The organism is Alkalicoccus luteus (assembly GCF_052061695.1).
Taxonomy (GTDB): domain Bacteria; phylum Bacillota; class Bacilli; order Bacillales; family Salisediminibacteriaceae; genus Alkalicoccus; species Alkalicoccus luteus.
This window is the reverse complement of the sequence record NZ_JBPZEY010000011.1, coordinates 56,182-112,871: the sequence shown is the minus strand read 5'-3', so window position 1 is coordinate 112,871 and position 56,690 is coordinate 56,182. Positions and strand designations below refer to the sequence as shown.

Sequence of the window (56,690 nt, the reverse complement as noted above, 5' to 3'; positions counted from 1 at the left end):
GGCAGAAGGATCGTGATTTTCAGTCAGTTTACGACGATGCTCGCTTTGATGAAGGAGCGCTTTGACAAAAGAGGTGCCGATTATTTTTATTTGGACGGAAAGACGCCTGGCGAAGAGCGCGTTCAGATGGCAGAGCGGTTTAACAGCGGAGAACATGACCTGTTTCTCGTCTCGTTAAAAGCAGGTGGAACCGGCTTGAATCTCACTGGCGGCGACACGGTTATTCTATTTGACTCGTGGTGGAATCCGGCTGTAGAAGACCAGGCAGCAGACCGCGTGTACCGATTTGGCCAAAAAAAGGTCGTGCAAGTAACGAAGATGATCGCTGCAGGCACGATCGAAGAAAAAATTCACGAAATGCAGGCACGGAAGAGAGACTTGCTGGACCGTGTCGTCCAACCGGGTGAGACCATGCTGAAAACGCTCGGCCGAGAAGAAATAGAAGAGCTGCTCGAGATGGACAGCTGATTCGTTACAGAAGGTCGGTTGAATCAGACAGAAGAAGCCGAGGGTCCTGATGGGCCGCCGGCTTCCAAGCTTTTGAAAAAGTCTTTCAACTTACATGTTTATTCGCTTGATTGTATTTCTCCTCTGCTTACCTAGCCTGCAGTGGGCTGGCCTTCAGCCATTTCTCAGGGTTGACCCCTGTATGAAGGGAAGGGTGGCGCGGCTTCACTCGGACACAGGTTTCTCACAAGAAGCCTCCAAAAGCCAGTCCGGCTTCGGTCGTGCGTGGATGCCGTTCGCAGATCTGAACGGCACGGCATCTTCAGACTGCTTGTTGCGCCTCCGCCGGACACATCGGGAAAACGGCTCTGCTTGTTGGAGAACAACGTCACGACAGGCAGACGCGACTGCTTTTTACGTTTATCATGAATTCTAGAAAGTACGGAAACGCCGATTCAACATCGAAACGTCAAATCGGGAAGGTTCTATCTGTACAGAAGCCGATCGTGCAGTCTCAGGCACGTGAAACGCATTGCCAGCTGCCGACATTGAAGGGCCTCGACTCCTGGAGGATCAGAACGAGGCGAAGATCCAGCGCTTTCGACAGCAGGAGAAAGCGGTTAGCTGAGCCAGTTCCCTCCGGAAAGCGAGGGTCCGCAGATACAGGCAGGTGTAAGGTTATTCACTTAAAAATACGTTATCGACACTCTGGAAGCCGACGGTCCTGATGGGCCGCCGGCTTCAGCTTGCTGATTAGATAAAGGGGGTAGAATGCGTATTTGCCCGCTTGCAGTCCGCCACCGCTCAGCGACAGAGCGTCAGTGAATTCGATATGCTCCACCAAGATTACTGCTCGTTATCCGGATCTTCTTCATCTAATTCAATATCCTCGAGAAAATCTGCTTCTTCATCTTCAACAGGGATCAGATCAAAGTCCATCTCTTCAATTGGTTGTACTGCTTCTCCGCTGTCCATGTACCGAATGGTAATGTCATCGCCTGGTTCAAGGAAAACGGCAGTCGGATGCGAAGAGGCGTTTAATGTAAAGATCCGATCTTCCCCTTCAAACCATATACGCACAGTCACATTTTCTTCTCGGTCCCAGTGATAGACTCTGCCTATTGTTTTTTCTTCTTCCGCCATATCGGTCAATTCACCAGGGACAACATCGTCATCCACAGTAGTCGACAGCTCCAGTTGATAAGCATTGAAGGCTTCACGTTTCGTGCTGCCGTAGCCATACACATTTTCATCTCCTGCGTGCACGAGCATTACTTCACGAAGCACGGCGTTCCGATCCATGAGCGGCACAACCCACGTGTACTGATCATAGATTGGATATAGCGAAGGAGTCCCGGCTACGTAATCATCGCGACGGAACGTCCGCTCGGCGAGGTCCATAGCCGTACGTCCGTTCAGCATGCCGCTTGCATCACGGAAGTAGCGGAGGTCACCGGTTCGTGCGTCGAACATGGTGAAGCCTACCATGGACCTCGAGCCTTCCTCGCCTTCGTCTGTCAGCCGCATGTGGTCCGTAAACCAGTTGAGCTGCAGGTCATCATCCACGATTCCCGTTACGGTATCATCAGCGGACCAGGTAGTTGGCTGCATCAGTCCTTCCCGGCCGAAATAGCGGTTGATCAGGCCGCGGCTGTACATACCAAACCACTCATTGCGTTCTTCTGCTATATGCGGAGGATAAACGCGGTTTACCCACTCCGGTGCGTCTTCGGCTTCATAGTTCTCCATCGATCCATCTGCGGGGTCAACGGTGATAATCCCATCTACGTCAGCGACCCTTCGAAACTGTGTGTAGTGGCCATAGCTGACAATATAATAAGGGTTTCCATCAGTGTCGACTTCAAATGTTGTATCAAGCATGACGACATCTGGATAGGCCATTCTTACGTGGCGTTCCAGATTCTCATGAAAGAATGCTGATGGCACATACTGCATATCTGTTTCGATCAGCTGCGGGTCTTCCCGCGGATTTTCTGCACTCACCATAATGAACCCCGGAACGTTGTCCGCACGAACCCAGCGGAAGAAATCATCATATTCAATCGGCGTAATCCAGTACAGTGCATCGTCCACTCGCTGAATGCGAGTAGAACCGAGCGTGAAGAAGGCAGGATTTTCAAGCTGACCCATCATAATGTCAGCCCGGTACTCCGCGTAGCTTCTCGGAACAACTGGAATACTTTCTTCATTTACAGGCGGCAGGTCGTCACTTGTTACTTCTTCGCCGCCGGCTATATCGTATTTCGCATCGGCAAGAAACAGCGGTTGGAAAATAAAAAATGCCATACTTGCAACTAGGAGCAGAATGCCAATTCCAGCCCCCGCAGATGCTTCTTTTTTACGGAACGTGCGGACCGTCATATAGACAACGACGTTATCGATAATCAGCCAGACGGCTACGACCGGAACGTATGCTGCAATCAAAAGTGTTACACTTTGATCGGCAAGACCAGCGTAAAATAGAAAAGCACCATAAAAAAGCCCGAGTATGTAGCGAGGTGCCAGGAGGCGGCGGAAATCAGTCCGCTGCCACCACGTACGCTGCAGCGGTAAAAACGTTAAAGCCGCTGCAGCGGCTATAAGTATCATTTGAAGCAAAAGAATGTCCCCCTTCTTGAATGGACAAGCTTCATGCATCTGTCATCCACTGCTTAGTCTGGTACAATAGGAAGCGGAATGAATGAAGAGTGAGGATGATAGATCATGAGCTTGCTGCGAGTCGAAAATCTGGTGAAAACCTATGGAGATAAAATACTCTTTAATCGTATATCATTTACGGTAGAGAAAAAAGAACGAATTGGCGTGGTTGGTGTTAATGGAACTGGCAAATCGTCGCTTTTGAAAGCAATTGCGGGCAGAGACGCTGCAGAAAAAGGTGATCTGATCCATGCGAAGGAATTCCGTGTAGAATATGTCCCGCAAGATCCGGAGCTTGATACAGAGAAATCTGTGCTGGAAACCGTTTTTGACGGGACAGCTCCAATCATGGAAGCGATGCGGAAATATGAAAAAGCTTTGCTGCGCATGGAGCAGCATAACGATGAAGCGGCCGGAAAAGCGTTTGAATCTGCTCAGGCTGCAATGGATAAACAAGGAGCATGGGAAGCAAGCGCACAGGCAAAGACAATTTTGACAAAGCTCGGCATTTACGAATTTGAAACACCCGTTTCGAAGCTGTCAGGCGGTCAAAAACGCCGTGTTTCGCTTGCCCGTGCACTGATCCAGCCCGCGGACCTGCTGCTGTTGGATGAGCCGACGAACCATCTGGATAATGATGCGGTTGAATGGCTTGAAGAGTTTTTAAAACAGTACAGCGGGGCACTCATGCTGATCACGCACGACCGCTATTTTTTAAATCGTGTCACTAGCAGAATGTTTGAGCTTTCTGGCGGCAATTTGTATGAATATATCGGTAACTATGAGCGCTTTTTGGAGTTGCGGGCAGAGCGCCAGCGCGTTGAAGCCGACCAGGAATCCAAGCGCCAGAACATTCTTCGCCGGGAGCTCGCCTGGCTCCGCAGAGGGGCAAAAGCACGCACGACGAAACAAAAAGCGCGTATTCAACGGGCGGAGGATCTGCAGGAACAGGAAGGGCCGGCCGCTGAGCAGGAGCTTGATTTTGCGATTGGTTCAACGAGACTCGGCAAATCCGTGATTGAGCTGGAGGACTGCACGACTGAGCGAGGCGGGAACGTGCTGACGAAAGATTTTTCCTTTCTTATTACAAGAGGAATGCGGCTTGGCATCATTGGACCGAATGGAACCGGGAAAACGACTCTGCTTGATACAATCGCCGGTAAAAGGTCGCCTGACAAAGGGACCGTTTCCCACGGCGAAACCGTTAAGATCGGATATTATACGCAGGAGCAGGAAGATATGAACCCAAATCTGCGGATGATTGATTACATTAAAGAAACAGCAGAGGCTGTCCGAACCGTCGACGGAACGCTCATTACGGCAGAGCAGATGCTGGAGCGGTTTCTGTTTTCCCGTGCTCAGCAATGGACTTATATCAGCAGGCTCTCAGGAGGAGAGAAAAAGCGGCTGTATCTGCTTCGGGTGCTGATGAGTGAACCGAATGTACTCATTTTAGATGAGCCCACGAACGATCTGGATACAGAAACGCTGTCGGTTCTGGAAGATTACTTGGATCAGTTTCCTGGAGTAGTGATTACGGTCTCCCACGACCGCTATTTTTTAGACAGAGCGATCAGTCAGCTGCTTATCGTCAAGCGCGGAGAAACTCCCGATACGTTTTACGGAAGCTATTCTGAATGGCTGGAAGCAAGAAAGACCAACGAAAAGCCGGTGAAAACGGAAACCAAACCAGCGCCCGCCCCAAAGAAGAAAAAGAAGCTGTCCTATAAAGATCAGCAGGAATGGAATACGATTGAGGATGAGATCAGCAGCCTGGAAGAAAAGCTGGAACAGCTTGACGCACAAATTGCAGAAGCAGGGGCTGATTTTGACAAGGTCAGGGAGAAATATGAGGAAAAAGAGAAGACCGAACGGGAGCTGGAGGCTAAGATGCTTCGCTGGGAGGAACTGTCGGAACAGATTGAAGAAATCAATCATTAACAGCAGCTGGGCTCCTGCCGTTCAAAACCGTCCGGCTGTGAGGCTTCGGGCTGCGCTGCTCATCTTTGGAGAAGGCTGCAAAGCCCCGCAGCCGTATGACAAAGATCCTGCAGAATCGATTCGCTGAAACCATTCCCGGCGGTACAGGAAGATGCATGGTTGTTTCCCACGAAGCGTTATCGAAACGTTGAGAATCCGGTCGATCACGCGATCGGATTTTTTTGACATCTATTACAGGTCTCTGCTTAAATGCTGGCTTGCTCTAAACCGACTAGACGTGTACGGTTAGTTCCATTTTTTTCTGGAAGGAAATTAGGTATACTAGTTATGAAAGCGCTTACGTTATGTGTTATTAACACGTTAAGGGGGTAGCTGCAATGAAGCAAAAAGGACTTCACACAAGGCTGATTCATGGTGCGTTTGACAGAAAAAGCCAGCACGGCAGTCTGTCACATCCAATTTATCAGACATCGACTTATGTATTTGATAATGCGGCACAAGGGGAAGCAAGATTTGCCGGTGAAGAGGGAGGATACATTTATTCACGATTAGGAAACCCTACTGTCACAGAACTGGAAGCAAAGCTGGCTGATGCAGAAGGGGCCGAAGAAGCAGTGGCATTTGCTTCCGGTATGGGTGCTGTCTCAGCAGTACTGATGCACCTGCTGAACAGCGGTGATCATGTCATTGTATCGGAAGGGATTTACGGCTGCACGTACGGTTTTTTGGAAATGATGGAAACGAAATACGGGATTGAATATGACTTAATTCAAATGAATCATGTGGAAGAGCTTAGCCGGGCTGTAAAACCGAATACAAAGGCCGTGTATGTTGAAACGCCGATTAATCCGACGATGAAGCTGGTTGACTTGGAAATGGTGATCGATACGGCTCAGGGTGCCGGCCTCTGGACCGTCGTGGATAATACGTTCTGTTCACCTTATCTGCAGCGTCCGATCGAAATGGGAGCAGATTTCGTCGTTCACAGCGCGACGAAATATATCAGTGGTCACGGGGATGTTATTGCTGGGGCGGCTTGCGGTCCTGCTGAAGAAATGCAGGTGATTCGTATGACGACGCAAAAAGATATAGGGGCAGTGCTTGGCCCGATGGATGCATGGCTGCTGCTGAGAGGGTTGAAAACGCTCCCGCTTCGAATGGATAGGCACTGCAGCAATGCTGCATACATTTTCGAAAGATTGTCGCGCGAGGATGGCATTGAACGGATTGTATATCCGGGAGATCCTGATTTTCCACAATACGAGCTGGCTCAGAGACAGATGGCCCAGCCTGGTGGCTTGATCAGCTTTGAAATCAAAGGAGGTAAAGCCGCAGCACAAGCTTTTATGGATCAGCTGAACGTGGTACAGACAGCAGTCAGTTTGGGAGATGCTGAGTCGTTGATTCAGCATCCGGCGTCGATGACGCACAGCGTTGTGCCGCTGGAAAAGAGACTTGAAATGGGAATAACCGACTCAATGCTGCGCCTGTCAGCAGGGCTTGAAAATCCGGAAGACATTTGGGGCGATTTGAAACAAGCGCTGGACCAAGTGACGGATCAAACCGCCGGAGAGCTTCAGCATAAGTAAAGCAGTACCAAGTTTGATACAAAGTTGGACACTTCGTCCTGACATAACGAGACGTGCCGAAGAGCTGGTTTGCAATCTTCGGCACGTCTTTTTCAGCTTGGAGCAATTTATCAAAAAGCCTGCAGGCTTTTTAAGCACGAACGCTTCGATCTCCCAGGCACACAGCTGACGAGTCGCTGCAAAATTGTGCAGCGGTCAGGCAATAACACCCCGATTATTCTCGTATTGCTCATACGTACGATGGGTCAAAATACGTTCAAGTGTTTCCAATGCTTTTGTAACATCCGCAGCTCTCGTATAAAGAGGGGATGGGGCGAGGCGGATAATATCAGGCGCACGAAAATCAGGCACGACACCTTCCGCTTTTAACGCTTTCACGATTCTGGCAGCGTCCGGATGCGAGCAGGCAAGGTGTCCCCCGCACGCGGCAGGTGTAAGGAGCTGAAGACGCCTGTCTGTTTCCTGTAAAAATGAAATGCCCTCACGAAGCATAGCAGTAAGCTCAAGAGAGCGGCTGCGAATCACGTCTATACCTGCTTCCTCAAGCATCTGCAGTGATCCGAGAAGTGGAGCCATACTTAATATGTTGGGCGTCCCCATTTGAAAGGCAGAAGCATCGGCGGCTGGTTCAAAGGAAGTGTTCATATCAAACTGTTTCGTTTGTTCAGAACCAAACCAGCCTGCGAGAGCTGGATGACGCTGATGATGCCTCTCATGAACAAACAATCCGCCAGTTGCTCCAGGTCCTCCATTTGCATATTTGTACGTACACCAGACCGCAAAATCTGCACCTTCATCATGGAGGTCGTGCGGCATAACTCCGAAAGAGTGAGCCAGATCCCATCCGATGACGGCGCCGGCTGCATGAGCTGCCTCGGTAAGACGTTTCATATCAAGTCGCTGTCCCGTTCTGTATAGCACGGAAGGTAAAAGCACAAGGGCTGTTTGATCGGAAAGGCGGGCTTCGATATCTTCTTCATGCAACAGACGGTCTTCCCGGGGAGCAACTTCCACTTTATCTGCAGCGCTTTTTAGCCAGCTGTCCGTTACATAGCTGTCCGTCGGAAAGGCGCCAGCCTCCATGACAATTTTTTTTCGTTTTCCTTCCGGCTGATAAAACGTGGCAAGCAGCTGATGCAGGTTGGCCGTAATAGAGCCTGTGATGACGGTCTCTTTTTGCTGGGCACCAATTAAGGGCGCTGCGTGACCAGCGAGACGTGAAGCCAAGTAAAACCATGGTTCGCTTCCTTCCGTCCAGCCGTCAATCGCATACGTTTTCCAATTGTTCATAACATGATAGACAGCTTCCTCTGCACGTTTTGATAAAAGCCCGAGCGAATTGCCATCTAGATATACCTGTCCATGTTCAGGTAAGTAAAATTCCTCCTGAAACGGCCAATGCTGAGCATCCAGCCGTTTCGCAGTTGTATACAGGGACTCAAGCATGATAATCCTCCTCTATCTTGAGAATGTTCGCATCTCTTTTTAGAGTGTAGCATGCTGTTTCGTCTGATTAGAAGCGGGGGGATTCGGGTAACGAATAAAAGACACTAATGTCATAAAAAAGGAGGCTGACATGAAGAAACTTGCTGTTATAAACGTGATCACGCTTTTGGCTGTGATCGGAATGAACGCACTTGCAAATACGCTGCCTTTAAATAACAATACAACCGGCGAATTGTCTGATCAGGTAAACGTGTTGTTCACTCCCGCCGGCTATGTTTTCAGTATCTGGAGCCTTATTTACTCGCTGCTTGCAATATGGGCTGTCAGAGCAGTCTTTACAAAGCATCGCGGTGACCGGGAAGCTGTCCGGCAAATTGGATCCTTATTTATTATAAGCAGCGTGTGGAATGTCTTATGGCTTTTCACGTTTCATTATGAATGGTTTGCCGTATCGATGATTCCTATGGCTGCCTTATTCATCACGTTGATTATGATTTATGCAGCGATAAGACGATCTGGAAATGTATCCGTCTGGACTAAGCTTCCATTTTCTATTTACATGGGATGGATTTCGGTCGCATTCATCGTCAATATCGGCATTCTTTTCAACAGCATCGGGCTCGAAGAGGGGCTGCTGCTTTCTAATACGGCATGGACAGTTGTAATCGTAGCAGCAGGAGCGCTGATAGCGGCTGGCGTGATGCAGCTTTTACGTGATGCTGTGTATCCCGCAGTCTTTGTCTGGGCCTATCTCGGTATTTTTGTAGAACGAGCAGATGCGTATCCCGCGATTGCATATATGGCATTGACCGGAGCTCTCTTTATTACCGCAGCTATTGGCATATTTCTGGCGAAAAAACGCAGAATTCTCGAATTGCATGGTTAATTCTTTGCATCTCAGGGTACTAAGAAAATAGGGGATGACAGAAGGAGGGAGCTTCCATGAATGTAGACAAGCAGGATATCCTTCGGTTGCTGGACGGTTTATCAGAAGATGATATGCGAATCATTTATACGTTTATTGAAGAGTATCAAATCGCGGAAATGCAGCAGAGAGCTCAACGTTATTCAACGAAAAGGGAGTCACATCCACTTTAAAGCTGCGTACAATTATCATCTCCTTTAATGAATCTGATGGAAGCTTATATGGAAGATTTTTCACGCTGACCGCGCAGCATACGGCCGGCGTTTTCTTCTTTTAACCATACAAACACAGACCAGCTGACAACGTCTCTCATCATTTAAACAAACAAGGCCGCAGATCATTTAATGATCTGCGGCTCCAGGCTGTTGATAAAGTCAATTTGTTTACATGTTTATTCGATTGATTGGCTTTCCCCTCTGTTTACCGGCGGAAGCTTGCCGTGGGCTTGCCTTCAGCTATTTCTCAGGATAAACCTCTGAGAAAGGATCTTCAGGCTGCGCTAATTCCACAGGCGTCCCCGCCGGACACAAAGGGAAAATGGATTTGTTTGCTGGAGAAAAACGTTCCAATCGCTGGACGCTGCGGCTTTTTTGGGTGGATACGTTGACGTTCATCCCGATTCGACATCGAAGCGCTGCCTAACGAAAGGTTCCCTCTAGATGGAACAAGCTCGTGTGAATCATCACCAGGGTTTCAACCGACAGCCAGCTGCTAAATCGGAGGAAACTCGACTCCGGGAGGATCAGAACGAAGCGAAGATCCAGCGCTTCTGACGAAAGGAAGAAGCGGTTAGCTGAGACCGTTCCCTCCGGAAAGCGAGGGTCCGCAGATGCAGGCAGATGCAGGCAGATGCAAAGTCATTCACCTGAAATGACTTTATCAACACTCTGAAGGCCGCAGATCATTTTTAATGATCTGCGGCTCTTTTTAAAGAAGCATGTATATAGGATTAGCGGCTTCACTAGGACACAGGCTTCTCACGAGAAGCTTTCAAAAGCCAGTCAGGCTCCGCTCGTGCGTTGATGCCGTTCGCAGAACTGAACGGCACGGCATCTTCAGACTGTGCGGCTTCCATGGGCACACCGGACACACCGGACACAACGGGAAAACGGCTCTGCTTATTGGAGAATAACGTTTCAAGACAAGCAGAATTAGGTTTACCATAAATTCTAAGAATGACTGGCTATCGCTATTCGACATCGAAACGTCTCATCGGGAAGGTTCTATCTGTATGGAAGCCGATTGTGCGTGCATAACCAGGCACGTTAAACGTACTGCCATCTGCCGACATCGAAGGATCTCGGATCAGAACGAGGCGAAGATCCGGCGGACGGAAGAAGGGAAAGCCGAGCCCGTTCCCTCCGGAAAGCGAGGGTCCGCAGATACAAGCAGATGCAACGTTATTCACCCAGAATGAACGGTTATTTTGGACGGATTACAATTTCTTTTTCTTCTTTTTCCTCAGCAAATCCATAGCGGATAAATCGAATCAGGTCCCCCATCACACCAATATCTTTTAAAATGACGATAATAACAAGAAGGAAAGGCCCGAGAAATACTCCGATGACTCCGAAAAGCTGAAAGCCGGCAAATAGGGAAATCAGAACAGCCAGAGCATTCAGGTTCATACTGGAGGACAGTACTTTCGGTTCAATCGACTGCCGGACCAGAACCGTAACAGCATATACGACAGCCAGACCGATCCCCATTCCAATGCTGCCCGTTAAGAACATGTAGATCATCCAGGGGATCAGAATCGTGCCTGAGCCCAAATAAGGCAGAATCTCTGCAATTCCTACGATAAGTGCAATGGTAACCGCATTTTCCACCTGCAGGATGGCCAGGCCGATCAGAACGATCAGCGAGGCAATCAGCATTAAAACAACTTGAGCGCGCAGGAAGCCGAACACACGGTATTGAAACATGGTTTTGAATGCTTTTGATTTACGCATGAACACTGCCGGTGTCTTTCGGTACATATAATTGAAAATACGTTCCCAGTCCTTGCCGATAAAATAGAACGCAATAAATACAAACACGATGACAACGATGGAGGTCGGAATAAAGATAACGATAGAGCGGAGTGCTTCGGTAAAGCCTTGTCCGCCTTCTGTAAAGGATTCGGCAAGCCGCGTGCCGAGGGTTGTAATTCCAGTTCCGACAGCATCCTGCTGTTCAGGTGAAAGCGTGTCGAATGCTCCTGTGAGCCCTTGCCAAAAGGGGAAAATGGTTTCATTAAAAAACGTCTGCACTTCACGGGAGGTGGATTCGATCCACTGAGGGATAAATTGTGAAAGATGGCGAACGCCGATCACAATTAAAAAAACGATGCCGGTTAACGCACCGATCAAAGCAGAAATGCTTAATAGCAGCGTAACAATTACTGCGAGTGTATTTGGAAGTCTCAATCGCTTCCGGAACAATCGAATCAGCGGGTAAAACATCCATACGAGGATGGCGGCAATCCAGAAGGGATAAGTAGCTTTAAAAAGAACGATGAATAAATAGAAAAGAAGTCCGGTAAAGAGGAGCACAAACAACAATCGCAGCATAATCCATGCGTGGTTTTTCGTCACTGTCATCCCTCCAGACTCCTAAATAGGTATAAGTGCATGATCCATAGACCGGCATAGATGCCAGTCTATGATCCTATCATAACAGAAAATAATGGATAAGCGATTGTCTCTTTTTTGGTCGTATTATGATTTCCGCTTTAACTCGCTGAGGGGATAGACAGTGCCGCGCCACTCTACTCCTCCCCGGCGCCAAGTTTTGTAGGCGGAGCGGTTCAGGCTGTAAAGAAACACCGCAGCTGCAGCCGGCATAGCGAGTACGTGAAGCGCTGGTTCTCCGGTCAGTCTGCTGTTCCAGGCATACATGAAGACGTATACGGCAAGCACAGAGCCCCATATGTACCCAGCAGCAGAAGGGATCGTGAACACCCCGATAAACGGCACGATATGAAGAAACGCCAGTAAAACGGTAAAGAAAAAGACTGCGCTGAAATAATAGCGCATAAAGGCAAATAAGTTTTTTTCCAATCCTTGGACGGTCTCAGGAATCGATTCATACCATTGAACACTCACAAGGCCGGAACCAAGTCCAAGCTGCTGACGGAAGCCTAACCTGACAAGCCGCTTCCCGAGCTTCAGATCATCGTCCGGAGCGGTGCGGAGCGATCGATGCGTCCCACAGGCTTCATAAACAGACTTTTTCATCATATTGAACGCGCCGATGCCTGCGTGCTTCAACTGGATGAAGTTCCATATGCCGATGATGCTCCAATAGCTGTGAAAAGCTCGATACATGCTGGTGCCGCCTCTGTTTTCAGGAATGAGAGCCAGATGATCCAGCTGATGCTCCAAGCACCATCCGACCGCTTTCTGAAGCGTGGGGGGCTGAAAGTAAATGTCGGCATCGGTAAATAACAGCCATTTGTTAGATGCGGCAGCAGCCCCGCGGTAGAGAGCATGATTTTTACCGAGCCATCCGTCTGGCAGTGATTCAATGTGAATGACGCGAAGGCGGGCCTTGTCATCGTATTCCTGGAGCCGGCGCAGTTCATCTGCCGTGCGATCGGTGGATCGATCATTCACCACGATGACTTCCAGCTGTTCAGCGTGCAGATCGAGCATCGTTTTTACAGCAGAAAAAATTCGTTTCTCTTCATTTCGCGCAGCAACAACAATGCTTACGGATTCTTTACTGTCAGGGACCGTCTCTTTTACGAGGAGAGGGATTTTCTGCAGTCCGACAAACCATTGAATAGCGATAAACAGAACAATAATTAGTGTTGCAAGCGCCGCCCACATCACGAGTACATCACCTCTTGCCAGTTAGTTTATCATGATCAGTCTGCATTACCTATTTACTTGCTTTGAACAACTATTGAAATGATTGCTCGTTCCTGAAAAAGGGAAAAGGGGATAGTATTCACAGATTACGAATCGGGAGAAGGTGTAGCAGGATGGTAAGAAAAAGTGTACTTCTTCATAACCGCCATGCCGGAAATGCCGGTGAGGACAGCCTGGTGAATGATCTGCGGGAAGTGATCGAAGAAGAGGTAGAAATCCTGCAGGTTTACAGCGCTGAGACAGCCGAAGAAACGTTGACGTTTCTGCGCAATGATCAAAATGAAATGGACAAGCTGTGGATTCTTGGAGGAGACGGCACCGTTCATTTGGCAGTTGAAGGGATTCGGTCACGGCAGCATATACCGGAAGTTGCGATTCTGCCAGCCGGAACTTGCAACGATACAGCCCGTTCACTGCAGCTTCCACTCAAGCCGCTTGAAGCATGTAAAGCTTCTTTACGAAAAGAACCAATCCTGCTCGATGCCGGTCTCTGCGGGGATGAGGCATTTATTAACTTTGCTGGGCTCGGCCTTATTGCAGATACGTCGGAAAATATTGATCCGGACTTAAAGGAAAAAACGGGAAGAGTCAGCTATTTTATCAGTGCCTGGCAGACGATGAGAGAAGCGGAGCCATTTACCTACTCGATGGAAGTGGACGGCGAACACTACCGCGGCGAGGCAGTGATGATTCTTGCTGCTAACGGTGGATTTTTAGGAACATCTGAACTTCCATCAGAAACGATCAGCATGACGGATGGGAAACTGGATTTGTTTATCATTAAAGTTGGAGGAAGATCGGTTTTCGGGGAATGGCTGCAGCAGAAGCTCACCTCTTCTTCGATTGAAGATGCGAAGAACGTTTCCTGGCTTCAGGGAAGCGAGATCATGCTGAAAACGGATCCGCCAAAAAAACTCGATCTGGACGGCGAATTGCGTAAAGCGGGCGAAGTGGAAATCACGGTTTTAAAACAGAGAATTCCGTTTATTACCGGCTGGAGCTAAACGAGGTTTCACTCGAAAGTAAAAAGGAAATAGGGCATTAGATGATAGAAAGGAGGAGAGGACATGCTTTGGACTATAATTTCGATTCTGCTTCTGATCTGGCTCGTTGGTCTGATCATTGATGTAGCAGGGGGCTTTATACATTTAGTATTAATTGTTGTACTTGTCGTCTTCATTATTCGAATGATCCGGGGACGCTGAATGAGCGGCATGGCCATCTATCAAATGGGCATGCCGTTCTTTTCGTACATGCACTTATGCGGCTTGCAAGCTAATGAAAAGGCGCTTGCGCTTGGAGGCTCTTTTTGCGATACTATTTAAAACCGCCGCTCAGCCGGTCGAACTGGAGGGATTTGCAGGTTATGAGAGTAAATGATATGGAAAAAGCACAGCAGGAATTTAAAGGCCAGCAGTTACAAAAAAACAAAGCATACTTTGAAGAACTTTCCAAAGGCCAGTCTCCAACATTTTATGTGCTGGCATGCTGTGATTCACGTACATCACCTACAACCGTTACGGGCCAGCCGCTCGGACGCCTTTTCATCCACCGCAACATCGCAAATCAGATAGTTGAAGGAGATGCGAGCGTTGAATCAAGCCTGTACTATGCAATCAATGTATTGAAGGTCCATTATATTCTTATTTTAGGGCATACGCACTGCGGCGGCGTGCAGGCAACAAAAGCGGAGCCTCATCCAGAAGTGCTCGAAAACTGGATTCAGCATGTGCGAACTTCTGTCAGTGGTTTTGAAGGAGAGATTCCGGAAGACGGGGAAACGCTGGAGCGTTATAATGTGCAGCAGCAGGTGCACAACGTGCAGCAGCTGGACGTGTATAAGCAGGCAGAGCGTCAAGTACCGGTCTTTGGAGCGTTGTTTCACATCGAAAACGGCGAGCTTGAATGGGTTGTGAAACCGGAAGAAGATATAGTTGAATAAGTGATGAAAAAGAGCTGTGCACACCGGACATTCGGCAGCACAGCTCTTTTTTCAAACGCTCTTTTCGTTAGTTGGCTTTTCGAAGGCTCTTGAGCATCTTTAATGATTTTCCAGTGCCGATCGCAACGGATTCCAGAGGATTTGGTGCCTGGTGTACAGGAACTACAATTTCATCAGACAGCCATTGTTCCATTCCTTGCAGGAGCGAGCCGCCGCCAGTAAGCATAACGCCACGGTCAACGATGTCCCCGCTCAATTCAGGAGGACAGTCTTCCAGTGTTGCTTTAATCGTCTCCAAAATTTGCTGCATTGCTTCATTGATAGCTTCCTGAATTTCCGTAGACGTTATTTCGATCGTATGCGGAAGGCCGCTGACCAAGTCACGTCCCCGGATTTCCATTTTTTGCTCGTCATGCTGCACGAGTGCATGGCCGATTTCCATTTTAATTTCCTCTGCTGTACGTGTGCCGATCATCAGATGATACTTTTTCCGAATGTATTGAACGATATCCTCGTCCAGCCGATCGCCGCCTACTCGAAGAGAATGGCTTGAGACGATACCGCCAAAGGAAATGATCGCCACTTCTGTCGTGCCACCGCCGATATCGACGATAACGTTTGCCACAGGCTCTTCCACTGGAAGATCTGCCCCGATCGCAGCTGCAACCGGTTCTTCGATGAGCTGTACATCTTTCGCACCGCTCTGACGAACCGCGTCTTGGATGGCGCGCTTTTCAACAGATGTTGCCCCGGATGGTGTGCATACGACAACATTTGGCTTGCGGATCGCTGTACCAAGTTTTTTAGATGCTTTTCGCATTAAATGCTTGATCAAGTCTGTCGTTACATCATAATCTGCAATAACGCCGTCTTTCATTGGACGTATCGCCACGATATTGCCCGGCGTTTTCCCGACCATCTGCTTTGCTTCCTCTCCAACAGCCAGCACCTCACCGGTACCGGTGTCGAGCGCAACCACAGAGGGTTCGTTTAAAATCATTCCTTTCTCTTTTGTATATACGAGCAGGTTTGCCGTTCCTAAGTCAATTCCGATTTGCAGAGCTGAAAACATAACTATCTTCCTCCGTTCACTTATTTGCTTTCCTACTAAACTACATTCTACGACCATACAATGTTTTGTACCGTTTTCCGTATCAAAAATTCTATAAAATCATCAAACACATCAGACGTCCCGGAAAATGAAGCAGCTGTTTTGCAGCTGTAAGACTAAATGTCTCAGCCTTTTGCTTCACCTGCGAACGCGATTGAAAAAACTACGTCTCCCAGGCTGCCTGCCAGGTGATTACATACGAGCTGATGGAAAGTTTGTGCTTCGTCTGAGTAACACGTGAAGCATTTACAGCGGTCTCCCTGAGAGCTTCTGGAGCAGAGGAAACCAGTAACGAGGGAAGCGACTTGAATGAAGAGCGGCAGATGCTCCTGGAACTGTGAAGCTGCCGGTCAGTCCGCATCCTTGAAGATTGTATCATGCGAGAAATTCGTGTAAAAGATAGATGGAGTGGGGTATAATGAAATTAAATAATTACCATTAAAAGGTTTTGTTAAGGACTGATGACCGTGTGGAGACAACTGAAATCACAGCGAAAGAAGCTTCAGATGAAACAGGCGGATGTCTGTCACGGCCTATGCTCCGTTTCGTACTACAGTAAAATCGAGAATGGCAGAGTCATTCCTGAAGAAAATCTGGCAGCTGCCCTTGGGGAACGGCTTCAGCTAACCGAAGGAACAAGCACCAAGTATTCGAACAGCAATTTAGCTGAATGGCTTTTGCTCCACACCACGCTTTTATCTGAAGAGGAGCCGTCTACTACCCCCTCTGCCAGTCAGGCCGATGGGAGAGAGGAAACAGCACTACTTTTCGTGTTGAAACTGCGTGAGCTTTTGAAAAAGCCTTATGCAGCTGACGCGGCCTGGAAGCTGTACAACCAGGCAGAGTGTGAACATCCCTCAGACAGCAGGGTCCGATTTCTGCTTCATAAAGCAAGAGGCGTTTTATATTATGCTGAAGGATGGCCTGAGCATGCCTCCCGCAGTCTGCTCCAAGCGTATTGTGCAGCAGCAGAAACGCAGCCGGCCGTCGACGAAATGATCGATCTGCACCTGTATGCAGCGCTGACGATGCTGGAGTCTGAGAATGAAGAGAGTGCTTATTTTCATGCTGCTGCATGTGTAAGGCTCGCTGCTGAGACAGGCGATGTGAAAAGCTGTACGAAAGCGATGGAGGCAGGAGCGGAGGCACTTTTATATGCAGGGTTGAAAGAGGAAGCGGAGCGCGATCTACTGCTCCTTCAGCAAAATATCACCGGTGAGAGCGGCGAGCGGACCTCGCTGATGCGGGGGAAGTATTACAGACAGCGTGGGCAGTCTGCCGAGGCGGCTTCGATGCTGCAGAAAAGCTATCGCTCCCGTGATGGGATGGACCGGCTGGAAGTCATTTATGAACTCGTCCACGTCTTTATGGAGATGGGTATGTACGAGGATGCACGAACCTGGACAGCGCATGCACAGACAACCATCGCGGAATTCGAATCCAACCATCCGCTTTCCTCCCGCGATACAGGCTGGAAGCATCTGTTTACATTTCTCTCCAGCTGCTGCAGCCAAAGCATGGACGAGACGAAAGAGATCGTGCTGCAGATCCTGCCTTACTTTGAAACGCGCGTACAGTGGAGGCACTGTCGGTACTTTTATAATTGGCTGGCTGAACACGCGTTGTCCAAGCAGGATGTGAAGGGCGGACTTTACTGGCGGACAAAAGCTGGAAACAGGCTTTTACCTTCGTCATAAAGGAGCAGACTTTCCCAGCCTCATTCGGAATTATGATATGATTAATCCGTTATTGAGCAGGAGAGGACATGTCATGAATGCGTGAGACTTATTCAGGAAAAGAAAAGCTGGCCCTGCTGGCTGCTGTCATGTGGCCGATCCTAGTCACACAGGTCGGGTTGTACATGATGAATTTTATCGATACCGCCATGTCCGGACATGCCGGAGCCGTGGATCTTGCTGGCGTAGCGGTGGGGAGCTCGTTGTGGATCCCGATCTTGACGGGAGTATCGGGAATATTAATGGCGCTGACGCCTATTCTCGCTCAGAATGCAGGGGCGGGAAAGAGTGAAAAGACTGCATTTTATGTGCAGCAGGGCATGTGGCTTGCGGCTGGATTAACGGCAGCAGTTGCCGTACTGGGCTTCTTTTTGCTCGACCCGGTGCTTGCACTTATGGATTTGGAGCCGGAAGCAGCCTACATAGCAAAGCACTATTTAATCGGACTGGCCGCAGGTATGCTGCCGCTGTTTTTGTACAATGCGCTGAGAGGTTTTATTGATTCACTTGGACAGACCCGCACAACAATGGTTATCACGCTGCTGGCTCTGCCGGTGAATACATTCTTCAACTATGTGCTGATTTTTGGGGCATTCGGCTTTCCGGAACTTGGCGGGATTGGAGCCGGTTATGCGTCGGCGATTACGTATTGGTTTATTTTTTCGGTTACTTTCTATACGACAGCCCGCGTGCGCCCGTTTTCCGGATTTGGCATTTACAGGGGATGGAGCGGTATATCCACAAAAGCATGGAAGGAGCTCCTGCTGCTTGGAATGCCAATCGGGTTAACGATTTTTTTTGAGACAAGCATTTTTTCAGCAGTAACCCTCCTTATGAGCCAATATTCGACAGAGGTAATCGCTGCTCATCAGGCAGCAGTGAACTTTGCCAGTCTGCTGTACATGATTCCGCTGAGCTTTGCTTTTGCCCTGACGATAGCCGTAGGTTATGAAGCCGGGGCAGAACGCCTTCACGATGCGGATTCATATACGAAAATCGGTATTATAGGAGCAGCTGTTATGGGAGTGGCTGCGTCGGTGATTATTTATCTGCTAAGGGAGCCGGCAGCATTTATATATACGCAGGATCCGGAGCTGGCAGAGCTGATCACCCTCTTTTTGCTGTACGCCGTGTTCTTTCAAATGTCGGATGCGGTAAATACACCAATCCAAGGAGTGCTCCGAGGCTATAAAGACGTTAATATCCCGTTTCTTATGGCGCTGGCAGCATTTTGGCTTATCGGCCTGCCGTCAGGACATGCGGCAGCAGTATGGACGCCGCTCGGTCCGTTTGGGTATTGGATCGGCTTAATTATCGGACTGACTGTCTGTGCGGCGATGCTGGCTTACCGCCTTAAGATCGTCAGGCAGCGTTTTCGACAGGCACGTTTGCAGAGCAATTGAACGTGGAACAGGTCCATAGAGAACCTGGAGTGTGACGCTATCGGAGCGAACGACGACTAATCAGGCAGGAATGCTGAATGAGGACGTGATATAGAATGCAGGAAATGATGCAGGCACTTGTCAGTAAACAAAAAGAGTACTTTTACGGCGGGCATACGCGGGGGATAGCGTTTCGTAAACGGCAGCTCCAGCTTCTGAAGGAGGCTGTTCAAAAGCGGGAATCCCAAATCGTGGAGGCGCTGAAAAAGGATTTGAATAAAGGAGAATTCGAAGCATATTTAACAGAGATCGGATTCTTTTACAGTGAACTTAAGGATATGTACAAAAACATGGATTACTGGGCTTCTCCTCAAAAGCAGAAAGCACCCATTTCCCATGTTGGCAGCAAAAGCTATGTCTATAAAGATCCTTACGGGGTCGCACTGATCATCAGCCCTTGGAACTATCCCTTCCAGCTTGCGATGACGCCGCTGATCGGAGCGATTGCCGCTGGCAACACGGCAATTGTTAAACCGTCTGAAATGACGCCCAATACGAGCATGGTCATTCGGGATATTGTTACGGCTACCTTTGCGGAAGAATATATCGCCGTTGTAGAAGGGGATGCGGAAGTTTCGAAAGCTCTTCTGGATCAAAAGCTGGACTATATCTTCTTTACGGGCTCTAAGCATACAGGGAAAAAAGTGATGGCTAAAGCAGCAGAGCGGCTGATTCCTGTTACATTGGAGCTTGGCGGTAAAAACCCCGCTATTGTAACAGAGGATGCCAACCTGAAGCTTGCAGCGAAACGGATCGTATGGGGAAAGTTCTTAAATGCTGGTCAAACGTGCGTTGCTCCGGATTACGTACTGATTCATGAATCATCGCGCCGAAAGTTTTTGAAGCTTGTGGTGCAGTACACGAAACGGTTCTTCGGTCCGGAGGTACGGGGGAAACGAAGCTATCCAAGAATCATATCGGAAGAGCATGTGGACAGACTGGCAGAGCTTCTTGATAAGGAGAAAATATTATACGGCGGCGCTTTTGATCGGGACAGCCGAAAGGTAGAGCCGACGATTATGATGGACGTCCAGCTGGATGATCCAGTTATGGAAGATGAAATATTTGGGCCGATTTTGCCGATCGTTTCGTATCAGTATGAGCATGAAGTGCTGGATTTTGTGCGGGAGAGGCCTAATCCGCTTGCCCTGTATCTGTTCACCGAAAATAAGGACACTGAGCAGATGATTATCAGCAACCTGTCTTTTGGAGGAGGCTGCATCAACGATACTATTATGCATATCAGCACGCCGTATCTTCCGTTTGGCGGGGTAGGAGAGAGCGGTCATGGAGCCTATCACGGGAAAGACAGCTTTGATACATTTACACATCGAAAAAGTATTCTAAAGCAAACGACGAAGTTTGATCTGCCGATCCGTTATAATCCTTCGCAGAAAACGTTAAATACGCTGAAAAAAATGTGGGAATAACGGCTGCAGCTTCAAAGATGTCAAACCAACCTTCATACGGCCTATCTTGCCGTTTGGGTACGAAAGGGATCCGGCTTTATTATCAAAGCCGGATCCCTTTTCGTTCATCTTATTGTTTTCGGTCTTTCTCATTAAACAAAAATCGATTCATCTTCATGATCAGTCTGAAAAAAAGCGGCATGAAGATCCAGACAGCAGCAAGCATCAGCAGTCCGTACGTCAGGACATACCCTAAGCCGAACTGTACATAATAAGCGACCAGGAACACAGGTGACAGTGCTGCCGGTATAAAGAAAATAACGGCGGTAACCCAGTAATAGAGCCTTAACGAACTGTCGTTTGGAACCTGTCCGTACAGCTTTTCAAAAAATGTTTTTAATGGATGCATCATTCTATCCTCCTGCTTTGTTCATCGAGCACGGCCGGCTCAGAAAAAATCGTAAATGAACGGAGGATAGTCCGGCAGAGCCCGCTGCAGGAGCCGTACCATATCCTCTTCTCCTTCAATCATGCCTTCTTCCCAAAGACGAACCGGCTTTTGTGCTCCCATAATGATAGCAGACAGCATATTAATATCAAGTTTGATCCCCTTTTTGGAAAGTTGCCGCAGCGATCGGTCTTCTTCATTTCGCGGAGGGAAAAACCGGACACGGGACGGGGGACCGGAATCTGCAGATAAAATATACGTTCCATCATTCCAAGGGCAAAATTCATCGCTCACATGCAGCATGACCGATTCATTTGTTTTCAGCTCGAGCGGGAGCAGGCTCAAAAGTGGCTCGCACGATACGATTCGCGCCATGAAATAAGAGGCTACATTCCGCTCTACCTTCGGATCCGGAAGCAGGAACGGCATCATATCATGCGCTCTGCCGGTAATCGATACCGTATCGGCCATGGAATCGTGATTGCGTATATAGCCCATAAGACCGCGACGCGCGTCCGGATCGAGCCAAATTATTTCATGTACGGTCATTTTTCTATCTTTCATTTCATAAATCATGTAGCCGAAGATATCATCACCACGGGTGTAAACCGCACAGGTTCCAGGCTTGCGTTTAAATGTATTCTTGCGCCACCATTCAGCTGACCTCACGACGGAACCATTGATGTTCGCGGCCCATCGATCATACACCGGACCAATTTTCTGGGCATCCGGCGTAATCCGGCTCACTTTGCCTTCACTGGGCTCAAACAACGGGAACTGCTCCCGTTTCAACACGCACGTTTCCTGATCGGCGTATAGTTCCCAGCCGAATCTGCGGTAAAACGGAATGGAAAAAGGATACAGCAGAGACAGGAGCCTGCCTTCTTTTCTCATTTGCTGAAGGGAATGGTAAAGCAGCTTGCCGACGTGTCCTTTGCGCCGCTCCTCCGGCCATGTAGCAACTCCGGAGACTCCGCCTGCCGGGATGCTCATGTCATAGAAGTAAATGTCCATCGGCAGGACGGCTGCTTTTGACAGCATCTCACCGTTTTCTTCAATCACCCACGTTTCCTGAGGATTCATATCAGCCAGGCGTGCTCTGCGCTGTTCTTCGGTCAGCTCGTACTGAAATGCAAATTCTGACATTTTTACTGCATGCTCTGCTTCTGATGACTTCAGCCGCCGGATCTCCACTTTTTACTCCCCCTTATCCTGATACATCTCGATCGCTTTTTTTCGTTCCAGTTTATGATCGACTGTCGGTTCGGGATAATCCTCCCCAATGGTACATGATGCTTGTTGTTGTTCTTCCTCCGGCATCTTGTGAGGTTCGTGAATCCATTTATCAGGAACATCCGCCAGCTCCGTCACATAACGTCTGATGAAAGAGCCATCCGGATCAAACCGTTCAGACTGACGGATCGGACTGAACACACGAAAATACGGTACTGCATCGGTGCCAGTCGAAGCGGCCCACTGCCAGCCCCCGACGTTTGAAGCCGGGTCATGATCAATCAGCTTATCAGCAAAATATGCTTCTCCTTCCCGCCAGTCAATATGGTAATCCTTTGTTAAAAAGGAGGCGGTGATCATGCGAAGCCTGTTATGCATCCATCCGGTTTCATTCAACTGGCGCATTCCGGCATCAACAATCGGGAACCCTGTACGACCCTCCTGCCAGGCTTGCAGGTTTTCTTTACTGGTCACCCATTCGAGCGAACGGAACTTCTCCTGGAATTCCTGGTCTGCCGTCTCCGGGAAATGATACATGATCATCGCGTAAAAATCTCTCCACGCAAGCTCTTTGATAAATGTTTCCGCACCCTGTCCGCCTTTATCTGCCGCTGCATGGTAAATACGTCTGACAGAGAGGGCGCCGGTGCGGATATAAGGGGACAGCCGACTCGTGCCGGCAACGGCGGGACGGTCTCGTTCCTTGTCATAGTGTGCTATACGGTCATCGATAAAATCCTCCAGTCTGTCGAGTGCGGCCGCTTCGCCAAGCGCCTGCCACTTACGGCTGCAGGAAGAGAGAACCTGCTCAAAGGCCTTTTCGCCGTCAGCAGAAAGCGATTGATGCGGATGATACCGCTTATGGAACTGGTCGTGATTATCATCGGCTTCCGCCGGTTTGTCTTCCTGCAGCCACTTGCGTGAAAAGGGAGTATATACTTTGTAAGGAGTGTCATCGTTTTTAACGATCTCGTCCGGCTCGTGTATATAGCTTCCCGGCGTGCTGGTAAACTGAATATCTGATTTTTCCAGGGTGCGAAAGGCTTCGCTGTCGCGTTCGTGTGAAAAAGGTGTATAATCCTCGATATAAAAGATTTCGCGCAGGGAGGAAGTCCGTTCAGCCAGCAGGCTGAATGCTTCTTCTACTGTACCTGAGAGAATATGAAGCTTCAGACCCGCCTCCTCGCATTGTGATTTGAACGAAGCTGCTGTTTGAAAAAAGTAATCATTGCTGCTATCTGTGTTATGCTGAAAATCCGGATGCAGATGAAAGAAAAACATCAGGTTGCCATCGTGCTCCTCTGCTGCATTCCAGGCAGCTTTCAGAGCAGGGTGGTCGTGAAAACGAAAATCATTTCGAAACCAGACGGCAAAAGTCGGCTGGGTCATAACAAAACACCTCCAAAAAAGTATCGTGCTGCTTGTGCCCGTTTTCATAAGGCGGGCCTGTCCCATCTAATTGATCGATGCTGGAGTGAAAGGATGTCCAATCAGCCCATGGCACAAAAAAAGACGAATTATCATGTAATTGGAATTGGAATCGGACCTGCTAATCTGGGGCTCGCCGCACTGTTAACGAAAGCGGAGGGGGTTACCTCTCTTTTCTTTGATGAATCGCCTGAATTTCAGTGGCATCCCGGTATGTTGATCGAAGGAGCAGATCTGCAGGTTCCGTTTTTAGCCGATCTGGTAACGATGGCAGATCCAACGAGCCCGTATTCTTTTTTGAACTATTTATCTTCACAAGGCCGGCTGCACGCCTTTTTCTTTTTTAACCGCTTCGATATCCCCCGGAGAGAATATAACTACTACGCCCGCTGGACCGCAGATCAACTGCATAACTGTCTCTTTGGAAGACGTGTAACAGATGTTACCTATGATCAAGGGTGCTACTGCGTGCAGGTGCTCGATCAGGAGACGAAAGTAGAAACGGTGTATTATGCTGATCATATCGTAGTTGGTACAGGAACAAAGCCGCTCATACCAGAGCCCCTGCAGGGCCATCCTCCCGAGGATGTGCTGCATACAAGTCAATATGTCATGCAGGAAGACAGTATTGCGGGAGCAGGCAGCGTGCTGATAGCTGGCTCAGGTCAAAGTGCAGCCGAAGTGTTTCTTGAGCTGCTTCAAAAAGATGACCGGCCTGAGCTGCACTGGTTTACCAGATCATCCGGTTTTTTTCAGCTGGAATCAGGTAAGCTCGGTCAGGAAATATTCTCTCCAGATTACATTAACTATTTCCATCAACTCCCGCTGGAGAGGAGACTGGAAGAGCTGCCTAATCTGACGCAGCTGCGAAATGGAGTGGAAGAAAGCACCTTGCATAAAATCTACGATGTTCTTTATCATCGTACAGCTGGTGGATATTCAAGCGGAGCTTGCATCCAGGCGAATACGGAAGTGGAGAATATTACAGCGAACAGCGATAGCTCGTACACCGTTACGCTTCGGCAGCATCAGCAGGAAGAAACATTCGATGTAACCGTCGACAGGGTGATTCTTGGAACCGGCTACAAGCCTGATGTACCGGAATGGCTTGACGTGCTCACAAAGGACGCGAACAGGGAAGGGGACGGATGGCTGAAAATCAACCGGCGTTTCGACGTATCCTTTCCTGACGAGCGGACCGGCAGGCTTTATACGCTAACTGATATCGTTCACTCGCATGGTGCCGGCGCGACCAATCTGGCACTAGCTGTTCATCGTAACGCAACGATCATCAATGACATTGCAGGCCGCACCGTTTATAAAGAAACAGGATCGAATGTGTTTCAGCGGTTCGGTGCCCCAGAATCTGTTGATAAAGGAGCAGAGTAGCTAATGCGACTCAGTGTGCTTGATCAGTCCCCTGTAGTGTACGGCGGCTCTGCCCGGATCTCTCTTCATCAGTCCATTGAACTGGCAGCTATGGCCGAAAAGCTGGACTATTACCGCTACTGGGCTGCAGAACATCACGATAGTCCAGGGTTAGCCTGTACCGCACCGGAAATACTGCTGAGCCGTATCGGCTCCCAAACAAGCGTCATCAGGCTTGGAACAGGGGGGCTGCTTTTGCCTCACTACAGTGCGTATCGTGCAGCTGAACTGTTTCATATGCTGGAAGCCCTGTATCCGGGCAGAATTGATGCCGGGATTGGCAGGGCGCCCGGCGGTATGCCTAGAGCTTCACTGGCATTAAGTGAAGGCCGTCCGCGGAATGCAGCAAGGTATCCAGAACAGCTGGAGGATCTTTTAAACTGGCTGCATGACCGGCCTGTAGAAAAATATGTGTACGGCGAGGCGAAAGCAGGCCCCTCAGTACGTACAGCGCCTCCAGTTTGGATTCTTGGCTCTTCAGAAAAGGGAGCAGCACTTGCTGCCGCGCATGGACTCCCATTTACATTTGCGCATTTCATTAATGAAGAGGAAACCGATCGAGCGGCAGCTGTTTATGTGGATCAGTTTCAATCCTCTGAGTGGTTGGACGAGCCTTATTTCATGGCTGCTGCTTCCGTTGTGTGTGCACCGACTGACAAAGAAGCGGAAAGGCTGGCAAAAAGCGTAGACTTAGCTGTATTATCAGCAGAAAAAGGGGCGCCTCTTCCGGAAATTCCGCATCCGGAAGAAGCAGAAGCCCACGACTGGTCCGGATATGATGGGGAGCGTCAGAAAGAAAATCGCCGCAGACTGATTGTCGGAAGCGCCAAGTCAGCTGCTTCTCAGCTGCAGGAGCTTGCTGCACGAACGAAAGCGCAGGAGCTGATGATTATCAGTAACCTGCACTCGCATGAAAACCGGATGCAGTCGTATCGGCTGATCGCTGAAGAACTACTACATCAATGAACGATGCGGAACTTTGCAGGTTCGGATTTTTCATCAAGCTCAACCGGAATCACCCGGTCAACCTCGGCCGGATATCTCGCCTGGCCAAGCGCACGGATGAACGCATGCAAGCTCTCTTCATCTCCTTGAGCTTCCATACGTACAGATCCATCCGGCTCATTGCGGACCCAACCTGAGAGCTCCCGCTGTAAGGCTTCGAGCTGTGCAAAATAACGAAATCCAACACCTTGCACACGGCCTGTCACGGTAATATCATAGCGGGGCATAATCAACCTCCTTTATAAAAGGCATATTCATCGATTATGTTCCCTGACACCGGATTTTTTACACCTGAAGCAGCAGCTTCAGCTGATTGAATTTTTAGAAAGGAAGCGGATGCAGTTATGATTCGAACAGGGTTATGGTTTATCTACTTTTTTATTCACTTGGTTCTGGTGATTCCCGGACTTGGAATTGCTCACATGCTGAAACGAAAGGACGGGGAAAAAGCTGACGCTTATATTCACAGGCGTGCGTACCTCTGGGCTGCAAGTCTTGTCAAGTTTGCCGGAGGGAAAATAGTCGTTCACGGAAACGAACAGCTGCCTGATGGACCTGTACTGTTTGTTGCTGGACATCAGGGCAACTTCGATATCCCGATACTACTTTCAACTGCTAATAGAAAAATCGGCTTTATTTCAAAGGTAGAGGTTAAAAAAATACCGCTCATCGGTTCTTGGATGAAGCTGCTTGACTGTGTGTTTATTGATCGAAAGGACCGGCGGCAGTCTGTAGCTGCTATCCGGGAAGGTTCTGAGAAGTTGAAGAATGGAAGCAGTCTGGTTATATTTCCGGAGGGTACGCGAAACCGGGGCGGAAAACCGGGGCAGTTTAAGAAAGGAAGCCTAAAGCTGGCGCAGTTATCCGGAGTGCCGATTGTTCCCGTTACAATCAATGGGTCGTACCGGTTAATGGAAGCGAACGGAGGAAAAATGAAGCCTGCTCGAGTCATCGTTACGTATGGAGAGCCGATTACGATTCATCAGGACAAGAAAATAGATGCAGCTGAGCTTGCTGCTCTTGTTCAACAGCGGGTAGAAGAACATTTGCCGGCTGCGGTTGAGAGTGAAAGCGTGTTGTAACAGGCGCATGGACGCAGCAACAATTAAATGCGATCCAGCTTCGTTCACAAGTTAAATGCAGCGGCAGTTTCAAGTACGGAATAGAAAGCGCAGCACGTACTCCTATGTAAAGAAAGAGAGCGGTCCGTATCTGGACCGCTCTCTTTCAGAGTGCTGATAAAGTCATTTTAGGTGAATAAGATTGCATCTGCCTGTATCTGCGGACCCTCGCTTTCCGGAGGGAACGGGCTCAGCTAACCGCTTCCTTCTTCCGTCGGAAGCGCTGGATCTTCGCCTCGTTCTAATCCTCTCGGAGTCGAGCTCCTTCGATGTAGGCAGCTGGCAGTACGTTTCATATACCTGGTTAATCAGCTTCCATACAGGATAAAACCTTCCCGATGAGACGTTTCAACATTGAATAGGAGTGTCCGGACTTCCTAGAAATCATGATAAACATAAAAAAGCAGTCGCTTCTGATTATCGTGAAACGTTATTTTCCAATAAGCAGATCTGTTTCCCGATGTGTCCGGCGGGGCGCAACAAGCAGTCTGAAGAATCTCTAGCGCTTTGTTTTGGAGCGGCAGATCGCACGAGCGGAGCCGGACTGGCTCTTGAAGGCTTCACGTGAGAAGCCTGAGTCCGAGTGAAGCCGCGCCATCCTCTCGTGCCTTTCTTCCCTTCATACAGGGGGTCACCCTGAGAAATAGCGGAAGGTCAGCCCAGGGCAGGCTAGGTAAGCAGAAGGGAAATAAAACCAAACGAATCAACATGTAAGTCGAAAGACTTTATCAACTCTGGAAAGAGCGGTCCGTATCTGGACCGCTCTCTTTCTTACTTTCGTTTATTCTTCGTTATCCGTACCCTCGTTATCTGTTTCTGCACCTTCAACGTCAAGCCACTCGTCAACGGTTTCACGGTTGTTGTCGATCCACTGCTGAGCAGCGTCTTCGATTTCCATGTCGTTTTCAGCTACGTCAAGCATGACTTCGTTCATGTCGTCAGCATCCCAATAAAAGTTGTCGAGGATGTCAAACGCAACTGGATGATCCTCTTCAAGACCTTCACGGACCATCGTGCGAATTTCTTCCTCTTCCTCGTAAACACCTTCCGGATCTTCCAGGAAGCGGATATCGTAAGAGTTAAACTTCCAGTGAGGCTGCCATGCTGTTACGACGATCGGGTCTTCATTGTCAATAGCAGCATCCAGAGCAGCGGTCATCGCAGCATCAGAACTTGGAGAAGCATCAATATCAAGATCATACACGTCGACCACTTCTTCAGTGGACATCATGATGCCCGCACCAGCGTCGATACCGATGATTTCATCAACGACATCAGAAGACAGTTCATCAATGCTCGTGATGTCCATGTAGTCAGGAACTGCAAGACCGGTGCGGCTTCCTTCCAGGTTCGCGCCAAGGTCTACCATGTCGTCCCCGTACTGTTCATACTCAGAAGCCATATCAGACGGGAGCCATGCACCGACAAATCCATCTGCGTCGCCATTCGCTACGCTGACCCACATCGGTGCCTGCTCAACGACAGTGAGCGTTACATCGTACCCTGCTTCCTCCAGAACCTTCGCAATCACGTTTGTGGAGGCAAGCTCCGATTCCCATGCTACATACGTCAGCTCAATTTCCTGGCCTTCCGGGCTGTAATCTTCATCTGCACCTGTGTTTTCTTCTCCGCAGGCAGCCAGCAGCAGTGCCGCCGCTCCTATTCCTGCTGATGTCTTCCAGATGTTCATGTTCGTCTTTTTCATGCTTGACAACCTCCTGCTAAATTTTGATACCACCGGGGTACCGTTTATTCGTTTGTATCCTGATCTTCAGGATAAAAAGGAATCAAGTCGAAAATTTCTCCGGATTTTACAGAGGCAGAAAGCCGCTGAAGCCAGTAATAATAAGGCTTGGACTCTTCTAATATAGTATACACTGATTTCGCTTCTTCCTTTACGCTTTCCGGAAGATTTTCCTGTGAGGAAAGCTCCAGGAGCTCTTTTTGTGCATGCCGGATTGATTCCAGGTTCAATGCGGCTTCGCGGTCCCATTTCTTACTGAAAAAATTGGAGAAAAACTTGAAAAAATCCCGTTCTGCTACATACGTATGCTTACGCTCGCCTTTTTTAAATGTTTTTTTGACGACGTTAAAGTCCTGCAGCTTGCGGACCCCGGTGCTCATGCTCGGCTTGCTCATTCCAAGCTCATCTCTCATCTGATCCAGCGTCATATCGCCTTCAAAATACATTGTCCCATACAAGGTTCCGGCGCTTCTGGTTACTCCGTAAAGATCCATCGTTTCCGCGAGGGAGTCAATGACCAGCTCTTTCGCATGATCAATCGTCTCACGGGCTTTCTCTTCGTGAAAGTCTGCCATTGGAGAGGACCTCCTTCATTCATGCTTTTTTCGCAAACTATCGGCCGTGTCATCTCCTGCTGCCGGAATGAAGTGGAAGATCAGATAAGAGAACACAGCACGGTCTGTTCAGTTTGTTAAAAAAATAATTAACGTTCTTAATGATACTTATATATTTTCGTTTGTAAACCCCCTGAGCCAAAAAAGACAGAAAAATCGTCGTAAAAAGAACGAAAAATGTAGGAGAGAGGGAATAATTCAGTGCGTGAAAGCAAAAAAACCGGCATGCATGAGGACATGCTGCCGGTTTCGTTTCCATTATCATGCGGTGAGTCTTGTACGAAAGGCTGTGACAGGTCGATGAAAAACCTGAATCAGCGGACCGATTAAAAACGCAATGATCAACGTCCCGATCCCGATCGGACCCCCGATGAAAAAAGCGGCAACCAGAATCATCAGCTCAAGCGCTGTTTTGGAGAAAGCCAAGCTTCTTCCAGTCAGCGTATGAAACACTATCATCGCGTGGTCAATCGGGTTACGGGCAAAGGAAGACTGAAGGTAAGAAGCAATGCCGGCGCCGCAGCATAAAATGCCAGCTGTTAAAATGGCTGCCTGCTGTATAAACGTAGCAGGAACGGCTTCTGCTAGGACAATAAGCATCCAGAAATCGATAAAGCTTCCAATTAAGAACATCGTAATAAGTGCTGAAAAATCAGGCTTTTGCTGCAATAATGCTGCATTAATGAGAATCAAAACGAAGCCGCCAATAAACGTCCAGCTCCCAACTGTAAGGCCGATCGACTCAGACAAACCGACAAAAAAGGCATCCCAGGGACCGGCTCCAAGACCGGCCGTAATAATCAAGCTGATTCCGAACGAAAGCGCCGCAAGGCCTGCTACATAAAATCCTGCTATAATGAAAAACGTACGCATAGTTAAAAACTCCTGTCTGGTAGCATAACTTGTTTAGTTTAGCATGATCGGGAGCAAAACAACAGAGGAGGCAGCGTGATGAAACCTACTCCGGATTCTTCCTATATTCAACAGCATCTGGCAAACGAGCGAACGTTTCTTGCATGGGTTCGAACCGCACTTGCAATGAAGGGAATTGGGTTTCTTGTGTTTGGAGCAGAGCTGCTTCTTTCGGATCAACAGGCAGGGAGAGGGGCAATCTGGATCAGCCTGCTCTCATTTACAGCAGGCGCAGCAGTATTGGGAATAGGTACATATTTATATTTCAAGCATCGTAAAACGATTAATACCGGAAGTTTTCAAGCCGCTTCAGGGACCGTTGCCGCAGCCGGACTGCTGAGCGGAGGCGTTCTGCTGCTTCTGCTTCTGTATGCATTTTATTTGTTCGTATAGTTCTATACAAATTGGAGGAAAGAAGCTATAATGAATGAATAATCATTCACAAATGGAGGGCTTATGATGACCGTTTCACAAGTATTGCAGCAATTCACTGAAAAAATGGAAGCAGACCCGCAGCATATCGAATCATTGACCTACACGTATGAATTTCACATTACGGATGAGGATAGTACCTATCAGCTGAAAATCGATCAGGGAGCCGCCGACTATGCAGAAGGAACACCCTGGGAACCAAAACTGGTGCTTGAAATGAGCCGGGAATACTTTCAAAAGCTTGCAGAAGACGATTTAAATGCAACCATGGCTTATATGAGCGGGAAACTGAAGGTAAAAGGAGATGTTTCACACGCACTGAAGTTTCAGTCGCTGCTTAAAAAGTATCAGCAGTAATCATGCTTCGTATAAAATGCAGAGAAAGCAGATTCAAGAATCTGCTTTCAGCTGCTTTTCGTATTTTGAGTCAAGCTTTTCTTCGATCTCAGAAACGGCCTGCTGGTCATTCATAATGTCACGTTTATTTTGTTCGACAAGCTCTTCAAAGCTGGTTCGATTAATACGTCGCATGTCATCCCATCCTTTTTATGTGGCTTCAAGAATAAGTATACACTAAATTCAGATAATTTAGATAACAGGTTTGTTACAATATATTGAACGTTAATAAAAGGAGGATGAAACGGATGCGGACTGCTTCTAGAACGAGTCAGGTGGAACGAATTATCATTCCGACGCCGTTCCTTGTCGGAGATGTGAATGTGTACTTGATAAGCGGAGACGTAAATATTCTAATTGATACAGGACCGGATACTCCGGAGGCGAAGCAGGCGCTGTTACAAGGTCTCAGGGGGAGAGGACTTGAAACAGAGGATATCGATCTCCTGATTTTGACACACCATCATCCCGATCATATCGGTCTTGCCGGAATGTTTACGGGCAAAACGAAAACGGCAGGGCATCCGCTCTTAAAACCTTGGCTTGAAAAGAATGAAGGACTTTACGAGCATATCGAAGCATTTTTTCGTCCATTCTTTAAAAGACATGGAATGGATGAGGAAGTGATTGAGCAGATCGTCCGCCAACAGGAGCGCTACAGGGAGTTTGTACAACCTGCAGAGATGACAGATGAACTGGAAGAGACCGTTCAGACGCCAATGCTGCCAGGATGGACAATTATCGAAACGCCCGGTCATGCCAGCACACATATCAGTCTGCTGCGTGAAGAAGACGGGCTGCTGGTTGCAGGTGATCATGTGATCAAACACATTTCCTCCAACGCCATCATTGAAGCACCCGCTTCAGCTGGAGCCGAACGCCCGAAAACACTGCTGGATTATCGGCAGTCATTAAAAAAGTGTGCAGGAACAGCGCTTATTTTTTCCGGGCACGGGGATATGATTACTAACCCGAGAACTTTGATCGAAAAAAGGCTGACGGCTCAGCTTCAGAAAGCGGATATGTTTTTATCAAAATTAGAACAGCCGATGACAGTGGCAGAGTTGACGAAAACAGTCTATGGTACCATGTTTAAGAAACAACCGGACCTCACGTTTTCCGAGACACTAGGTCATCTCGATTTGCTTGAGCAACAAGGCAGGGTGAGCGTCTGGATCGATGGAAACAAGGCGGTGTACGAATCGCTTCAGCTTTAGATGAATACGGAGGGCTTTGCTTCCGCATAAAAACCGAGCTGCATACACCCGCGCTCGGTTTTTATCTGATTTTACGCAAATTATGATTTCCTTAATAGCGTGAACCAGCTGACGATGGGTATGGATAGATTCGTATACCTGGAAACGAGGCGTAAGCTGCATAATCTGTTTAACGTTTTAACCGCTGTGCTTTTAAAAAGCTTAAAAAGAAAAGAAGCCAGGAAAAAAATCCAGGCTTCTTAATCAGTCCATTTTTCATGTTTAACACTACGGGCGATGCTGCGAGTCAAACTGCTCTTTGTACATTTTGCGCACTGTTTTCGGTGCCGTCCAGAGCGTCGGCAGAAGCAGCAGAGAAACCGGGACTGCAGTGAAGACGATAAAGGACTGCAGGGCATCGACGCTTCCTTCACCTAAATAGAGCAGAACAGATGCGACGGCTCCCATCAAAACGGCCCAAAATACACGAAGTCCGGCAGATGGCGTTGTTCCACCTGTAACTGCCATGGAAATCGAATAGCTCATGGAGTCACTCGTTGTAGCAACAAAAACAACGGTAACGATTAAAAACAGAATCGCAAGCACGGTTCCAAACGGCATTTGTTCTACAATAGCGATCATCGCCGCCGGCATACCGCCTTCATCTAAGGCACCGGAAACAGCACCTGCCTGCTGCAGTTCGTAGAAAATACCGGAACCACCTACAACAGAAAACCAGAAATTCGTTACTATTGGAGCGATAATGGCTACAGCGGTAACCAGCTCACGGATGGTTCTTCCTCTGGAAATACGGCTGATAAATATAGCCATCATTGGAGCATAACCGATAAACCATCCCCAGAAGAACAGCGTCCAAAACGACAGCCATGCTGTATCCTGGCGATAGAGACTCAGTTCAAAAAAGTCACGTACATATACCCCGGTTGTACCGATAAATGTATCGATAATAAAGCCGCCTGGACCAAGAATCAGCACAGCTCCAATCAAAAACATTGTTAAGATGACGTTCCATCTGCTGAGAAACTGAATTCCCCGGTGAACGCCGGTAACAGCTGAAACTGCGGCTACAGAAACGAGACCAAATACGATCAGGACTTGGGTAAGGAATGTATTGGGCAGTCCAAATACGGATTCAAAGCCGTACGCGGCCTGTAAGCCGAGAAAACCGATAGGTCCAATCGTTCCCGCTGCAACAGCAATGATAGAAAATGAATCAGCAAGTGTACCGACCGCATTTTTGTGAATGACTTTAGAACCGAAAACGGGATAAAGCAGTGTTCTCGGCTTCAGCGGCATGCCTTTATCATAGTGGGCGTGCATGAGAATGATAGCAGCAAGTGTACCTAGGACAGCCCAGGCGAGAAAGCCCAGTCAAGAAATGACTGCGCCATAGCTGGAATGACAGCGCCCGCCGTGCCTGGCTCTGCGTCGTACATTGGCGGTGTTTCAAGAAAGTGATACATCGGTTCGGCCGCAGCCCAGAAGACACCGCCTCCTGCCAGCAGCGTACACATAATAATGGATATCCATTTAAACGTACTAAATTCAGGTTTATCCATCGCACCGAGCTTAATTCTTCCAAAACGGGAAAAGGCAATAATAATGGCGATAAGAAACGTAGCGAGCATAAGCACTTGCCAAAATGCTCCGAAGTAAGTTGTTGCAAAGGTAAAGGACCAGTCAACGAAGCCCCCTACTGCTTCTGCATTGATCAGCGAAGCAATCACAAACGCGATCAGCAGTCCGCCGCTTATAACCATAACCGGCCAGTCTATTCTTGCATGTTTCATGTTTATTCTCCTTCATAAATACGGAACACATACTTTTCGTGCACAAGGAATGACAATACCAGTTACGAAGCGATGACGCAACAAAAAGAAACGAATTTAATGAAATCAGGGTCTATCGTTGACTGTTCAGGTTTCAAAAGACTCGCGGAGGGAATTAAACATAATTATCGCAGAGAAATACAATTCGCAACAGACAGTTGGTTCCCAGCACTATTTGTTATAGAATGGTAATCAGAGTGACTAACGATAGGATCGGAGGGATTTGTGTATGAGCAAAAATTCTAAATGGGTGACAGCCGGCTCGATTGCAGGCCTTTTGGCAGCGGCTGCAGCCGTAGCTTCAAGTCCAAAAGCCAGAAAAGGTGTTACACGAGCGGCTTCTGCTTCCAGCGTGCAGGTGAAAAACCTTATTGCATTGGTGCGGGATAATCGTGAAGAAGTAGTTCAGCATTTAAAGGCTTCGGGAGAAGAACTTTCCCGCGTAGTGGATCACGCTTCTGATGATGTCAAGCAGCTCATGGAGGCTTCTAAAAAGATGAAGTCCCATTTTGATGAAGTATCCCGAGTGCTTCAAGGAGTTAATACAGAGTGGAAAGACCTTCTTGAAGAAGTTAAAGAGGAGCCGAAACGAATCGATCAGGGAGACGTTGAACTTGAGCACGTTCCTGAACATGGTGAAGGGCCAAATAAATTGTAATAAAAAGAGGCTGGGACAAAATACTTCTCCAGCACGTAAAAAACGCTTTCGATGACCCAGGCGGGTCGTCGAAAGCGTTTTATTTGGGAGAAGCAAGAACGAATCTGTCTCATGGCCGTGAACTTTCTCTTGTTCACGGCCATGAAGGCGAATCCCAGTTCTTGTTTTATCTTGGCTTTGCCTCTCACCGACATCCTGGTGAAACGCAAATTCGCCTTCAGAAATCCAAAAACGGCTTCCAAGTCGGTTTTGCGCCGACCATAGAAAGCTCCAGTTTTCTCTTCCGAAAGCAGTTGGCGGATAGGTGCTTGTTGCGTTTCCCATCCTTCATTGTAATAAACCTTTCGGTTCGTCCCTTCCTTCGCCCTGGAACAATCGACGCGGAAAGGACAACTCGTACAGTCTTCACATTCGTAGACCTTGAATGTCCGCTCAAATCCTGATCGATCCTTTCGGCGGGACCTATAACGGAAGGGGACTTTTTGTCCGTTAGGACAGAGGAACGAATCCTCTTCCGGATCGGTTTTCGAATAACTGTTTCGATCATGGAAAGGATAAATGTATCAGCAGTACAAGCTGATCCATGTTATACTCTTTAAACATACGGATACCTCCGGTTTTGTTATGACTTGGTCGTTCTAACTTAACCTGAAGGTATCCTTTTTTTATCGGGAAATTAAGACCGTACGGTCTTGATCATGGGTTGATCGTGAAAAGACAAGAGACGCCTGCGGAAAAAGCAAGGGTTGAAGATCCACCGCCGCTGTTTTTGCGGCGGTTAGCTGAAGCCTTGCCCGCGGCAAGCGATTGGCATTGGAAGGATCAACCCCCTCATACAGAAAGCCCTCACCAAAAATGGTAAGGGCTTCTTTTAATGCTGGTTTTGTCCCAGCCTCTTTTTCCAGTTACATAAGGGGATAGCAATTCTACATGGTAAGGCGGTAAATAAAAAACCTGCTACTGAGGAAGCGTTTCGTCTTTTCTGTTCGATGCTTTAGAGAAGTACAATAAAAAGATGTTTTAATGCCTGTGAAACAGGCAACAGAAAAAATACACATATTATTAGGAGGTTTGATCGACTATGGCATTAACAAACGAACTGAAATCACTCCAAAAAATACAGTGTCCGGACGGTAAATGTGTTCTGTCTGTTTACTTGAACACCGATCCGTCTGATCCTGACCAGCAAAAAGGGGAATGGAAGATCCGCCTCAAGAACGGTATGAAACGAATTGATGAATATATCGAAGCCTCGGATGATCAAGAGGAGAAAAAAGCATATAAAAAGCTTCGTAAAAAAGTGGAAGAAGAAATCCATGGCAATCAGCCGAATTTACTGAAGAGTGTCATTATCTTCGCATCCGACCATGAAGATCTTTGGTCAGTCAATTATTTGCAAGTGCCGGTTGAAACCTCTTTCCATTGGGAAGAAACACCAGTGCTGGACCAGCTTGAAAGCCTGCAAAGCAGTTATCCGCGGGCTGGCGTTGTCATGCCGAATAATGATGAAGTACGTGTTATTGATACCTCGCTCGGGGAAGTCCACGACGAGTGGAGCTATGAGTTTGATTCCGGCAAGGAGGAGTGGACGTTTAAAGAAGGTCTCGCTTCGCAGGATCGAACCGCTTCCGGTGCGAGCCATGTGGATAAGTTCAAGCAGCGATTCGAGGAAAATAAATACCGTTTTTATAAAGACATGGCTCAAAAAGTGGAGAAAATTAAAAAAGACCACGGCTGGCAGGAAATTTACGTAGTCGGTGAAGCTGACATGGCCCGCACGTTTGGTGAAGTTCTTCAGACAGAGCCGGCAGGCTATGTGGAGAAGAACTTGAATAAAAAAGAAACGAAGCATGTATTAGCAGAAGTGTTTGATTAAAAATACGTGTTGAATGGCAATAAGAGCTGTCGCCGGATCATCCGGCGGCAGCTCTATTACTTTGAAAAAAGATCAGGCTGTCTGCTTGTTTGTTTGGTGAAGCCGGCCGGAGGATTTTCGGTATTCGAAAACGACACCTGCCATTGCAGCAAGCGTCAGCATGCCGCCAATGGACAAATAGATGGCACCGGACCCGACCGTATCAATCAAGAACCCGCCGATCACCGGACCGGTCATGCTGCCGAATCCGAACAGCACCGCTGTCATCACGTTACCCGTAGGCAGCAGATCAGCCGGAACCAAGTCTGCTAAATACGTAATCCCGAGTGAAAATAAAGAGCCGAGCAGCATGCCGGTTAAAACAAATCCGCTGAAAAGCAGTACGGAGGATTGTTCGATTAACGGCATTAGAAAGAAACTAACTGCTCCGGTGGTCATGAGTCCAAGCAAAACGCGGCTGCGCCCAATCCGGTCACTCAGCATCCCTAACGGGAACTGGGTTACGAGGCTTCCGAAAACGAACCCCGGAAGCAGAAACATAGTCGTCAGCTCCAAGTCGATGCCCATCCGCATGGCGTAGACAGGGTAGTTCCCGTGGATCGAGGCCTCCAGATAGCCGTAGCAAAAGCCGGGGAGCAGCGCAAACCATGCGAGTTTTATCACTTTTTTATACCTGCCGACGGTACCGAGCTTTGATGCAGTTTCCACATTTCCTGAAGGATATTCATTTTTTAAATACAGCATAAAGCAAAGTGCAACGAGGCTGAGCAGGGCAGAAATGACGAACGGAAGATAAAGATTGACATCTAAAAGCCGAACTGTCATCGGCCCAAGGCCAAAACCGAGTCCGAAAGACAAGCCATATAAAGCCAGCTGTCTGCCTCGTTTGGCAGGATCAGCTGTCGTACTGATCCACACTTGCGTTGAAAAGTGGATCAAGTTATCGGCAATCCCTACGATCATCCGCAGAACAAACCAGAACCAGAATGCCTGCCATAAGGGAATCAGCAGGACAGAGATGGTAACAAGCACCAGCCCGACCAGGATAACCGGCTTATAACCGTATTTTCGAACAGGCTGTTCGATAAAAGGGGAAACCAAAATAATTCCGATATAAAGAGCTGCTGCATTAAGACCATTGGCAGCAGAGGACGTGCCAGCATTTTCGAGCAGCACTGCAAGCACGGGCAGCAGCATACCCTGCGAAAATCCGGCGATCAGCACCATGCCGATCAGCACCCAGTAACGGAAGCCGGGTTTGTTAGCCATACGCATCACCTGCTTCGAGTAGTTAATATCCTTCACCTATTTTAGACTTCTTATGCAGATATGCAAGAAGCTTTTACGTGACGAAGCAGGGGGAGAAAGGTAAAATAGGAAGGGCAGATAACAGGAGGGATACAATGGATTTTACGTGGCAAGGCGAGTATTTTGAAACCGAATTTGAATTCGGCACATTGAAAATCAGCGGAAAAGAAGCACATGGCTTCCGCCCTTTTCAGCTGATGGTTTCATCCATTGCTGTGTGCAGTGCTTCGGTTTTGAGGCAGGTAATGGAAAAACAGCGGATGCAGGTTGATTCACTGACGGTTACCGCTGATGTGACGAGAGATGAAGAAGCTGCAAACCGTATTTCAGCAATTGCTCTTCACTACGTGATAAAAGGAAGCGGCCTTGCAGAGAAAAAGGTCGAAAAAGCGGTCTCACTTGCCGCAAAAAACTGTCCGATGGCACGCACTGTTGAAGGGGCTGTCGATCTGACAGAAACATTCGAAATCACGGAATAGACAAGTAGGCTGCTTTTACCGGCAAGACCGGTGAAAGTCAGCTTTTTTAGTCGCACGCAGAAGGCAGGAGGAGACCATCATGGCGGGAAAGCAGTACGACTTCACGAAAGGCAGCATCATGAAAAAAATGATTCTGTTCTCTTCGCCGATCTTTTTAACGAATATCCTGCAGACTTCGTATCAAGTGATTGATTCATTATGGGTAGGAAATCTGCTCGGCCCAAGTGCATTGGCAGCGACTGCTGTATCAGGCGTTGTCATTTTTACGATTTTATCGTTCATCATCGGAATTAATACGTCTGCATTGACGGTACTCTCCCAGTATAAAGGTGCCGGGAACGATGATGGATTAAAGAAGGCGTTGAATGCGTTTGTGGTGATTCTCGGGTCCCTCGCTCTTATTCTCGGGGTCATTGGCTTTGTATCAGCTGAATGGATCTTGAATGCAATGGGTACTCCGGCAGAGACGCTGCCGCTTGCTGCGCTTTATCTTCGCATAAACTTTGTTGGAATTTTATTTCTTTTTGGCTATAACTTTATTGCGACCGTGCTGAGAGCGCTTGGAGATAGTAAAACCCCGGTAAGGTTCGTCCTGTTGGCCGTGATACTGAATGCAGTATTGGACCCCATTTTTATCGCTGTATTGGATTTAGGGATCGCCGGAGCTGCTTATGCTACGATTCTGTCGCAGGGAACTGCCTTTTTGTATGGGCTTATTTATTCAGTTACAAAGGGAGGGGTTCCATTTTCCTTGCCGTCACTGCCCGCTGCTGAGCAAGCAAGAAGGATATTTAAGCTCGGCCTTCCATCCGGTCTTTCCATGATGGTTATTTCTGGCGGTGTGCTGGCAATCATGACGGTTGTTACGAGCTTCGGTGATGAAGTCACGGCAGGCTTCGGAGCTGCTCAGCGGTTAGACAGTCTCATTATGATTCCAGCACTGACGTTAGGATCTGCGATCAACAGCATGGCAGGTCAAAATATCGGCGCTGATAAGTGGGGCCGTGTTGGAGATATAACGAGAAGCGGACTGACGCTGATCGCGATCGTTTCCGTCAGTCTAAGCGCAGCTGTTTTTTTCAGTGCAGAATGGGCGGTCGGGTTGTTCGTGCAAGATCCGGAAACCGTGGCATTCGGCACGATGTATGTCCAGACAGTTGCGTTTTTCTACCCGTTTCTTGGGATTAACTTCGTCCTAAACGGTGTTGTCCGTGCTGCCGGGGGAATGATGCAGGTATTTATTTTGAATGTTATTTCATTTTGGATTCTCCGGTTTCCACTGACCTATCTCGCAGCTTCGATGTTTGGTGAAGCCGGCATCGGCATTGGCATGGGCGCTTCCTTAGTCTTGAGTGCCTTGATTGCTGCTGCTTATTACCGCTTCGGCGGTTGGAGAAGCATAAATATTATGGAAGACTCGAAAAAATGAAACAGACCCGCAGGAAAAACGTCTTTATCATCGAATATATCAATGAAAGACCTATGCTTTCGGGATAAGCCGGAACATCAGGCAAACAGGCATCGTGGAGGGATCATAATATGACGCAGGCAGAGGCACTTGTTCAAAAAACGTATTATAAACAAGTTGCAGGTGAAGAATATCATCAGTTTCCGGTCAGCCGGCTGGGGAATCTCCTGGCAGACTCGTTAAAGATAGGAGAAGGCGAAGAAGACGATATTCGATTTGCACAGGGAGAGGTCTACTATCACCATCAGGATTTAGAGGCTGCAGTATTTAAATGGGAGCAAGTTCAAGGAGAGCTGCACGGTTGGGCAGTGAAAAACATTGGTGATGCGCACTACGATTCCGGGTGGATGGAAGAAGCGAAAAGCAAGTATCTTTCTGTAAAAACAGAAGACAGTGTGCTTAGAAGCGAAACGGCTTTACAACTTCTCTCCATTTACGCAGAAGAAAAAGATCAGGCGAAAGTATATGAATACTTAGAGCTTGCTCTTGATATCGATCCGGATTATCCAGGTGTATCTGATCTTGCAAGAACCATCTACGAGGATTATAAAGATTGGAACAAAGCAGTGGACCTTGCCGTTAAAGAGGGGGCCAGAACGAATGATTTAAGCTGGTATCGTCATCTGCACGGGTACATAACATCCGGTTACACAGCGTCTTTTTCTCCGGAGTATTTTGATCTTCCGGCTAAAGACCTGGCAGAGAAAGACCACCGGCTGTTCCAGGACTTTATGGGAGCACTTACGACAGTTTACCGCGGCACGGATCAGTTTATTTACTGGGTGGCAGCGATGAACGGGATCTTTGCATCCATTGAATTGACTCGAAGACCTGACTGGGAGCAGATGGCAGCACTGCACCATGATGTCTACCTCGATCTGACAAATGGGGTGTTCATGGAGTCAGAGATGGAACCGGTTATGCCGGAGCTTCTCCGGCATTGGGAAATGCTGTCGGACGGACAGAATGCGGTTCTTGCTGTAGCAGCTCAAGCGGCATGGGAAGAGATTTATCCTGAAAAAGAATCCGTGCTCACAAGTCCATTGGATGAAGAAACAGAGCATGCATCGCTTGCCGTTGAAGAAATGCTCCGGTTACTGGAATCAATGGCTTCCTGGGTGGAAGCTGAGGAGCTTGATCCTTCAGGAACGACGGAGCCGCTCCGTGAAGACCTGGCTGCTATTCCGGGCTTAAGTACGATGATGGACCAGCGGGACGGGTTAACATTTGACCGTGTAAAGTGGCTGGAGGCAATCCGCACAGATTCTGATCGCGCTGAGCGGACGGCAGCTGAGCTTGCTCGAGCTGCAAAACGACTGCTTGACCGGCTCGAAGCTCAGCAGCGGTCAGTCGAAAATTCTCTTGAGCAGGACATTCAGTTTTATGAAGAAATGCTCAGCCGATTTAAAGGGCTTCGCAATACGCTGACAGACACACTTTCTGAAAAGCAGCAGAGCATTGTCGGCACCTATCAGAAAATGAAGCAGATGCAAAAGGAGCAGTTTGAGTCCAATGTGCCTTCTTTAATTAAAGCGAGTGAAGATGTGCTTGAAGATGAGGAAAAGCCGGTTAAAAATCTTCACGAAGATTTGAATGCGGCGATGAATACTCGTCTGCGCGCCTTCGTTGACGACGAGCTTTTCCCAATTTTCCGCCGTTCGCTTCAAGGATGGCTGAAAAATACAGAACAAGAGCTCCAGGAATCCCAGCTGTATCTGGATGAAAACAATGAAAGCTTAAACAGTATGATCGGCGAAGAAAAAATGCAGCTTCAGCTGGATTTTGCTCTGCTGGAAGACTGGCGCCGAGACTTAACGCGCATGATTAACCGGACGGAGCTTCCAGAAGAGAACATTATGGGCAGACTGGAGCCGAAGCAAATCATGCTGCGTAATGTCGGCAAATTTTTTGGAGAGATGCAGCAGAGCAAGTCATTTTTACTTCAGCAGTACAAGCGTCTTCTGGAGAATGATGATTTTCAGGATACAGCGGAGTCACTTTCCTATAAGCTGTTCTTTGAATTTGATCTATTTGAAAAAGCGATCCGTGCGGATGTCGATTCAGCCTTTACTGATGTCATTCTTCATATTGAGCAGGTAATGGAAGAGTATGAAACAGCGCTTGCTGAAACGCGGACAGAATTACAGCGGCTTCATGAGCACCCGGAATACTTTTACGACCCGCTTAAAATATTCAGCATGAGACACCGCCAGTGTGAGCGCCTTATCGGCCAGGACCGGCAGGCGTACAGCTGATTCAGCATTTAATAAAGCGCAGAGGCTCAGGCCTCTGCGCTTTTCAGGCTGTTGATAAAGTAATTTCAGGTGAATAACCTTGCATCTGCCTGCATCTGCGGACACTCGCTTTCCGGAGGGAACGGCCTCAGCTAACCGCTTCCTCCTGCTGTCCGCCGGGTCTTCGCTGCGTTCTGATTCTCCTGGAGCCGAAGACCTGCTAAATATCAGCTGTATCAGTCCGTTCATAGGATATAGCTGCATGACGAGTGCGAAAGTCGGTCTCCGGGTAGTAGGTGTTTTTCACGAGCAAATTCGGACCAAGGCAGGAAACAGCGGGACAGTGGCACGATAAAGAAGCTGCAGTTTTGGACTGCTGCCACTTATGGAATGCTTCCGGCAGGGTGTGGTCATCAATTGTTCCAAGCTCGCCGTCAGCATGAAAGTCCGTGACATGAATGGACCCGTCAAAAATGTTTAAATTTAAGCGTGACCGTCCATCGGGATCGTTTCTGACGGTAACGTTTGGCTCTGCCTGAAGCCTCTGCAGCAGTTCTAAATCCCGTTTATCTGAGCTGCACGCATAAAAAGGCAAGGTGCCGAACAGCATCCAAACGTCTGGATTGCGTACATCGAGAAGCCGATGGATCCCGTCTCGAATGTCATCAAGTGAAGAAGTTTCAAGGTGGGCAGCGAAGCTGGTTGGATACATCGGATGAACTTCATGCCGGGCAGCCCCCATCGAGACAATTTGTTCATGGATCGATTCTAAATGAGGCAGCGTTCGTTTATTCAACATCGTTTCAGCTGAAATCATCACGCCGCGCCGGCTTAGCTCCAAACTGTTTTCCACCATAGTGCGGAAGGCTTTCTCCCGCACTTGCTCCGGCGGTTTTTTCTCCATAACAGCAAAACCGATATCTGAAAAATCCTCGATACTTCCGTAATTGTGGGAAATATGCAGCACATCCAGGTAAGGTAAAATTTCTTCGTACCGCTTCAGCGGCATCGTTAAGTTAGAATTAATTTGCGTACGCGCACCTCGTTCATGTGCATAGCGGAGCAGAGGCACCACATAATGACGTACGGATCTCATGTTCAGCATTGGCTCTCCTCCGGTGATACTGAATGCGCGCAGAAACGGCACAGTGTCCAGGCTTTCCTTAATACGCTCAAATGAGAGTGCATCGGGATCCTTTTGCTGCAGACTGTAGCCGACAGCACAGTGTTCACAGCGCATATTGCAAAGGTTCGTTGTCGTAATTTCTATATTTGATAAGACAGCCCGGCCAAACTCAGTCTGATCCATATATGCTTCCCACGGATCATTTGCAGGGGATATCTTCGTTATATTCGTCATTCTATCGTCCTTTCTGCTTTCCATACCTGTTTTAAAGCAGGAGTTTTGCTTCTGCCATTCATAGTTTAACAGCTTCAGGCGACTTGCAGGAGGTTTTTCGTAAAGAGAGTGCAGGAATATAATTGAGTTTCTGGGCTGGCGTGATAGAATGGTACATTGGATAAGGAAAGGAGCATCATAGATGAACAAGCAGGAAAAATGGACGAGCCTTCATGACCGCATGGAGCGACTCTCAAATATGGTAGATCAGCTTGATCTTGAGCGGACGGAAGTGGAGGATATTGACCGGATGATTCTCATGCTGGAAGAGCTCGAAGAAAAATGCCGTCAGTATCGCAGGGAAGAGGAGTGACCGGGCATGCCTACGATTTATTTGATCCGGCACGGTCAGTCTGAAGCAAACGCAGGCGGTATCATTCAAGGACAGTCTGACTATCCACTTTCTTCATTAGGGAAAAAGGAAGGGAAAGCTGCTGCAGCCTGGATGGAGCAGGTACACTTGGATGCCATTTACGCCAGCGACCTTGAGCGGGCATCCCAAACGGCTGCTTACCTCGCTGAAACGCGCTCATTGCGAGTAAAAGAATCTGCGTTGTTCAGAGAAGCGGCTCTTGGTCCGCTTGAGGGCAGAACGAAACATGAAATTATAGCTGCTTATCCGGAGTTAAAGAAAAAAAGACTTGCAGCCTCGGGAATACCGGGCACAGAAAACTTCGAACAATTAACAGACAGATGCAGAAAGATAGTCAGGCTGCTTTGCTCGCATGAAGACGAAGCCGTAGCTGCTGCTGTTTCACATGGCGGATTTATCAGTATTTTGCTGATGTATTTATCAGCCGGGGACAGCTGGCCTGAGGTGCACAATCCATACATGATCTCAAACACTGGCATTACGAAACTGGAACTGCGGAAAAACGGTACGGCATTTTTTCACTTTGTAAACAGTACAGTCCATACGATACCTGCTAACAGAAGGAGCTGATCAACGTGGCTACAGTAACAATTGAGCTTGTACGACCATACCGGTTCGATCAGGCGTTGAAACGGTTGTCCATTGACCCGCTTCTTCAACTTAATCATGAGCATCAGGAACTGTTCGTACCGCTTTGGATTGACGATAAACCGGTGCCGGTGCGGATGCTGCAGACTGGCTCAATGGAGCGGCCCGTTTTTCAGCTGGAATGGGACGAAGCGGACGAAAAAGCAGTCACTTCTGAAGTTGCGCGACTGTTTCAGTGGGAAACAGATTTAGGCGCGGTAGCCGATGCGTTTAAAGGAACGGAATTGGATCCGCTCTTTCAACAATTTCGTCATACTCCGTTTATATGTGATTTTCAGCGGTACGGCTCTCTCGTTAAAACGATCATTCATCAGCAGCTGAACATGACCTTTGCCTTTACACTGAGCACACGGTTTGTGCATGAAACAGGATTTGAGAAAAGCGGTGTCTGGTTCTATCCATATCCGGAAACCACCGCCGCACTGGGTGTAGCTGATCTAAGGGAATTGCAGTTCAGCGGCAGAAAAGCGGAATATGTCATTGATACTTCCGCGCTGATCGCTGAGGGGCGTTTGTCGCTCGACTCACTTGTCCTTAAGGATAAAGAAGAAGCAGTTGCAGCGTTAAAAGCGGTTCGCGGAATCGGTCGATGGACTGCTGAAAATTTTCTCATGTTCGGGCTGGGTGAGCTGGATTTATTTCCTGTTCAGGATATTGGGCTTCAAAACGGATGGAAAAAATTGAGAGGTTTAGATCAAAAGCCAAAGGCAGAAGAATTGGATTACGTTGCAAAAGCGTGGCCTCCTTATCGGACATACGCTGCCCTTTATCTATGGGAAAGCATTGAAAGTCCGCCTCTATAGAAAGGAGAATAACTGTGGCTCAAAAACAAGTGACCATAAAGAAAGGCCAGCGTTTCCCACTTACGATAAAGCGGCTCGGGATCGATGGAGAAGGCGTCGGCTTTTTTAAGAAACAGGTTGTGTTCGTGGATGGAGCGCTGCCGGGGGAAGAGGTTGTCTGTGAAACAGTCAGCGTGTCCTCTAAATTTGCACGGGCAAAGCTCGTCAAGATTCGTAAATCTTCTCCTGACAGGCAGAAGGCACCGTGCCCGGTATATGACCGCTGCGGCGGGTGCCAGCTGCAGCATTTGTCTTATGAAGCGCAGCTGCGCGAAAAACAGGATCTCGTCCGCCAGTCATTTGAGCGGTATACGTCAATTAAAACGGCTTCTTTATTAAAAGAAACGATTGGCATGGAGCATCCATGGCGATATCGCAATAAGGGGCAAATGCAGGCCGGCATGCTGAACGGGCACGTGATCGCCGGTTTGTACGAAAAACACAGCAACCGACTGTTGAACATCGACGCTTGTATCGTCCAGCACGAAACGATCGATCACGTCACCAATGAAGTGAAGGAAGCGGCCGAGGCCTGCGGCATATCGATCTACCATCCGAAAAAGCATAAAGGTTTTCTGCGGACGATTGTAACCAGGCAGGGATTTCATACAAATGAAACTCAGCTCGTCCTCGTCACAGCATCTGAAACATTTCCCGAAAAAGAAGCCTTTTTATCTGAAATACGCAGCAGGCTCCCAAACCTGACATCCATCATGCAAAATATTAATGAGAAGAAAACCCCTCTCGTGTTCGGAGAGAAAACCATTCCTCTCGCTGGAGAAACTAGTATCCGGGAAACGTTATCAGGAAACGTATTTGAGCTCTCAGCCAGAGCCTTTTTTCAGCTGAACCCGTCTCAGACGATTGCGCTGTATACCGAAGCAATAAGAGCAGCAAATCTGACCGGCTCGGAAAATGTAGTAGATGCTTACTGCGGAACGGGAACGATAGGCATATGGGCAGCCGGGCAGGCGCATGAGGTCAGGGGTATGGATACGGTTCAGGATGCGATCAGCGATGCGGAGCATAATGCTTGCCTGAATGGATTGAGCAATCTTTCATTTGAAACTGGCAGAGCAGAGGATGTGCTGCCGGCTTGGGAAAATGATGGATGGAAAGCAGACGTCATAATCGTCGATCCGCCTCGTACCGGTTTGGCTGATAGTCTGCTGAAAACACTAACAAAAATAAAACCCAGGCGACTGGTATACGTATCCTGCAACCCGTCGACATTGGCAAAAAATGCTGCGGTGTTAGCTGAACGAGGAGGCTACCGGCTTGAATCGCTGCAGCCTGTTGATATGTTTCCGCACACAGCCCAAGTGGAAACCGTCGCTTCTTTCGTTCAATCGTGAACAAAGAAGACTGTTTTACAGACATGAATACGAACTGAATTTACTGTCACAGCAAGCGGAGCTCTTTCGAGAGCCCGCTCTTTTTTTGTTTGACGATTACCGGTCCGAAGCGTTACATATTAATGAAAATACAGGTATGCCGTGGTAGACAGCAGGAGGAAAAAACCGAGTCGTTTCTCTTCGAAAGCGAGTGTTTTCATGAACAGGCCAATTAAAGGCAGTTATCCGTGGTAACGTGATCGACGTTCCGAAATGGAAGCTGTCTTGTTGAATTGGGTAATAGGCATATTTCCAGTCGATGATAAGGAGCGGAACACAGATAATTCGTTCATTAGTTACATTTTATTCATCTACGTTCGTTATACAGATATTAATCATCCTTTGTACTAACGATATATTGTGTAAAAGAATATATTAAAGGAATATTTAACTGTTTTTCTGCATAATTCATGACAGGAAGTGGTATAGGACATTAATTGTCACTATTTAAGGAGGGTACGGAATGTCGGATGAACAGAACAGTCAAGATAAAAGCTATGTACTTACGGGTTCTCTTATAGGTGCAGGTATTGGATTTCTATCCAGCAGTAAAGGTGCCCGAACTCTGCTTTCCAAAGCAGCAAAAACGGAGGCAGCAAGAGCACTTGGATTTCAGGTGAGGCGAACGCTTCAGGACATGCTGATCGAACAGGCTTCCAACAATCTCAGAAAACAGGTGGATGGCTATTTTCAAAATATGGACAGCGGTCCGGCTCAAAAGCTGATGGAAGCCGGTAAAGATAAGCTTCTTGGCTCTGGGAATAAGTCCAACGATCAACAAGCCGAGAAGGAGAACAATGATTTAAACGAGCGCCTGGACCGGTTGGAAAAAATGGTGTCCGAGCTCGCAGATAAAAAATAATTGAAAGGCGGTTTTTCATTATGGCAGAAGAAGAAAAAGACGAGAAGCAGCAGGAAAAAGAATCCGGCAGCAAAGGGCCGGGCACTATTAAATCTACATTTGTAGGAGCCGTCATCGGTGGAGCCGCCGGCTACTATTTCAGTCCGAAAAACCGGGAGAAGCTGATGGATAAGTGGGAAACAATTGATAAAGAGGAATGGAAGCAAAAGAGTGCCAGCCTGGCTGGAAAGCTGAAAGAAACAGCATCCGGGTCAGGCGGCTCCCTGAAACAGAAAGTAAAGGAGCCGATTAAAAAGCTTCTTGGTGCAGACGGCAGTAAAGAAGAGGATGACGAGAACGAAAACGAAGAAGAGGAAGAAACGGAAGACGACAATCAATCTGAGGAAAGCGAAGAAAAAAGCAGTACAGAAGAAGAAAATGAACAATTGAAAGACCGGATTAACAGCCTTGAAGAAAAGCTGGAAAAGCTCATCGCCTCAAATTCTGATTCGTCCGACGAGGAAGAAGATGATGATGAAGAAGAGGAAGATGAATCAGAAGAAGAGGAAGAAGAGGAAAGCGGGTCCGGAAAAGAAACGGAAGTAGAAGGCAAGTCCGGATCTTCGAAAAAGAAATAGAACTAACAGAAGGAGCTGCGCTATGCCGGGAATAAAAAATGAAAAAGACGTTATTCTTCAGATGATGATCGAAGCATGCAATGACAATGAAGACTACACACTTCCGGTAACAGTCAATGTGAATGGCTCTATTATCAGCGGCGACCTCATTGGCGCTGAGCGTTATTTCACAGAATTTAAAGAGGCGTTTGATACTGATCTCGATGCAGATAAAGGAATTTATGAAAGTCTCGAGAAAGCTGCGGAGAAGCTCAGCTCCGGAGAAGAACCGGAAATTAATTATATTCATATTGCAGACGCCAAATTGTTCGATGAATCAGGGACGGCCCTCCCATCTAAAGGAGCCGTTCTCTGGCGCGGGAAGCTGAAGGAAGTAGATGGTTTCTTTTTAGGGAAAGTAAAAGAGTCCTCATAAAGGAGGTGCTTTCATGGCAGAAGAAGAGTCCTCCGACGGGATCATAGAAAAAGCAAAAAAGGTAAAAGAAAAAGTAAAAGACGAAGTAAAAGACGATGCAGAAGATGCGGTAGATTCATTGGAAGATCATTTTCCGGAGGTAGACCGGGCGGAATCTGCCTTCAAGATTGCGAAGGATTTGTATGACAAATTTCAGCATGCAAAAGAGAAGAAAGAAGAGTTTAAAGAAAACTTTGAAGAAGCCGGCGAGAAGCTGAAAGAAACAGCTGAAAAAGCGAAAGAACGAACAGAAGACATTAAACACGAGTTGAAAGGCCAGGCAGAGAATGCGAAGGAAGAAGTAAAGGATAACGCCCTGAGCAGTCATGAATCTGACGGTGGAGACGGGGTTAAAAAGGCCAGTGACATCAAGGGATACTCCAGCGTGAAGGGGGCGAGCCGCATTAAAGGGGCGGCACAGCTGAAAAAGTATTAGTATAAAAATAATGAAAGAAGGAGAGATAGGAACATGGCTATTCAGAAGAGCACCGATTCGTCCAGTCTTGCAGAGGTTATCGACCGGATTCTTGATAAAGGGATTGTCATCGACTTGTACGCGCGAATTTCACTAGTCGGCATTGAGCTGATTACGATTGAAGCACGTGTCGTTATTGCAAGTGTTGATACGTGGCTGCGATACGCAGAAGCGGTTGGACTGCTGCGGGACGAAGTACAAGGCGAAATTGACAGCGATTTATCTGACAGCGGCAGAGAACAGCTTAACTTTGCATAACGAATAGACAGCTTAGGAGGACGGCAGGATCGTCCTCCTCTTTACCATGCAGTGAAGGAGGGATTATCGTGAAGGCAAATGAACTGATTGAAGCAGTCAAAGATTTTTTTGAAGAGCATCTGTCCCCGGTACTTCGGATTACGGCCATCTCCAATAAAGGTAATTATTGGGAAGTGGGCGTGGAAATGATCGAAGAAAAAGAATACATGAAGCGGTACGGCCGCGACCAGCTGGTCGGAACCTATATGGTACGTGTTAACAATAAAAATGAAGTGACTTCTTTTGAACGAACGGCGCTTAGACAGCGAACTTCAACAGATATTTATCAGGAACAGGAGGCAGAATAAGTATGGCTGCGCAGAAGCAGGCACAAACAAGACGGGAAATCAGCGCGAGAAAATCCGGTGGAGTGCGCAGCGCACCCTCACAATCACTGGGAAAACCTGCCGAGAAAAAGCAGGAGCCTAGAAAACCTGTAAGGGAACAGGCATCCTATATTAAAACCGATGAAATTAACCACTACATTCACCGGATTTCCAGGGTTCTGGAAGCTGGATATCCGGTTCATGTTACCGGTCGGGCAGGAGCAGGGAAAACAGCACTCGCGATGGAAGCGGCAAAAAGCAGAGGACGCCCGGTGACGCTCATCACCGGTAACCACGAGATGAATAACGAGGATCTTTTAGGCGGGATCACCGGTGTCACGAGCACCAAGCTTGTGGATAATTTTATTCGTCAAGTTTACAAAAAAGAGGTAAACATTAAGGAAGACTGGACGCCGGGCAGGCTGGTGGAAGCTTGTGAAAAAGGACATACGGTAATCTACGACGAATTTTCCCGCTCTACTGCGGAAACGAACAACCTGTTCTTATCTATTTTGGAAGAGGGCCTCGTGCCGCTTTACGGAACGAAGCAGAAAAAGCGCTACGTCCAGGTCCATCCCGATTTCCGGATCTTGTTTACATCTAATCCGGAGGAGTATGCCGGTGTATTCGAGAAACAGGACGCGCTTATGGACAGATTAGTGACGATGGAAGTGCACTATACGCAAAAAACGATGGAAACGATCATTCAAAAGCGTGCAGAAGTACGCCATAAGGATGCGAAAATGATCTGGAGCCTTCTCCGTAAAATAAAAGATGCTACAGATGCGGAAAACGGGTTTGTGAGCCTTCGGTCTGCGCTTATGATCACCTCCGTTGCGAAAAAAGCGAATATTGCGCTGGAGCCTGACAATAAGGAGTTTACGGAGGTATGCACCGATATTTTGAGCGGAGAGCTTGTTCGTTTCGGCGGTGCCCCGGACTTTCAGCAGGCTGCGACAGCAGTCAGGAAAGGCCTTAAAGAAGTGCAGGGGGAATAGAAATGGGATTTTATATGTTTGCAGTTGTTCCGGGAGCGCAAAAGCCGGCGGTACGGCATGTAACGTTTGACGGGACGGAGTATCCGGTCCGGACGATCACGTATAAAGACGTAAGCGTCGTCGCAGCGGAAGCCCCGGTCAAAATATATGAACCGAATCGAAAAAATGCGAAAGCCCACCAGGATACGGTAGCGGCTGTCATGAAAGACTGTACAGTCATTCCCGTGAGCTTCGGAAACGTTGTAGAATCCGAGGCGGATGTAAAGGAATTCGCCAGTCAGCTTTACGGAAAATTTAAACAGATTTTCCCGAAAATCGAAGGGAAAATGGAAGTTGGTCTGAAGCTGACGGGAAAAAAAGAGTGGATGAAAGAGCAGGCGATGAAAAATCCGGCGCTTAAAAAAATGCAGCAGCAGCTGAACAGCCGCTCGAGACCTTCCACTTACTATGAAAACCTGGCAGCAGGGGAAGCATCGAAAAAGTTCGTTACGTCCTTCCATGAGGAGTTTGAAAAAGAAGTATTCCAGCCGCTCGCAAAGATCGCTGATGCAGCTAAATCAAACGAAACGATAAACGAACGGATGCTCTTAAACGCAGCATTCTTGCTTGACGCTGAAAAGGAAGAAGCATTTGATAAAGAAGTAAACCGGATCTATGAAAAGTGGAAGGACCGGATCGATTTTTCCTATACAGGTCCCTGGCCGGCTTACAACTTTATTGATCTGAAAGTGAAAGCAGGAAGCCCATGATTTTCAAACTGTTCACCTGGCCAATTGACACAGTAAAGTTTGTCGGTGAAAAGGTGAAAGAGGAAGTCGACAAAGAGCTGTATGATCTGGAAACGATTCAAAAGAAGCTGGCGCGGCTTCAGATGATGCTGGAGCTTGGAGATATCTCCGAGGAAGCATATGACCGTGAAGAAGCTATTCTGCTGGAACGATACCGGATTGCTAAACAGCTGGAACAGGAGGGGGGATAATCAATGTCGCTAATTTACGTTTTCGGATTTGTGCCGGAAGGCGAGGAGAAGTCAGGCTTGCCCGGAATCGAACCTCAGACAGAAGTGGCCTATGTCACGTCGTCCGGCGTTTCTGCAGCCTGTTGTGAAGTGCCTGAATCTGATTATTCGCAGGAGGCTCTGCAAGGTAATGTGGAAAATATGCATTGGCTGAAGGACAGAGCTTATCACCATCACCACATTATGCATGAACTGCAGCAGCATGCTTCGATGGTTATTCCGCTGAGCTTTGGGACAGTATATGAGCAAACGGCCGGCTTGAAAACAGTACTTGATGAGCGGGCTGCGACGATGCAGCAATTATTTTCTGATCTGAAAGGAAAGCAGGAATGGAGTATGAAGCTCTATGCGGACCGTGCTAAGTTCGATCCGCAGTTTCAACAAAACGAATCTGATATCCAAGCAAAATATGAAGAGATTGAAAAACTGCCGAGAGGCAAACAGTTTTTTGAAAAGAAGAAGCTTGGCAACTGGTTGAAAGAGAAAGCAGATGAAGAGCTTCGAAAGATAGGCGAGCGGCTGCACGCTCTGCTTGAGCCGTATTCGTCCGATTCAGTCCGAAAAAAGGTATGGGAGAAAAAGCTCAGCGGCCGGACAGAGGACATGGTATGGAACGGCGTCTACTTGTTTAAAGATGCAGAAGCTGCTGCTGCAGCGGCTGACATTTTACGAAGCGAGCAGGATCAATTTAATAAAGAAGAAACTGGTATACAAATTGAGGCGGCTGGACCTTGGCCTCCCTATCATTTCGCGGTGCTGGAACAAAAAGAAACGACCAGTTAGGAGGAGAAGCCGGTGCTTCAGGAACTGGACAAAGATAAAGATGTTGCGCTGCTGGATGTTCTCGATGCCGTTTTGGAAAAAGGTGTCGTATTGAAAGGGGATATCATGATTTCCATAGCTGATATCGACCTTGTTTATCTGGACCTGCGTATCCTGCTGACGTCGGTGGATACGCTGATAAAAAGCACAGAGCGCAAGCACGAACTTGAGGAGGAATCGACATGAATCAAACTCCGGAACTGCTGAACAGCCATCCGGGCCGAGTGTCGCTCGATCCTGACAAGGCGCAGGAGGGCCTCGCCGAGCTGGTATTGACGGTGATTGAGCTTGTCCGACAGCTTGTCGAACGGCAGGCAATGAGACGAGTGGACAGCGGGACGCTCACAGATGAGGAAATTGAAAGACTCGGTGAAGCATTATACACACTCGAAGAAAAAATGGAAGAGATGAAAGACTATTTTGGATTGACCGCAGAGGATCTGAATATTGATCTCGGGCCTCTCGGAAACCTATTATAAAGGAGTCGATTCGATCATGTCAGATTTCGATGCGATAAAACACCCAACGGCTTCAAACAGTCTTGTCGATGTGCTGGAAACTGTATTGGATAAAGGTGTGGTGATTGCAGGCGATATTTCGATCAGCCTCGCTGAAGTAGAGCTGATTACGATTCGGATCCGTCTGCTCGTAGCCTCAGTAGATAAGGCGAAAGAAATTGGAATGGACTGGTGGGAAACCGACCCATACTACTCGTCAAAAGGCGTGGAGCTGCAGCGTGAGAATGACGAGCTTCATGATAAAATTCAGCGGCTTGAAGACAGACTGCTTGCTCAGGAAGAAAGCAGTAAAAAATAGAAGCGCCGACAGGAAGGCAGAGGTATCCGTAAACCGGTGCTCTGCTTTTTTGGTGTGGCAGCCGGGCTGACGTTTCTTTATACTGGAGAGAGCCGGTACATAACAAACTTTTAAAAAAGCGGGGTGAGGGCCATGGAGGCTGCAGTCATTTTCTCTATGGGGCTGCTGTTCATGTTAGCCATTAATTTTCTTGGCAGAAGGTTCATCCCTGGTGTTAATCAGTCTGCCGACCAGCTGATTATTATTTCAATTCTTCAGGCCGCTGCTATTGTACTGATTGTCTTATTTGTTTTTTGACGAAGGGAATCTGTATCCGGAGCTTTGGCCGGTAAAGGGAAGGGAGTAACGAATGAACACGATGTGGCTCATTTTTTGGGTGCTGCTGCCGCTGTTTGCTTTTATGAGCATCCGCAGGAGACGGAAGGCTGGATTAGAGGGCTGGAAAACAGCCGTCACACCAATAAGTATGCTGAGCGCAGCAGTTATCATAGCGGTACCTTATACATTTAGTTTGCCTTATGAAACGCCCGCTGCTGCAGCAGCGTTTGTCCTTTTGATTGTCGGGGCCCTTTTTACAAAGTATAACCGAGCCCCTGAGCAGGGAGCAGCTTAGTGTTACATCGCTGAACCTGCGGTACGAGGTGATGGAAACGACGAACAGTATAAGAAAACGAAGCGGGTCTGTCCCCGTTCAGACTTGCGCCTCCGCCGGACACATCGGGAAAACGACTCTGATTCGTGGAGAACAACGTCACGACAGACGCGACTGCTTTTTTTACGTTTATCATGAATTCGATGAAGGACTGGCATCCCTATTCAACATCGAAACGTCTCGTCGGGAAGGTTCAATCTTTATGGAAGCCGATCGTATCTTCGTAACCAGGCACATGAAACGCACTGCCAGCTGCCGACATCGAAGAATCTCGGCTCAGAACGAGGCGAAGATCCGGCGGATGAAAGAAGGGAAAGCCGAGCCCGTTCCCTCCGGAAAGTGAGGGCCCGCAGATACAGGCAGATGCAACGATATTCACTTAAAACGACTTTATCGACACTTTGAGCGGGCCTGTGCCCGCTTTTTTTATTGGAGGGGGGATGGAAAAGTGATCAGGGCCATTTATAAAAACAAAGCAGGCTTCCTCAACGAACGAAAACGCTCCTCTTCAGCATATCGGTGCCAATAGATAATTATCAAAGTGGATCCCGTCATCAGGCGAGGATCAAATCGGGAACATGAACCACCCCCTCGTTGAAGCCGGAAAACATGTGAAACCGTTCATAAACGCTATCGCAGCATAATTCACGAAAAAAAGATTTTATTAGGTGTCAGATATTTCTGTAATCTAAATAAAGTCTCTAAACACTGGTACATAAGGTTTTTATCATATCATACAAGAACGATTGAATTACATGTATATCCAGAATCTTATAAAAATTTGAAAATAGTAATTGCTAAATGTGTAACAGTGTAGTAATTTATTTTTTAAGATATAATTTTTTGAATATTTTTAATTGCGTACATACTAACAGGCTTTACCGGGGGGGCAATATGAGCAGAAAAGTACTCGACGTAAAGAATTTGCAGACGCACTTCTTTACCGACAGCGGCGAAATCCCGGCCGTAGATGATGTCAGCTTTCATATTGAAGAAGGGGAAGTGCTCGGGGTAGTTGGAGAGTCCGGGTGCGGCAAAAGTGTAACGTCGCTTTCGATTATGGGACTGGTGCCGAATCCGCCAGGAAAAATTGTCGGCGGTGAAATCCTGTTTGAAGCTGGCGATGGACAAAAGATGGACTTAACGAAAATGAGCGGAAAACAGATCCGCAGCATACGCGGAAACAAGCTGTCGATGATTTTTCAGGAACCAATGACCTCCTTGGATCCGCTTTATAAAATCGGCTTTCAAATCACAGAAGGCTTACGAAAGCATCGGAAGCTATCAAAAAAAGAAGCGCATCAGAAAGCGGTTGAGATGTTGAAAATCGTCGGTATACCTAGAGCTGAGGAGATTGCTTATGAATATCCTCACCAGCTTTCAGGAGGCATGAGACAGCGGGTAATGATTGCGATAGCGATGGCGTCTGATCCTGAAATCCTTATTGCGGATGAGCCGACGACGGCCCTGGATGTAACCATTCAGGCACAAATTCTTGAGCTGATGAAGAATCTGAATCGGGATAAAGGAACCGCGATTCTAATGATTACACATGACCTCGGCGTTGTAGCAGAAATATGCGACAGAGTCGTGGTTATGTATGCAGGCAAGGTGGTTGAGCAGGGAGATGTGCGCACCATTTTAAAGGCGCCAAAGCATCCATACACGGTCGGACTAATCCGTTCGCTGCCAAAGCTCTCTGGACGAGATGAGCGGCTGTATTCGATCCCGGGCAATGTGCCAAAGCCAGGTTCCATTCAAAAAGGGTGCCGTTTTGCAGCGAGATGCGAGCACGTTTTCGACCGCTGTCTTCAGGAAGACCCAGAGCTGATTCAGCTGCGGACGGGGCACGACTGCCGCTGCTTCCTCTATGATACGGAAGGAGGTGCGCCGAATGAGCCGTCAGCCGCTTCTGCAAGTCAAAAATCTTAAGAAATTCTTCCCGATAAAGGGTGGCGTATTCGGTCGCCGCATCGGCGATGTCCAGGCTGTTAATGACGTTTCCTTTGACGTATACGAAAAAGAGGTGCTGGGCATTGTTGGAGAGTCGGGCTGTGGAAAATCCACCACCGGGAAATCCATTCTCCGCTTGATTGAGCCGACAGCCGGTGACGTATTGTTTGAAGGGAAAGATGTAACAGCCCTCTCGCAGGAAGAAATGCGAAAAATGCGTCGCGACATGCAGATTATTTTTCAGGATCCCTACGCTTCCTTGAATCCAAGGCATAAAATCGAAAAGATTCTCGGGGAGCCTTTGATTGTTCATGGCATCGGTACGAAAGAAGAACGACGAAAGAAAGTGGAAGAGATTCTGCAAATCGTCGGCCTGCCGCCTGAGCATGCGTCCCGTTATCCGCATCAGTTCAG

Annotated in this window: 58 protein-coding genes and 2 pseudogenes (2 of these 60 only partly in view); 43 read left to right on the top strand and 17 right to left on the bottom strand. The window is 48.0% G+C overall.

Annotated elements, in window-relative coordinates; genetic code table 11:
• On the top strand, positions 1-468 hold the 3' end of the coding sequence (locus ACSZLD_RS14365; protein ID WP_444685577.1) for a DEAD/DEAH box helicase. It extends 2,772 nt beyond the left edge of the window; only the last 468 of its 3,240 coding nucleotides appear in the window; the start codon falls outside the window, past its left edge; it ends in the stop codon at positions 466-468.
• 825 nt (positions 469-1,293) lie between these two features.
• Here the strand turns inward: ACSZLD_RS14365 and ACSZLD_RS14360 are convergent.
• Positions 1,294-3,057 carry a hypothetical protein gene (locus tag ACSZLD_RS14360; RefSeq protein ID WP_444685591.1) on the bottom strand — a complete coding sequence of 588 codons (1,764 nt, stop codon included), beginning with the start codon at positions 3,055-3,057 and terminating at the stop codon, positions 1,294-1,296.
• A 114-nt stretch (positions 3,058-3,171) separates the two neighbouring features.
• Here ACSZLD_RS14360 and ACSZLD_RS14355 point away from each other — a divergent pair, with 114 nt between their 5' ends.
• A complete protein-coding gene (locus ACSZLD_RS14355) occupies positions 3,172-5,046 on the top strand; it encodes an ABC-F family ATP-binding cassette domain-containing protein (RefSeq protein WP_444685576.1) in 1,875 nt (624 codons plus the stop codon).
• A gap of 377 nt (positions 5,047-5,423) precedes the next feature.
• The gene (megL, locus tag ACSZLD_RS14350) at positions 5,424-6,635 is read left to right on the top strand and encodes a methionine gamma-lyase (protein ID WP_444685575.1); all 1,212 of its coding nucleotides are present in this window, start codon (positions 5,424-5,426) and stop codon (positions 6,633-6,635) included.
• 195 nt (positions 6,636-6,830) lie between these two features.
• On the opposite strand, the gene kynU is transcribed toward megL, so the two are convergent.
• Entirely contained in the window at positions 6,831-8,081 is a 1,251-nt protein-coding gene (kynU, locus tag ACSZLD_RS14345) for a kynureninase (RefSeq protein ID WP_444685574.1), read from the bottom strand.
• Positions 8,082-8,211: 130 nt separating this feature from the next.
• On the opposite strand from kynU, the gene ACSZLD_RS14340 reads away from it, so the two are divergent.
• On the top strand, positions 8,212-8,967 hold the full coding sequence (locus ACSZLD_RS14340) for a TspO/MBR family protein (RefSeq protein WP_444685573.1): 756 nt from the start codon (positions 8,212-8,214) through the stop codon (positions 8,965-8,967).
• A gap of 56 nt (positions 8,968-9,023) precedes the next feature.
• On the top strand, positions 9,024-9,179 hold the full coding sequence (locus ACSZLD_RS14335; RefSeq protein WP_377907657.1) for a hypothetical protein: 156 nt from the start codon (positions 9,024-9,026) through the stop codon (positions 9,177-9,179).
• A 1,248-nt stretch (positions 9,180-10,427) separates the two neighbouring features.
• Here ACSZLD_RS14335 and ytvI read toward each other — a convergent pair.
• Positions 10,428-11,588: a sporulation integral membrane protein YtvI gene (ytvI, locus tag ACSZLD_RS14330; protein ID WP_377907658.1), complete on the bottom strand. Its 1,161-nt coding sequence runs from the start codon at positions 11,586-11,588 to the stop codon at positions 10,428-10,430.
• A 117-nt stretch (positions 11,589-11,705) separates the two neighbouring features.
• On the bottom strand, positions 11,706-12,818 hold the full coding sequence (locus ACSZLD_RS14325) for a glycosyltransferase family 2 protein (RefSeq protein WP_444685590.1): 1,113 nt from the start codon (positions 12,816-12,818) through the stop codon (positions 11,706-11,708).
• Between the two features lie 155 nt (positions 12,819-12,973).
• Here ACSZLD_RS14325 and ACSZLD_RS14320 point away from each other — a divergent pair, with 155 nt between their 5' ends.
• The 3 genes from ACSZLD_RS14320 to ACSZLD_RS14310 all read left to right on the top strand — a co-directional run bounded on the left by ACSZLD_RS14320 (position 12,974) and on the right by ACSZLD_RS14310 (position 14,802).
• The gene (locus tag ACSZLD_RS14320; protein WP_444685572.1) at positions 12,974-13,864 is read left to right on the top strand and encodes a diacylglycerol/lipid kinase family protein; all 891 of its coding nucleotides are present in this window, start codon (positions 12,974-12,976) and stop codon (positions 13,862-13,864) included.
• Between the two features lie 63 nt (positions 13,865-13,927).
• Positions 13,928-14,065: a lmo0937 family membrane protein gene (locus tag ACSZLD_RS14315; protein WP_377907660.1), complete on the top strand. Its 138-nt coding sequence runs from the start codon at positions 13,928-13,930 to the stop codon at positions 14,063-14,065.
• Between the two features lie 104 nt (positions 14,066-14,169).
• A complete protein-coding gene (locus tag ACSZLD_RS14310; protein ID WP_377907661.1) occupies positions 14,170-14,802 on the top strand; it encodes a carbonic anhydrase in 633 nt (210 codons plus the stop codon).
• A gap of 67 nt (positions 14,803-14,869) precedes the next feature.
• Here ACSZLD_RS14310 and mreBH read toward each other — a convergent pair whose 3' ends face one another.
• Entirely contained in the window at positions 14,870-15,874 is a 1,005-nt protein-coding gene (gene mreBH / locus ACSZLD_RS14305) for a rod-share determining protein MreBH (RefSeq protein WP_377907662.1), read from the bottom strand.
• 500 nt (positions 15,875-16,374) lie between these two features.
• Here mreBH and ACSZLD_RS14300 point away from each other — a divergent pair, with 500 nt between their 5' ends.
• The 3 genes from ACSZLD_RS14300 to ACSZLD_RS14290 all read left to right on the top strand — a co-directional run bounded on the left by ACSZLD_RS14300 (position 16,375) and on the right by ACSZLD_RS14290 (position 20,521).
• Complete coding sequence (locus tag ACSZLD_RS14300) at positions 16,375-17,610, top strand: helix-turn-helix domain-containing protein (RefSeq protein WP_444685571.1); 1,236 nt, start codon at positions 16,375-16,377, stop codon at positions 17,608-17,610.
• A gap of 77 nt (positions 17,611-17,687) precedes the next feature.
• Positions 17,688-19,052: an MATE family efflux transporter gene (locus ACSZLD_RS14295; RefSeq protein ID WP_444685570.1), complete on the top strand. Its 1,365-nt coding sequence runs from the start codon at positions 17,688-17,690 to the stop codon at positions 19,050-19,052.
• A gap of 95 nt (positions 19,053-19,147) precedes the next feature.
• Positions 19,148-20,521, top strand: a complete 1,374-nt coding sequence (locus ACSZLD_RS14290) for an aldehyde dehydrogenase (RefSeq protein WP_377907666.1) — start codon at positions 19,148-19,150, stop codon at positions 20,519-20,521.
• Between the two features lie 109 nt (positions 20,522-20,630).
• Here ACSZLD_RS14290 and ACSZLD_RS14285 read toward each other — a convergent pair whose 3' ends face one another.
• The 3 genes from ACSZLD_RS14285 to ACSZLD_RS14275 are packed head-to-tail and all read right to left on the bottom strand — an operon-like array spanning position 20,631 to position 23,570.
• The gene (locus ACSZLD_RS14285) at positions 20,631-20,909 is read right to left on the bottom strand and encodes a hypothetical protein (protein WP_444685569.1); all 279 of its coding nucleotides are present in this window, start codon (positions 20,907-20,909) and stop codon (positions 20,631-20,633) included.
• A 39-nt stretch (positions 20,910-20,948) separates the two neighbouring features.
• A complete protein-coding gene (locus ACSZLD_RS14280) occupies positions 20,949-22,142 on the bottom strand; it encodes a GNAT family N-acetyltransferase (protein WP_377907668.1) in 1,194 nt (397 codons plus the stop codon).
• A 3-nt stretch (positions 22,143-22,145) separates the two neighbouring features.
• Positions 22,146-23,570: a cryptochrome/photolyase family protein gene (locus ACSZLD_RS14275; RefSeq protein ID WP_444685568.1), complete on the bottom strand. Its 1,425-nt coding sequence runs from the start codon at positions 23,568-23,570 to the stop codon at positions 22,146-22,148.
• Positions 23,571-23,663: 93 nt separating this feature from the next.
• Here ACSZLD_RS14275 and ACSZLD_RS14270 point away from each other — a divergent pair, with 93 nt between their 5' ends.
• Positions 23,664-24,998 (top strand): lysine N(6)-hydroxylase/L-ornithine N(5)-oxygenase family protein, encoded by a 1,335-nt coding sequence (locus ACSZLD_RS14270; protein WP_444685567.1) that lies wholly within the window; start codon positions 23,664-23,666, stop codon positions 24,996-24,998.
• Between the two features lie 3 nt (positions 24,999-25,001).
• Positions 25,002-26,003 carry an LLM class flavin-dependent oxidoreductase gene (locus ACSZLD_RS14265; RefSeq protein WP_377907671.1) on the top strand — a complete coding sequence of 334 codons (1,002 nt, stop codon included), beginning with the start codon at positions 25,002-25,004 and terminating at the stop codon, positions 26,001-26,003.
• On the opposite strand, the gene ACSZLD_RS14260 is transcribed toward ACSZLD_RS14265, so the two are convergent.
• On the bottom strand, positions 25,997-26,269 hold the full coding sequence (locus tag ACSZLD_RS14260; protein ID WP_444685566.1) for an acylphosphatase: 273 nt from the start codon (positions 26,267-26,269) through the stop codon (positions 25,997-25,999). The two genes, ACSZLD_RS14265 and ACSZLD_RS14260, sit on opposite strands and share 7 nt — an antisense overlap.
• A 117-nt stretch (positions 26,270-26,386) precedes the next feature.
• Between ACSZLD_RS14260 and ACSZLD_RS14255 the strand changes: the two genes are divergently transcribed.
• Entirely contained in the window at positions 26,387-27,124 is a 738-nt protein-coding gene (locus tag ACSZLD_RS14255; RefSeq protein ID WP_444685565.1) for a lysophospholipid acyltransferase family protein, read from the top strand.
• Positions 27,125-27,944: 820 nt separating this feature from the next.
• Here ACSZLD_RS14255 and ACSZLD_RS14250 read toward each other — a convergent pair.
• From ACSZLD_RS14250 to ACSZLD_RS14240, 3 genes are all read right to left on the bottom strand, one after another.
• Entirely contained in the window at positions 27,945-28,868 is a 924-nt protein-coding gene (locus ACSZLD_RS14250) for a glycine betaine ABC transporter substrate-binding protein (RefSeq protein WP_377907675.1), read from the bottom strand.
• A 44-nt stretch (positions 28,869-28,912) separates the two neighbouring features.
• Positions 28,913-29,482 carry a choline uptake/conversion transcriptional regulator CudC gene (gene cudC, locus ACSZLD_RS14245; protein ID WP_377907676.1) on the bottom strand — a complete coding sequence of 190 codons (570 nt, stop codon included), beginning with the start codon at positions 29,480-29,482 and terminating at the stop codon, positions 28,913-28,915.
• Positions 29,483-29,782: 300 nt separating this feature from the next.
• Positions 29,783-30,394, bottom strand: a complete 612-nt coding sequence (locus ACSZLD_RS14240) for a YczE/YyaS/YitT family protein (RefSeq protein WP_377907677.1) — start codon at positions 30,392-30,394, stop codon at positions 29,783-29,785.
• A gap of 78 nt (positions 30,395-30,472) precedes the next feature.
• Here ACSZLD_RS14240 and ACSZLD_RS14235 point away from each other — a divergent pair, with 78 nt between their 5' ends.
• Together ACSZLD_RS14235 and ACSZLD_RS14230 are read left to right on the top strand one after the other, a co-directional pair.
• Positions 30,473-30,826, top strand: a complete 354-nt coding sequence (locus ACSZLD_RS14235) for a YidH family protein (RefSeq protein WP_377907678.1) — start codon at positions 30,473-30,475, stop codon at positions 30,824-30,826.
• Between the two features lie 66 nt (positions 30,827-30,892).
• Positions 30,893-31,222, top strand: a complete 330-nt coding sequence (locus ACSZLD_RS14230) for an SCP2 sterol-binding domain-containing protein (protein WP_377907679.1) — start codon at positions 30,893-30,895, stop codon at positions 31,220-31,222.
• A gap of 33 nt (positions 31,223-31,255) precedes the next feature.
• Here the strand turns inward: ACSZLD_RS14230 and ACSZLD_RS14225 are convergent, their stop codons facing one another.
• Positions 31,256-31,396, bottom strand: coding sequence for an FbpB family small basic protein (locus tag ACSZLD_RS14225; protein ID WP_377907680.1), 141 nt, complete (start codon positions 31,394-31,396; stop codon positions 31,256-31,258).
• A gap of 104 nt (positions 31,397-31,500) precedes the next feature.
• Between ACSZLD_RS14225 and ACSZLD_RS14220 the strand changes: the two genes are divergently transcribed.
• On the top strand, positions 31,501-32,478 hold the full coding sequence (locus ACSZLD_RS14220; protein WP_444685564.1) for an MBL fold metallo-hydrolase: 978 nt from the start codon (positions 31,501-31,503) through the stop codon (positions 32,476-32,478).
• Between the two features lie 267 nt (positions 32,479-32,745).
• On the opposite strand, the pseudogene ACSZLD_RS14215 reads toward ACSZLD_RS14220, so the two are convergent.
• Positions 32,746-34,238: pseudogene (locus ACSZLD_RS14215) on the bottom strand (BCCT family transporter).
• A 298-nt stretch (positions 34,239-34,536) separates the two neighbouring features.
• Here ACSZLD_RS14215 and ACSZLD_RS14210 point away from each other — a divergent pair.
• Positions 34,537-34,965: a hypothetical protein gene (locus tag ACSZLD_RS14210; RefSeq protein ID WP_444685563.1), complete on the top strand. Its 429-nt coding sequence runs from the start codon at positions 34,537-34,539 to the stop codon at positions 34,963-34,965.
• Here the strand turns inward: ACSZLD_RS14210 and ACSZLD_RS14205 are convergent.
• Positions 34,905-35,522, bottom strand: a pseudogene (locus ACSZLD_RS14205) (transposase); the annotation flags it as partial. The gene ACSZLD_RS14210 and the pseudogene ACSZLD_RS14205 overlap by 61 nt on opposite strands.
• A gap of 524 nt (positions 35,523-36,046) precedes the next feature.
• On the opposite strand from ACSZLD_RS14205, the gene ACSZLD_RS14200 reads away from it, so the two are divergent.
• Positions 36,047-36,841: a VLRF1 family aeRF1-type release factor gene (locus ACSZLD_RS14200; protein ID WP_377907684.1), complete on the top strand. Its 795-nt coding sequence runs from the start codon at positions 36,047-36,049 to the stop codon at positions 36,839-36,841.
• Positions 36,842-36,913: 72 nt separating this feature from the next.
• Here the strand turns inward: ACSZLD_RS14200 and ACSZLD_RS14195 are convergent, their stop codons facing one another.
• A complete protein-coding gene (locus ACSZLD_RS14195) occupies positions 36,914-38,110 on the bottom strand; it encodes an MFS transporter (RefSeq protein ID WP_377907685.1) in 1,197 nt (398 codons plus the stop codon).
• Between the two features lie 134 nt (positions 38,111-38,244).
• Between ACSZLD_RS14195 and ACSZLD_RS14190 the strand changes: the two genes are divergently transcribed.
• The 3 genes from ACSZLD_RS14190 to ACSZLD_RS14180 all read left to right on the top strand — a co-directional run bounded on the left by ACSZLD_RS14190 (position 38,245) and on the right by ACSZLD_RS14180 (position 42,351).
• Positions 38,245-38,628, top strand: coding sequence for an OsmC family protein (locus ACSZLD_RS14190; RefSeq protein ID WP_377907686.1), 384 nt, complete (start codon positions 38,245-38,247; stop codon positions 38,626-38,628).
• A gap of 79 nt (positions 38,629-38,707) precedes the next feature.
• Positions 38,708-40,057, top strand: a complete 1,350-nt coding sequence (locus tag ACSZLD_RS14185) for an MATE family efflux transporter (protein WP_444685562.1) — start codon at positions 38,708-38,710, stop codon at positions 40,055-40,057.
• A 110-nt stretch (positions 40,058-40,167) separates the two neighbouring features.
• Positions 40,168-42,351 carry a tetratricopeptide repeat protein gene (locus ACSZLD_RS14180; RefSeq protein WP_444685561.1) on the top strand — a complete coding sequence of 728 codons (2,184 nt, stop codon included), beginning with the start codon at positions 40,168-40,170 and terminating at the stop codon, positions 42,349-42,351.
• Positions 42,352-42,550: 199 nt separating this feature from the next.
• Here the strand turns inward: ACSZLD_RS14180 and yfkAB are convergent, their stop codons facing one another.
• Positions 42,551-43,690, bottom strand: coding sequence for a radical SAM/CxCxxxxC motif protein YfkAB (gene yfkAB, locus ACSZLD_RS14175; RefSeq protein ID WP_444685560.1), 1,140 nt, complete (start codon positions 43,688-43,690; stop codon positions 42,551-42,553).
• 181 nt (positions 43,691-43,871) lie between these two features.
• Between yfkAB and ACSZLD_RS14170 the strand changes: the two genes are divergently transcribed.
• From ACSZLD_RS14170 to ACSZLD_RS14070, 21 genes are all read left to right on the top strand, one after another.
• Positions 43,872-44,042, top strand: a complete 171-nt coding sequence (locus ACSZLD_RS14170; RefSeq protein WP_444685559.1) for an SE1561 family protein — start codon at positions 43,872-43,874, stop codon at positions 44,040-44,042.
• Between the two features lie 6 nt (positions 44,043-44,048).
• Positions 44,049-44,672, top strand: coding sequence for a histidine phosphatase family protein (locus ACSZLD_RS14165; RefSeq protein ID WP_444685558.1), 624 nt, complete (start codon positions 44,049-44,051; stop codon positions 44,670-44,672).
• 5 nt (positions 44,673-44,677) lie between these two features.
• Entirely contained in the window at positions 44,678-45,553 is an 876-nt protein-coding gene (locus tag ACSZLD_RS14160) for a DNA-3-methyladenine glycosylase family protein (protein WP_377907692.1), read from the top strand.
• 8 nt (positions 45,554-45,561) lie between these two features.
• A complete protein-coding gene (gene rlmD / locus ACSZLD_RS14155) occupies positions 45,562-46,947 on the top strand; it encodes a 23S rRNA (uracil(1939)-C(5))-methyltransferase RlmD (RefSeq protein WP_444685589.1) in 1,386 nt (461 codons plus the stop codon).
• A gap of 502 nt (positions 46,948-47,449) precedes the next feature.
• Positions 47,450-47,848 (top strand): hypothetical protein, encoded by a 399-nt coding sequence (locus ACSZLD_RS14150; RefSeq protein ID WP_377907693.1) that lies wholly within the window; start codon positions 47,450-47,452, stop codon positions 47,846-47,848.
• A gap of 20 nt (positions 47,849-47,868) precedes the next feature.
• Entirely contained in the window at positions 47,869-48,465 is a 597-nt protein-coding gene (gvpT, locus tag ACSZLD_RS14145; RefSeq protein ID WP_444685557.1) for a GvpT/GvpP family gas vesicle accessory protein, read from the top strand.
• A gap of 22 nt (positions 48,466-48,487) precedes the next feature.
• Complete coding sequence (gvpU, locus tag ACSZLD_RS14140; RefSeq protein ID WP_377907695.1) at positions 48,488-48,880, top strand: gas vesicle accessory protein GvpU; 393 nt, start codon at positions 48,488-48,490, stop codon at positions 48,878-48,880.
• 13 nt (positions 48,881-48,893) lie between these two features.
• Complete coding sequence (locus ACSZLD_RS14135; RefSeq protein WP_377907696.1) at positions 48,894-49,355, top strand: hypothetical protein; 462 nt, start codon at positions 48,894-48,896, stop codon at positions 49,353-49,355.
• 33 nt (positions 49,356-49,388) lie between these two features.
• Positions 49,389-49,652 carry a gas vesicle structural protein GvpA gene (gene gvpA, locus ACSZLD_RS14130; protein WP_168006768.1) on the top strand — a complete coding sequence of 88 codons (264 nt, stop codon included), beginning with the start codon at positions 49,389-49,391 and terminating at the stop codon, positions 49,650-49,652.
• 68 nt (positions 49,653-49,720) lie between these two features.
• Positions 49,721-49,999, top strand: coding sequence for a gas vesicle protein GvpR (locus ACSZLD_RS14125; protein WP_377907697.1), 279 nt, complete (start codon positions 49,721-49,723; stop codon positions 49,997-49,999).
• Between the two features lie 2 nt (positions 50,000-50,001).
• Entirely contained in the window at positions 50,002-51,015 is a 1,014-nt protein-coding gene (gene gvpN / locus ACSZLD_RS14120; protein WP_377907698.1) for a gas vesicle protein GvpN, read from the top strand.
• A 2-nt stretch (positions 51,016-51,017) separates the two neighbouring features.
• A complete protein-coding gene (locus tag ACSZLD_RS14115) occupies positions 51,018-51,764 on the top strand; it encodes a GvpL/GvpF family gas vesicle protein (protein ID WP_444685556.1) in 747 nt (248 codons plus the stop codon).
• Positions 51,761-51,994 (top strand): gas vesicle protein GvpG, encoded by a 234-nt coding sequence (locus ACSZLD_RS14110; RefSeq protein WP_377907700.1) that lies wholly within the window; start codon positions 51,761-51,763, stop codon positions 51,992-51,994. Before ACSZLD_RS14115 ends, ACSZLD_RS14110 begins: the two co-directional genes overlap by 4 nt.
• A gap of 3 nt (positions 51,995-51,997) precedes the next feature.
• The gene (locus ACSZLD_RS14105; RefSeq protein ID WP_377907701.1) at positions 51,998-52,816 is read left to right on the top strand and encodes a GvpL/GvpF family gas vesicle protein; all 819 of its coding nucleotides are present in this window, start codon (positions 51,998-52,000) and stop codon (positions 52,814-52,816) included.
• Between the two features lie 12 nt (positions 52,817-52,828).
• Complete coding sequence (locus tag ACSZLD_RS14100; protein ID WP_377907702.1) at positions 52,829-53,041, top strand: gas vesicle protein; 213 nt, start codon at positions 52,829-52,831, stop codon at positions 53,039-53,041.
• Positions 53,038-53,334: a gas vesicle protein K gene (locus ACSZLD_RS14095; protein WP_377907703.1), complete on the top strand. Its 297-nt coding sequence runs from the start codon at positions 53,038-53,040 to the stop codon at positions 53,332-53,334. Before ACSZLD_RS14100 ends, ACSZLD_RS14095 begins: the two co-directional genes overlap by 4 nt.
• Positions 53,335-53,350: 16 nt before the next feature.
• Positions 53,351-53,671: a gas vesicle protein gene (locus tag ACSZLD_RS14090; RefSeq protein WP_377907704.1), complete on the top strand. Its 321-nt coding sequence runs from the start codon at positions 53,351-53,353 to the stop codon at positions 53,669-53,671.
• 132 nt (positions 53,672-53,803) lie between these two features.
• Complete coding sequence (locus ACSZLD_RS14085; protein WP_377907705.1) at positions 53,804-53,968, top strand: hypothetical protein; 165 nt, start codon at positions 53,804-53,806, stop codon at positions 53,966-53,968.
• Between the two features lie 52 nt (positions 53,969-54,020).
• Positions 54,021-54,284 (top strand): hypothetical protein, encoded by a 264-nt coding sequence (locus tag ACSZLD_RS14080; protein WP_377907706.1) that lies wholly within the window; start codon positions 54,021-54,023, stop codon positions 54,282-54,284.
• A gap of 933 nt (positions 54,285-55,217) precedes the next feature.
• Positions 55,218-56,255 carry an ABC transporter ATP-binding protein gene (locus ACSZLD_RS14075; protein WP_377907707.1) on the top strand — a complete coding sequence of 346 codons (1,038 nt, stop codon included), beginning with the start codon at positions 55,218-55,220 and terminating at the stop codon, positions 56,253-56,255.
• Positions 56,218-56,690, top strand: partial view of an ABC transporter ATP-binding protein gene (locus ACSZLD_RS14070; RefSeq protein WP_377907708.1) — the beginning only. It continues 547 nt past the right edge of the window; the window shows 473 of its 1,020 coding nt (coding positions 1-473); the start codon lies at positions 56,218-56,220; the stop codon falls past the right edge of the window. Before ACSZLD_RS14075 ends, ACSZLD_RS14070 begins: the two co-directional genes overlap by 38 nt.

Coding starts and splice junctions, on each gene's coding strand:
- ACSZLD_RS14360 (WP_444685591.1), bottom strand. CDS start 3,057: ATGATACTTATAGCCGCTGCAGCGGCTTTAACGTTTTTACCGCTGCAG.
- ACSZLD_RS14355 (WP_444685576.1), top strand. CDS start 3,172: ATGAGCTTGCTGCGAGTCGAAAATCTGGTGAAAACCTATGGAGATAAA.
- megL (WP_444685575.1), top strand. CDS start 5,424: ATGAAGCAAAAAGGACTTCACACAAGGCTGATTCATGGTGCGTTTGAC.
- kynU (WP_444685574.1), bottom strand. CDS start 8,081: ATGCTTGAGTCCCTGTATACAACTGCGAAACGGCTGGATGCTCAGCAT.
- ACSZLD_RS14340 (WP_444685573.1), top strand. CDS start 8,212: ATGAAGAAACTTGCTGTTATAAACGTGATCACGCTTTTGGCTGTGATC.
- ACSZLD_RS14335 (WP_377907657.1), top strand. CDS start 9,024: ATGAATGTAGACAAGCAGGATATCCTTCGGTTGCTGGACGGTTTATCA.
- ytvI (WP_377907658.1), bottom strand. CDS start 11,588: ATGACAGTGACGAAAAACCACGCATGGATTATGCTGCGATTGTTGTTT.
- ACSZLD_RS14325 (WP_444685590.1), bottom strand. CDS start 12,818: ATGTGGGCGGCGCTTGCAACACTAATTATTGTTCTGTTTATCGCTATT.
- ACSZLD_RS14320 (WP_444685572.1), top strand. CDS start 12,974: ATGGTAAGAAAAAGTGTACTTCTTCATAACCGCCATGCCGGAAATGCC.
- ACSZLD_RS14315 (WP_377907660.1), top strand. CDS start 13,928: ATGCTTTGGACTATAATTTCGATTCTGCTTCTGATCTGGCTCGTTGGT.
- mreBH (WP_377907662.1), bottom strand. CDS start 15,874: ATGTTTTCAGCTCTGCAAATCGGAATTGACTTAGGAACGGCAAACCTG.
- ACSZLD_RS14300 (WP_444685571.1), top strand. CDS start 16,375: ATGACCGTGTGGAGACAACTGAAATCACAGCGAAAGAAGCTTCAGATG.
- ACSZLD_RS14295 (WP_444685570.1), top strand. CDS start 17,688: ATGCGTGAGACTTATTCAGGAAAAGAAAAGCTGGCCCTGCTGGCTGCT.
- ACSZLD_RS14290 (WP_377907666.1), top strand. CDS start 19,148: ATGCAGGAAATGATGCAGGCACTTGTCAGTAAACAAAAAGAGTACTTT.
- ACSZLD_RS14285 (WP_444685569.1), bottom strand. CDS start 20,909: ATGCATCCATTAAAAACATTTTTTGAAAAGCTGTACGGACAGGTTCCA.
- ACSZLD_RS14275 (WP_444685568.1), bottom strand. CDS start 23,570: ATGACCCAGCCGACTTTTGCCGTCTGGTTTCGAAATGATTTTCGTTTT.
- ACSZLD_RS14270 (WP_444685567.1), top strand. CDS start 23,664: ATGTCCAATCAGCCCATGGCACAAAAAAAGACGAATTATCATGTAATT.
- ACSZLD_RS14265 (WP_377907671.1), top strand. CDS start 25,002: ATGCGACTCAGTGTGCTTGATCAGTCCCCTGTAGTGTACGGCGGCTCT.
- ACSZLD_RS14260 (WP_444685566.1), bottom strand. CDS start 26,269: ATGCCCCGCTATGATATTACCGTGACAGGCCGTGTGCAAGGTGTTGGA.
- ACSZLD_RS14255 (WP_444685565.1), top strand. CDS start 26,387: ATGATTCGAACAGGGTTATGGTTTATCTACTTTTTTATTCACTTGGTT.
- ACSZLD_RS14250 (WP_377907675.1), bottom strand. CDS start 28,868: ATGAAAAAGACGAACATGAACATCTGGAAGACATCAGCAGGAATAGGA.
- cudC (WP_377907676.1), bottom strand. CDS start 29,482: ATGGCAGACTTTCACGAAGAGAAAGCCCGTGAGACGATTGATCATGCG.
- ACSZLD_RS14240 (WP_377907677.1), bottom strand. CDS start 30,394: ATGCGTACGTTTTTCATTATAGCAGGATTTTATGTAGCAGGCCTTGCG.
- ACSZLD_RS14235 (WP_377907678.1), top strand. CDS start 30,473: ATGAAACCTACTCCGGATTCTTCCTATATTCAACAGCATCTGGCAAAC.
- ACSZLD_RS14230 (WP_377907679.1), top strand. CDS start 30,893: ATGACCGTTTCACAAGTATTGCAGCAATTCACTGAAAAAATGGAAGCA.
- ACSZLD_RS14225 (WP_377907680.1), bottom strand. CDS start 31,396: ATGCGACGTATTAATCGAACCAGCTTTGAAGAGCTTGTCGAACAAAAT.
- ACSZLD_RS14220 (WP_444685564.1), top strand. CDS start 31,501: ATGAAACGGATGCGGACTGCTTCTAGAACGAGTCAGGTGGAACGAATT.
- ACSZLD_RS14210 (WP_444685563.1), top strand. CDS start 34,537: ATGAGCAAAAATTCTAAATGGGTGACAGCCGGCTCGATTGCAGGCCTT.
- ACSZLD_RS14200 (WP_377907684.1), top strand. CDS start 36,047: ATGGCATTAACAAACGAACTGAAATCACTCCAAAAAATACAGTGTCCG.
- ACSZLD_RS14195 (WP_377907685.1), bottom strand. CDS start 38,110: ATGGCTAACAAACCCGGCTTCCGTTACTGGGTGCTGATCGGCATGGTG.
- ACSZLD_RS14190 (WP_377907686.1), top strand. CDS start 38,245: ATGGATTTTACGTGGCAAGGCGAGTATTTTGAAACCGAATTTGAATTC.
- ACSZLD_RS14185 (WP_444685562.1), top strand. CDS start 38,708: ATGGCGGGAAAGCAGTACGACTTCACGAAAGGCAGCATCATGAAAAAA.
- ACSZLD_RS14180 (WP_444685561.1), top strand. CDS start 40,168: ATGACGCAGGCAGAGGCACTTGTTCAAAAAACGTATTATAAACAAGTT.
- yfkAB (WP_444685560.1), bottom strand. CDS start 43,690: ATGACGAATATAACGAAGATATCCCCTGCAAATGATCCGTGGGAAGCA.
- ACSZLD_RS14170 (WP_444685559.1), top strand. CDS start 43,872: ATGAACAAGCAGGAAAAATGGACGAGCCTTCATGACCGCATGGAGCGA.
- ACSZLD_RS14165 (WP_444685558.1), top strand. CDS start 44,049: ATGCCTACGATTTATTTGATCCGGCACGGTCAGTCTGAAGCAAACGCA.
- ACSZLD_RS14150 (WP_377907693.1), top strand. CDS start 47,450: ATGTCGGATGAACAGAACAGTCAAGATAAAAGCTATGTACTTACGGGT.
- gvpT (WP_444685557.1), top strand. CDS start 47,869: ATGGCAGAAGAAGAAAAAGACGAGAAGCAGCAGGAAAAAGAATCCGGC.
- gvpU (WP_377907695.1), top strand. CDS start 48,488: ATGCCGGGAATAAAAAATGAAAAAGACGTTATTCTTCAGATGATGATC.
- ACSZLD_RS14135 (WP_377907696.1), top strand. CDS start 48,894: ATGGCAGAAGAAGAGTCCTCCGACGGGATCATAGAAAAAGCAAAAAAG.
- gvpA (WP_168006768.1), top strand. CDS start 49,389: ATGGCTATTCAGAAGAGCACCGATTCGTCCAGTCTTGCAGAGGTTATC.
- gvpN (WP_377907698.1), top strand. CDS start 50,002: ATGGCTGCGCAGAAGCAGGCACAAACAAGACGGGAAATCAGCGCGAGA.
- ACSZLD_RS14115 (WP_444685556.1), top strand. CDS start 51,018: ATGGGATTTTATATGTTTGCAGTTGTTCCGGGAGCGCAAAAGCCGGCG.
- ACSZLD_RS14110 (WP_377907700.1), top strand. CDS start 51,761: ATGATTTTCAAACTGTTCACCTGGCCAATTGACACAGTAAAGTTTGTC.
- ACSZLD_RS14105 (WP_377907701.1), top strand. CDS start 51,998: ATGTCGCTAATTTACGTTTTCGGATTTGTGCCGGAAGGCGAGGAGAAG.
- ACSZLD_RS14095 (WP_377907703.1), top strand. CDS start 53,038: ATGAATCAAACTCCGGAACTGCTGAACAGCCATCCGGGCCGAGTGTCG.
- ACSZLD_RS14090 (WP_377907704.1), top strand. CDS start 53,351: ATGTCAGATTTCGATGCGATAAAACACCCAACGGCTTCAAACAGTCTT.
- ACSZLD_RS14085 (WP_377907705.1), top strand. CDS start 53,804: ATGGAGGCTGCAGTCATTTTCTCTATGGGGCTGCTGTTCATGTTAGCC.
- ACSZLD_RS14080 (WP_377907706.1), top strand. CDS start 54,021: ATGAACACGATGTGGCTCATTTTTTGGGTGCTGCTGCCGCTGTTTGCT.
- ACSZLD_RS14075 (WP_377907707.1), top strand. CDS start 55,218: ATGAGCAGAAAAGTACTCGACGTAAAGAATTTGCAGACGCACTTCTTT.